The following is a 57,331-nucleotide window of genomic DNA, read 5'->3' on the forward strand; positions in this document are numbered from 1 at the left end:
ATTGACAAACGCCTGCTCGCCGCTTCGCCCCTGGCCGGCCGCCCCCAGCAGCCCGCCTCGCCCCAGCGTGGCCAATGACGTTGAACCCAAGCCCAGGCTATTGCCGCTGACGATCGCAACCATGTGATCTACCTAATGGTGAACCGCCGGCTCGGGCCCCTGCCCCTCACCCCTCCTCCAACCCTTTGGAGAACTGCTCAACGGTATTTCATCAATACATCCTCCCCTTTAACACTTTGTTTAGGAAAACCCTCAATCACCAGACCAACAGGCCATGCCATTTGCGGCGCAAGGCTTGATTTACCGGGATAGTGCAACGGCTGACGAGGTAGCCATGACAAGTGACAGCGGAGAACAAACGAATGCGATGGTCCGCAGAAAAAACAAACAAATTCCGAACTGCGCGGATATATTAGTGAGCGCTTCGCCGATGGGGCCGGAGCCTCTCCACTCTGTCCCGCACAACTCCGCGCGCCAGGCAGCCTATTACCCTCTTCGGAGACATCCACGTGCCTATTGACATCCGCATGACCCGCCCGCCGGCCGGGAATCTCCGGGACGACGCCTATGGGTGGATCACAGCATTCCCGCAATGACTCGCACAGGTACGCACAACAGCATCCTGAACCCCAGAGTGCCGGCGGCCGTCGAAGCCTGCCTGACCGATTGGGATCGCCTGGCGCCCATGCTGGCGGGCGCCAGTTGCATACGCAGCAAGGGCCGCAAAGCCATGCTGGTGGTTCGCCATGCGGGCGAGATTGTCGAGATAGAGGCGCCGGCGGTCCTGCTGGAGCATGTTTTCGCTTTATGCGACGGCACCCGCACTGCCAACCAGGCCGTCAGCAGCATTGCCGATACACAGGCCCGTGCAAAGTTTTCCGAATTCCTGACTTTTCTGCTCAGCGAAGGCGCATTGATCGATGCCAGCCTGGCGAGTGCTCATGCGGCGCGTTATGCGTTCCAGCTCAGCCCTTTGGGCATCAGAGCATCTCCCGCGCTCACTAACGGCATCGCGGGCCGGTTCTTGTGGAATACCGAGCAAGCGCCCAGTGCCTTGCCCGAGGCCGCCGTCACGGTGGAAAGTGCACCGCTTGACAGATTTCTGTCCTCCCGCGTAACCAGCAATACCTTTGACGATCGCACGGTATCCGCTTCTGCGCTGCACCAGCTGCTGTGGTCGCTTGCCGGGGTTGTGCACATCAAACATCCTCGCACAGGCTATTTGCCTCATCGGGCCCTTGCTTCAGCGGGAGGGATGCACCTGCTGGAAATTTACCTGGCACTGCAGCGCCAGGTCGATGGCTATGCGCCGGGGGTGTACCGCCTTCACTACCCGCAGGAGCGCATGATTTACCTGCAGAAGATCGGCGAAACTGCGGCGCAACTACCGCGCGCCTTCCTCAAGCCGTGGGAATTAACCTATGCCACAGGCGCTATTTTTATAGCGGCCGATCCCGCTATCGGCGCGATGCGCTATCGCAGCCGTTCGCTGCAATACCTTTTTATGGAAGCAGGAGCCGCGCTGCACAACGGAGCCTTGAGCGCCGATGCACTGGGCCTGGGCTACGCGACGATCGGCGGTTACCAAGAGCAGCCCATCGCCCTCATGTGCGGCTTGCACCGCCAGTTGCTGTTGGGCACGGCGATGTTTGGTGCCAAACCCTCACCCGAACAAATCGAGGCAGCTTCCCACGCTGCGAAAATTGATTTTTCCTGGGCGGATGTCGAATCTTCCAGTCCTCACCGTGGTGTACACCTGGCCCGGGCACGGACAGACGCGGTTGGGCCGCACGCCTGGGGTAGCCACACCGATCCAATGCAGGCGGCCCGCCAGGCCATTCAAAACGCCCTCGCGCACGCAGGTCATCAACAAGTGCACAAACTTGTCCAGGGCCGTATCAGCGAGATCGGGGACGCGCAGAACCCTGAGCAATTCGTGCGCTATGCGGACGTACAGTACAAACTCCCCAATTTCCCCTACCTGCCGTTTTCGCAGTCGCAGGTCTACCCTTGGGTTGAAGGGGTAGACCTCTGCACTGGAAAATCAGTTCATGTCCTGGGAGAGCTGGCTTTCTCCCGCGCTGGTCTGGCGGCCTTGGGGCACTGTCCGCAAAAATGCTATACGCAGGCCAACTTTTCCGGTTGCTGCAGCGGCACATCCCAGGAAGACGCGACGGTGCGGGCTTTGCATGCCGCCATCGAACAAGACTCACTGATGAGGCACTGGCTGGCCCAAAAACCAGGCATTGTTCACCCGCCAGCGCAATGGCCCAGGGAGTTGGCTCAGCGCCTCGATGCGTTTGCAAGCGAGGGATGCATCATCACAGTCCAGCGACTCTCCACGGAGTACGCCCAGGTCGCGATGGTCTCTGCTCAGCACGAGGAAAGGCATTTCACGGCTACCGCAAGCGCGGCAGGCTCCTGCTTTACCGACGCCGTCAACAACGCGATCGATAAACTGGAAGCGAGGATTCATGCATGGATGCGAGGGTACCTTCCCCCTATCAAACTTGCAGAACAGGTCGAAACGGCCGAACACCATTTTGGGCTGTATGGACTCAAACGCCATTTCAGGCGCGCCGACAGAATGTTGTTCCCGTCCGGTGAGGTGACCGGCACCCCCTGGCCGACAGCGGAGGCGAATTACTCGCTAGACTTGCTGCTTGGGCGTTTTTCCGGGAAAGGCCTGTGCCCTGTCGCCATTGATATCACCCCCCGGCACTCCCTTGTCGATCAGGGCCGAACACAGCTTACGGTCGCGAAGGCCCTGGTGCCCGGCCTGCTTCCTGTTTCATTCGGTCACCAGCGGGAACCTCTGGGAATGGTTCCACGCAGTCACCCCGGCGCAAAATTCCCTCACCCGTTCAGCGAATTTCGAATCTGAAATGATGCCCACCATGACACAAATACCTTCCGCGCGTTCGCAGGCACAGGCTCTGCTCCAACAGGGCATTGAAGCCGGCAGAAACCAGGTACAAGCACTTGATTTTTTTCATGAGTGCGCGGCAGTCGACCCCACCTGGGGCATCCCGCTGTTTCTGATCGGCTCCCATCACGCGGCTCGCGGAGAGATGGAACAGGCCGAACTGGCGCTTTCCAATGCCGTCCTGCTCTCGCCCGAGTTCACCATGGCCAGGTACCAGCTTGGAACATTGCAATTCAGCGCAGGCAGGGCTGCGGCGGCATTGGTGAGCTGGCAACCTTTACTCGACCTCCCTGAAAGCGACCCGCTGCCGTATTTCGTTCGCGGCTACGCGGCGCTCGCCCAAGACGACTTCGAAAGCGCCGTCAAGCACTACGAAGACGGTTTGGCGAGGAACACCGAAAACGAAGCTCTCTCTGGCGACATACGCAAAATCATCGCCCGAATAGCCGAATTGAAAGAATCGACCTCGGACCTTGTTCTACCGAAAGCGACAGACGGGGCCGAAGAAAACCATGTGCTGCTTTCAAACTACCAGCGCCATAACCACCCGAATTGAGATGGCTAACCCCATCTGAATTTAACCCAGTCCCATGCCCATCATTGATCCTTCTTCCCGCCTCGGGGCGTTTCTTCGCCCCAACGCCACCGACCCCAAAAGGCCGGCGCCGCCTGATGCTCCTTCGCAGGGGAAAGCCTCCGAGCTCCAGCGGGGACAAGCAGGGAACACCAACCCGTTTCTCGACTCGCTGGCACTGCTTGAGCCCAAACTCAAGCAACAGCTGCTGCAACGGATTCGTGCGCTTTCCAGAGAAGACTCACGGCAGCCACGCAAGGTATTCCAGCTGTTCATGGAATCCGTTCTGATGCAGGAATTCGTCGGCGACGCAGCGCAGGACGTGGACTGGAAGCGGCTGGCGGACCCGGTCCTGGACCAGATGGAGTTCGACCCAGAGCTGGCCTCCGCGATCAAGGATGCAGCTCGCTATCTCGTCGACGCAGCGGCCGCCATACCGCAGGTCTGAAAGGCGATATCGGTAGACAGTCCTAGGGGTTCTCGGCCTCACTCCACGGACTGGCCTTGCGGTGAATTTCCCGTGAAATCCGGAACGCTCACACCGGACAGGTTCTTCCGGCTTGCGAGCAGCCGTTGCGCGAGTTTCCGGATAGCAACTTCATCCTTCACCTCTCCATTGAGCAAAGCTTCGGCATAGCGTCCCGACAAATTATTTTTGTCCAGGCCTATGGCACGCTCCGCATGCTGTCTGGCTTCATGTGTTTGCTTTTTGAGCGCCAGCACGACCGCCATGCCGCCATGGCTTTCGGAAAAGTTGCGGTCCATCTCAAGGGCTGTGGAAAAACTGGCCTGCGCCGCCTCAAGGTCGTGATCGAGCAATTCCGCCCAGCCCTGGCCGTGCCACGTCCCGATGTGACCGGGCATGCCCTGCAAAGCGCGCGCAAAATCCTGCCGGGCCAGCTTCAGGTCACCTTTCAGTAAATGTGCAAATGCCCGCCCAGACCATGCACGACCGTCCGAATGATTGAGCTGCAGAGCCTTGTCCGCCCAGTCGATGGCTTCATCCGCTTTTCGCATACCGAGGGCCAAAGTCAATTGCGTGACGAAAATCTCGGCCGGAAGAAGGCTTGGCGGTGTTTGCAGTTGTGCTTGCTGTAACGCCAAATCCACCCAGCGCTGCGCACTCACCGCATCCCCCGCATCTATGGCGATCAGGCTTGCTATTGCGGCGGCGCTAGCGCGCAGATTTTGCAACTTTTCGGCCTCCCGAACCCAATTGCAGGCGCGCTCCAGTTCGGCCGTACGATGAAGCGACCGTAGCCACAGCTGTTGCAACAGTTCTCCTGCCAGCGAGGCTCGCGCAATACCCTCATGCGAAAGTCCCGATGCCGCACTGGTGAAAATTTCCATGTATTCCGCCAACTCGGAAACACACTCGGCGTACCGACCCTGCCTGAACTCGATATAAGCAAGATTGTGCAAAACCACGGCGGTGAACTCCGGGGGAACCCCATCGACTTGCTGCAAAACTTTCAGTGCTGCCGTGGCCTCCGGGTAAAGCTCCTGCGCCAACAGCAAATCGCCCTCCTTCAGACGCCACGACAACGCATCGGCCTGGAGCACTTGCCCATGACGCAGATAGAAGGCTGCGCGATCCCATTGCCTGCATTGCAAAGAAAGATCAAAAGCCTCTGCGAGCAACTGTAGATTGCCTGGATCTGTTTTCAGGTAGCCTTCGAGACGATCAAGGCGGGCAAGTTCAGCGGAGGCCACGTTTGCACCTTCAGTAGACAGATCGTTATTCATTGATAAACATCCATGTAACTCATAAAAAAGTCAGGCTTAAGCCAGCACATCGCAACCTTGTCGCGCCAGGCCTTGCCTCAAACTCCGGAGCGCCTGGTGGTGGATCTGGGAAACACGACTTCGCTTGACTCCCAGCATCTTTCCAATGTCATCGAACGAGGTCTCTTGAAGATAGTGATAGCGAATGACCGTTCGTTCCTGTTCCGTGAGCCCTTTGAGGAGATTGGCAAGAGTCTGCTGCAAGCGTTGCAGTTCGGTTTTTTTAAAATAAGTCACCTCAGCAGAAGCTTCGGCGGCCTCCGAATGAAACGCCTCAGCATCTATCATCCCGGTGCCTTCGAGCATGACTCCCAGGGCCAGGCTCATACCGACTTCGGCGAGAAAAGAAAACAGGAACTTCGGATCGTTCATCCTGGATGAAAGCTCGGCGCCTTCGGTCGCCGCCAGAGCCGGATCCAGTTTCTCCAGCGCCGCCGCTTTGGCGGCATTGAGGCGCTCGCGGCGCAACTCGCCCTGGACTGCAATCTGCTGGTTCTTCTCCGTCAACCGGGCAAGCCCGTTAAGGATGGAACCCTGCATTCTGCGGGCGGCAAAAGTCCTGAACTGCGCTCCCAGCGAAGGCTCATAGCGATCAAAGGACTCCAATAGCCCCACACTGGCAAGCTGAAGATAGTCATCGAACTCCACTTCGTCGTGGGTGCGGCGCGCGTAAAAAGTCGCAGCGACGATGCGAGCATATGGCAAGTGCATGGAAAGAAGTTTCTCGCGGGCGGGGGCCGCACGCTGGTCTATCCACGCTCGCCACAGCAGCAGCTCATCATCCCCCAGTCCTGAAGGTGGCGCAGACTGGGACGGCTGATTGTGTGCTGTCTTCGGCATGGTGGACACGGGGCTCAATGAAAGCTGCCAACCAGTGCCTTGAGCACAAGGCTCCATCCATCGACCAGGATGAACATCAGTATCTTGATGGGCAGGGCAATGGTGGTCGGCGGCATCATCATCATCCCCAGGGCCATGAGGATGCTCGACACGATGAGGTCTATCAGCAAAAACGGCAGGAAAATCACAAAGCCGATCTGGAACGCCGCGCGCAGCTCGGACAGCATGAATGCGGGGATGAGCTGCACATTGCTAATGTCATCCATGGTCTGCGGAACCGGGGCCTTTGACAGTTCCACCATCAATGCCAGGTCGGGCTCACGCGTCTGTCGGACCATGAATTCACGCAAGGGACCCACGCCTTTGTCGTAGGTTTGTTCCATGCCGATCCGCCCCGCCATGAACGGCTCGAAAGCATCCACATTTATTTTCTGCAGGACCGGCGACATCGTGAACATCGTCAAAAACAAGGCTAAGCCGATCAGCGCGGTATTGGGTGGCGTCTCGGGCATGCCGATGGCATGGCGCAGCATGGACAGCACGATGATGATGCGCATAAAACTGGTGAGGCATACCAACAACGCCGGCAGTATCGCAAGAACCGTCAGGCCGAGCACGACACGCAGGGCTTGCGAGGTTTCCGTGGCGGGTGTTTTACTTGCCGCGACAGCAACCGCGGGCACGCGGCGGGCCGCTGTGGGCGTCGGCGCTCCGGACAGCATCGGGCTGGCCTTTAGTTGAATCTCAGGCTCGCCAGCCGAATTTCGAACCACCGCGGTTTCGGCGCTCATCGCACCTTCCGCGACATCCGTCGCTTGGGCATGCACGCCCACCCATGACACCATACCGATGAGGATGCCCGCAACCCAACGCAACAACAGAGCGGCAAACGATGAGCGCCTCATGTTGCACCCTCTGGCTGCGTCGGAACGGGATGGTTTTGTCCGGCGGTGCTCGCAGACGACTCAACCACCGCGTGCTCTGACAGCAAGGTCATGGCCTGGTCGGTACAGCCGATCAGCAAACGACGCCCTCGCCATTCGATGTCGTGAACACTGTGCTTGGGTGATAGCCGGGTCGCCCCATGGAGCAGAACATCCCTGGACGAAGCACCACCCCACCAGCTTGAACGCTTTGCGGCGTCAACGCCGGCAGTCGGCCGGCGATTTCGCCATATCCAGATGGCAAAACCCGCAAAGCCAAGCGCCAAAATCGCCGTGATGGCAGTCAGCGGCGGCCCCTCACCGCCGGACGACGAGGCCGAGTCCTGCTTGAAAGGAATCGTTTTGGGCAAAGCGATGGCGCTTGTGGCAGCGGAGGCGGAGGACGCTCCCGCCGATGCAGCCGTGCCTTGGCTGAACGCGGTGGCATGGCTGACCAACAGGCAAACCGCCGCCACTTTCAGGGCGCGGAAAAAATAAGGCAAACGCTTGAGCAAACCGGCAAGCCTCATGGCTTGACTTCAGCCAGCAAGCCACTTTGAAGATCTAGCGGCAAAGGCAACTCCGTGATGCGAACCGCGAAATGTTCGTCCAGCGCCACCAATTGGCCGCGGGCAACCACCTGGCCTTCGAGCAACAAATCGACAGGCTGGCCCACAGTCCGGTCCAGCACCAGCACCTGATTTTTCGCGGCGGACATCAGCTCGCCCACCGTAAGCGTTGCCGATCCCAAGTAGACCTGCAACGTGGCCTTCACCTGGTGAATGGGATGAGCAGCATGACCCTCGGGCCGCCAGTTCTTTTTCTCGGGAGCTGCCGCGTCGCTCGGCTGATGCCTGTCGTTGGCCGGCGCATGGGGAAATGTGATCGGTCGTACCGTAAGAGCCGACACGTCAGGCTTTTCGGCATCGGCGCTTGAATAAGCAGGGTTTTGGGGTGGCGGGTTCATGATTTTTTCAGCAGCTGTATTCACGTTATGTCTCAGGGTCATTTGGGGGTAGCGGTGAGTTCCAGGGATTTAAAGCCGCTTGTTTGTGTCATCCAGGCATGCGCCACTTTTTCGCGATTCTCTGAGAAGACCTGTGAAGGGTGGTCCAGCGGGTGCTCAAGCGCGATGACGTCACCGACCCGCAGGCCTTGGAGCGCGCCCAGCGAAATGGTGCATGGAAGCAAATAGGCATCGAGCGCCAGCGTGCGTTGGCGCAAGGCCTCATCGACGCGAACGCGGTCGGCTTGCCTGAACGGTTTCTGCGTAGCGCGCGGCTTTTCCTCGCCGGCCTTGGCGAGGATGGCGTCCACGCTGGCCGCTTCCAGCGCCACCGTCCATTGCAGGTCCGCGGCGGAGAACTCGACCAGCAAAGTGCCGGAAAATTCATGCGGGCGCGGCCAGTCGACCGTTCGCCCCTCCATCTTCAGCGGCGTGCCAGCGACAGCACCGGGCGGTGTACAGGCAATAGCCCATCGCTGCTGGAAATCCTGCCACATGGACCGCGCCATCTCCGCCGCCATAGATGCCAGCGCCGGAGCGGGTTCGGGCAACTGGCGCTCGTCCGCCGTGCCCCATAGCCAGGTGGCAAAACGCTCCACCGGGAATTCAGGTGCCGCCACATCAACATCGCCCGCACGGCAGCGCATTCTCAGCAAACCGGCGCCGGGATCGGAAGGCTCGCAAACCAGCCATTTTGGATTCCAGGCGGCGTACACCGGATCGACGGCACCGCGGACCACAACCTGAAAACTCTCTGCGTCCAGACTCTTGCCACGCCAATCCCATGCACTACGCCACGACATAAGCATCGCTGAAATAGTGGCGCTCACACGTGCGCGCCGGTCAGTGGAAAATACCCTGAGCTCGCGGAGTTTTGGAGCGGCGTCGGCTTCCGACACCAGGACTTTCCCTGCAACAGAAGCATCGGCCATTATTTGCCTTTCAGCGCAAACAGTTCCTGCAGCATCTCATTGGCCGTCGAGATTACCTGCGAGCTCGCCTGAAAGCCTCGCTGCATCACCACCAGGTCGCTAAACTCCTGCGAGAGGTCCACGTTGGCAATCTCCACGGAAGAGGAGCGAATCGAACCAAAGCCGCCCTCCTCCGCGCTGCCTGTCACCCAGTGCTCCGGATCCAGCGCACTGAACTGGTTGTCGCCCACCGTACCCACCGCATCCAGCGAGTCGAAGCGGCCAAGGGCCAGGCGCGCGCCCTTGACACTCTGGCTGTTCGAATAACCTAGCACCAGGGTCCCCGTGGAATCAAAACTGGCCTGGGTCAAGGCACCCGGCGTGACGCCATCCTGCGAAGACATGGCGAGCGTGGACAGGTTGCCCGCCGCAAAGGAGGTCACGTCGGTGCTGAAGTCCAGCAGCAGCGGAATCGCCGCGCTTCCAACTGGCGTATAGCTCACGCTGAGTTTCGAGGTCGCTGCGGTCGGCTTGCCGTCAAAAAAAATAATCTGGCGGGTCGCAACCACCGTGGTGCCGTCGAGCAATTCAACCTTCCAGCTTCCAGCTGTTGTCGCGTCCGTGTTGGTGAATTTGACGCTGAGGGTATGGGCGCCGCCCAGCGCATCGATGACCCGTACGCCGCCGACAGTCTGGTCGGTGAGGGTACTGGAAATATTGCCGTTGAACTTGACATTCGCGGTAGCCTTTCCCGCATTGGTGCTCAGCCCGGCGAGGCTGATTTCGGTGAGGCCTCCGTCGGAGCCACGGCCCATGACTTTCGCGTTGTCCCCCTGGTTCACGAGCACGCCGTCACCATTGAATTTGAACTGGCCCGCGCGCGTATAGGTGATCTTCCCCTCCGCGTCCCTGAGGATGAACAGCCCCTGGCCGTCGACAGCCATATCCAGCGGATTGTCGGTTTGGCGAATTTCGCCTTGTTTGAACGAGAGCACGGTCGAGCCCGCATTCAGCCCGTAACCCAAGCCACCGTAGCTGCCCGAACCACTGCCACTGGCCAGATTGCTGTTGGAATAAAAGAGGTCGGAGAACTGCAGGCTGGAGCCCTTGAACCCCGGGGTATTCAGGTTGGCCGTATTGTTGGCGATGACACGCAAACCTTTGGAATACCCCAGCAGACCGGTCATCCCTACGTAGATCGAATCAAGCATTTTTTTCTCCCCTTGTACCGTGCATGTTTGTTGCGCCTTAGCGTACCGCGACGATCTGGCTGATGCTGATGCCGTCGATCACCGCCCCAGAGGCGGTTTTCACGCTAAGGGCCGGCGAGCTTCCCTGCAGGGACAGCGCCATGACGGTGCCCGTCAGCGTACCCGAGGCTGTAGTGGCATCGACGGTGCGTCCAATCAGCCCCACCGACTGCAAGGCTGCCTGGTTGTTGATCAGGGTCTCGATTTTCGTGTTGAGCTGCTGGGTCTGCTCGACGCCGGTGAACTGCGCGATCTGAGCCATGAACTCCTGGTTGTCCATTGGCTTGAGCGGGTCCTGGTACGAGAGCTGGGTCAACAACACCTTCAGGAAGTCCTGGAGCCCCAGGCTGCTGGCCTGCAAGTTGGACGAAGAACCGCTTGGGGGGGCGCTGATCGCGGAGATAGTCATGGAAACTCCTTGGACTGTGTGAAATAAGGAAACTCTGGAATGAACGAGGAAGAAACTTCAAAAACGGTCTTGCCATTGCAGACCAGCTTGACAAGCCTGCTGCGCTGCCCCTGAAGGCAGGCTCTGATGTGGGGCAGAAGCTGCGCGAGCTGCTCCTCCCCGGAGTCGGCTCGGGCATCAACGCCTAGCCATACGGCGACATCGTGCCCGTGCCATTCGGCATGCAGGCGTATCGCCTGCGAATCGAGATCGGCCTCTTCGCTTGGTGAGCCCAGTCCTGCCGGTACATTGAGCGCATCCGCCATGTCCCCGGGATCAGTCGGAGGCGCCAAGCCCACCACCTTCAGGCGCGAGACGCCTGCCAGCGCAAGCGCCAGACTGGCCGCCCGTATATCCGTGACAAGCATACGGCTGGCTTCGGGCTTGGGCGCTTGCACGACCATCAGGGCCGCTGCCTGTATCCCGGGCCCACGATTCGGCACAGGACCGGCGCCCATCAGAGGCGGTGTCACCCTGCGTCCGTCCGCCTTCACCGCATTGTTGGACGATGCGGGGCGCTGTGCACCTGAATTCAAAGTAGCCTGGCTGGTAGTGCCTTCGGGCCGACCGTCGCTGCGCGGTGCAGCTTGTCGCGGTTTGAACCAGGTGTCCAGTTGCGCCCGCTCCATCTCGCGATTCCAGGCACCGGCCGATTGCGGCTGATCGCCGGCAGCCGCTTGCTGCAATCCCGCCCCAGCCTTGGCCACCAGTCGCAACGCTCCAGGATCTTCCCGGAGCGGGAACAACGGAGAACTCATGCGCCGCCTCCGGGTTCAGTCGGGGAGGTCGCGGGCGCCCTGTTGAAGGCCTCGCGCGTCATCCAGTCCCGGTCGGCTTCTGTCGCGTGAAGGCGCGACTGCTCACGCACGTAAGTATCGATGACGGCCGATTCGTGGGACCGAAACCCTTCAAGCCGGGTTTCGGCCGCCCGGCACAGCAGCAAGAAGCCATCGCGTGCCTTGTCCAGCACGGCCACTTGTGCCTGAATCTTCTCCATCGAAGCCTGCAGCTGCGCCAGGTAGAGCAGTCCGGCCTGGTGCATCGAAGCGTCCAGGCGCACCTGGAGCTGCTGCCCCAGCTTCTCGGATGTCTGCCTGTGCAGACTTTTCGTGGCGCTCAGCGCGGCCCGTGCCGAGGCCAGTTCGTGCTGCGCTTTGGCAAGTTTTCCGTTCAGCTCGTCAAGCTCCCATTGGGCTCGCCTGGCCAAAGGCTCCAACGGATATTTGAACCCGCGCAAATCGCCTTTTCCCGAATTTTTGTAACCCGGCAGATTCATCTCGAGCCTCCCGCTTTGATGCCCGGCATGGCTGCCGGAACAGCTACGGCTTCAGCCATGCAGGCCCGCAACTGCTCCAGCGCACGTGGCCGGTCAAAACCACCGTCCCGTTGCGTCATCCACTCTCGAAGTGCCGTGTCACGCCGCAGAGCCTTGTCCAGTTGCGGATTGGTTCCGGCTTCATAAGCGCCAATCTCCACCATCTGGCGATTGCGCTCCATCAGTGAAATATGCCGGGTCACGCGGTTGACAAGCTCACGCTCGGCGGCATCCGTGAGGTCCGTGCGCAAACGGCTGGTGCTTTGCAGAACGTCGATAGCGGGATATTGGCCGGTATGGGCCAGCGAGCGCGACAGCACGATGTGGCCGTCCAGTATGGCGCGCAGGTTGTCCGAGATGGGTTCGTTGAAATCGTCACCTTCGACAAGAACCGTCAGCAAGGCCGTGATCGCACCGCCGCTGTCCGATGTTCCGAAGCGTTCGCACAGTTGCGGCAACTCGGCAAACACCGAGGGCGTATAGCCCCGCGCTGTGGGTGGTTCACCCGCCGAGAGGCCGACTTCACGGCGAGCCATCGCCAGCCTGGTGACCGAGTCCATGGTGAGAAGGACCTGCCGTCCCTGGTCCCTGAAGTATTCGGCGATCGCGACGGCCGCATGGGCGGCGCGAATCCGGGCCAGTGCGGGTTGGTCTGCGGTAGCGACTACAACAACGGACCGCTGCAGACCCTCGGGCCCCAGCTGCTTGTCGATAAAGTCCCGGACTTCCCGCCCGCGTTCGCCGATCAGCGCGATGACGTTGATGTCGGCCTTGACATGACGCGCAATCATGCCGAGCAAAGTGCTCTTTCCGACGCCGCTTCCCGCGAAGATTCCGACGCGCTGGCCCTGGCCCAAAGTAAGCAGGCCGTCGATCGCCCGAATGCCGGTTTCGATGATGCGGGCAACCGGCGGTCGCTTCATGGGATTGACGGGCGCGCCGTGCAAGGGGACGTCGCGAACCGTGGCAGGCCGCGCACCGCCATCCAGAGGCTCACCAAAGCCGTCTATCACGCGGCCAATCTGGGCAGGACCCACCCCAAAGGTCGATGCCCGGCCCAGTGCAACCACCTCGGCGCCAGCGCTGACGCCCTGAAGCGAGCCATAAGGAAGCAGCGTGACATGGCCGGCATGCAAACCCACTACCTCGGCCAATACCCCCGCATTCGCCGAAAACAAATCGCCTGCCGGGTCCGATCCCGACGGGTCATGGGGCGCCAGGCGCGGACGGATCCGGCACAACTCGCCCACCACGGCGTCCGGCCCTTGCGCCTGGATGGCCAAACCCTGGACCTGGCGCACCCAGCCTACACGCCTCATCAGTTCCTGCTCCCGTACAGCTTTTCGATAGGCGCTCAGCCCCGGACTGGCGGCCTGGCCTGCCAGGTCGGAAACGGCCGGGGAGCCCGGGTTGGAGTTCATGCCGGGCGCTCCGCTCGGCGTGTCGCCCGGGTCTGAAGCAGCATTGTTTTGAGCGCCTCAACCTGCACATCAAGGCGGGCGTCGAGCGCGCCCTCGGGGGAACGCAACATGCAGCCGCCCAAGGCGACCTCAGTGCTGGCAACCCACCGCGTTGTGTGATTTCTCTGTGATGCGATGCGGGCTCCCAAATCTGTATCCGCTTCAAGCCACTGCAGGTCTTCGGGGTGGACGTGAATTTCGAGCGCCGCTTTTCCTCGCCAATGGGCGAGCGCGTTCACCACGCCCGCCTTCAGCATGTCCCGGGTGGGGACCGTTTCGCCCAGCACCCGGCAAAACGCCTCAAAAGCGAGCGCCACCATGTCATCCTCGGCGTCATCCAGAAAGCGGTTTTTCTGCCCAACTATCGCATCAGCCATTTGCCTGATCTTTGCCAGCGCATCGACCAGCTTCTGCTGGCCAGCCTCATGGTCTTCAAGAAGCGCATGGCGCTCCTGTTCAGCGCGCTCCAGCGCCTGTTTCATGCCCGCCTCATAACCGTCTTTTTGACCCTGAACCCTGCCTGCCTCGTACCCGAGGGTGCGCGCTTCCTGCCGGACCTGTCCGAGGCCCGCATCAGGCTCCTGCAACGCGCGGCCGGTCATCAGGGTCGCTGATTTATCGGCCATCGGACGCTGCAAGGGCAGCACTGCAGGCGCGCGCGACGCCACGCGCAGCTCGAGCGGCGCGCCCTCCACGGCGCCTCTGATAACAAAACCTTCCGGGCTCACTTGTAGGCCCTCATGGGTGCAATGATGCTGGACCAGAACCGGCGCCGTTCCTGCCACCAGCGTGCAAAACCGCCCCGGTGCGCGCTGGTCGCGTTCTGCGGGGACGCTGAGGCCTCGACGGTTCGGTAGCGTCGCAGCAAGCGCCGCAATAGCCCGAGCCGCAGCTGAGCGGCCTGGTCTGGGGTCGCCCCAGCTCTGCTGTCCAGGCTGTCGACCTGCAGGCGCAAAGAGAGCCGCCTGTGCGTCTCAAGTGCCGCCAGCAGGGAATCGGCCCAAGACCAGGATTTCAAAGAGAGCAGGAAGGCCAGCAACGCAACAGGTTCAGGTTTCAGGAGGGGCAGCAACAGATCCACACGTGCCGCGTCAAGCGCATACATCAGGGCTTCGACGGACAGTTCATCGATATGAGCGTGGCCCGCAGGAGCAGACTCCTGTGGTGCCGCATCGCCCAGGCGCAGCTCGTCAAGAAGCCTCGGGTCGGAAGGGATGCCCAGGTCGCGCAACTCCTCCAGCAAGGATTGCAACTCGGCCGCCTCGATAGCAGGGAGTTGTTGCAACAGCCATGCGGCGTCGTGCGGCGCCATGGCATGCAAGGTCAATGCAGCCTGCCGCGCATTGGAAGAGGATTCCGGTCTCATGGCTTCAGTCCTGCGGGCGGGGCTTCCTGCTGCATCCAGGCCCGGACCTGCCGCAACGCCGATTCGCGCTGCTCTTCGGTCATCGCGGGATCGGCGGTTTTGCGCTTTTGCAGCAGAAACCACACCAAGCCGCACAGCATCACCAGCAGCAATCCCGCTATCGCCACGACGGGCGTCGGCGTTTCGCCCGACGCCGCAGCGCCTGGCCCTGTGGCTCGAGGCGAATCGCCAGCAACGTCAGGAATTGCCGGCAGGGGAAGGGCGCCATTCTTCAGGCTCTGCACAACTACGGTGTCGCCCCGTTCGAGTGAAGCCCCCACAGCTGCGGCAATGACTTTCCGGGCTTGCTCTTCGTCGGCGGCGTCCAGCGCTTTGCGCACAACGGCCACCACTTGTATGCGGCGTATCGACCCCGGCTGGCTGACCACCTGCTCGACCCTTCGCCCAACCTGATATTCCACTTCCCGTTGTACGCTGCCATTCACGCCAGTACCAGTACGCGCGTCGAGCGGCGCCACCCCGGTATCGCGCACAGACTCGCGTTCGCGCACCACCACGCCGGCAGGCGGCTTGTTTTCTTGCCCCGGCGCCGAAATCACTTCTTCGGTGGTGATGCGTATCTGATCCATGTTTAACAGGACGTCCACACTGGCGAGCGCTTGGCCCGCGCCAAAGCTCTGGTCCAGCACCAAGGCCGCCTTGCGGGCAAGGTAATCTTCGGTTTCTTTTTTAAGGTCGAGCCGGCTTGAGCTGTTTGCGAGCGCCGCGCCGTTTTCGGCATTGGTGGCCACTCGACTCAGCGCGATGCCCTGGTGGTTGACGACGGCGACATCGGCAGAGGTCATTCCCGGTGTCGCTGAAGCGACGAGGTGCTGAATTCCGAAAACCTGCTCGGGACGCAGGTTCTGGCCCTGTTTGAGCGTCAGGGTAATGGCGGCCTTCGGTTTACTGCTCGCCTGCTTGAACAGGCCCTGCTCCGGAAGCGCCAGATGGACGCGCACGTCGCTGACCTCCGCCAGGGACAGGATGGTTCGTGTCAACTCGCCTTGAAGCGCTCGCTGATAGTTGATCTTCTGGGCGAATTCGGTCATGCCGAAATCGGTATTGTTGAACAGCTCAAACCCGACCACTCCCTGTAAGGGGATTTCCTTGCCCATCAGCTTGATGCGCGTTGCGTGCACCTGCGTTTTGTCGACAAGAATGGTCGAACCGCTTTCGGCGAGGCGATAGGGCATCTTTTGCTTGTCGAGCTCCGTTGTCATCGCCAGCGCATCCTGGGGCTTCAGGTCAGTGAACAGCACCTGGTATTCCACTCTGAACGCCCACCATGCAAAAAAGACCACAGCGCCCAGGAACAACACCAGCGCTCCAACCAGGAGCGCACGCGCCGGCTGGGTGAGCCCTTTCCAGAAATCGATCATTGCTTCAGCTTTCTTCTTTAAAACAGGTTCGAACAAGCCCCGTGGCTATATCTGCATCTTCATGACGTCCTGGTACGCCTCAAGCAGGCGATTGCGAACCTGCATCATCAGCTGAAAAGCAATCCGGCTTTCTTCCATGCGGATCATGACCTGGTGCAGGTTCTGGACGTCCCCCACGGCCAGCGCCTGGAGATCGCCCTGCGTGGCGAGCAGCTGTTCGTTGACCTGCTGCAGGCCCTGGGTGACCATGGCGCCGAAGGACCCCGCGCCCTGCAGTCTTTCACTCATCGGCTGGAACTGGGAAATGTCGACGCTTGTTGCCGCGGCAATGGGTGCGATCATTTCGGTGCTCATCATGCGCCTCCAATTTCGAGTGCCTTCAAAGCCATGGTGCGTGCCGAATTCATCGCTGCCACGTTGGCCTCATAGGAGCGCATGGCGCTCATCAGCGTCACCATCTCGGTCGCGCTATCCACACCGGTGTAAGCCACAAAACCCTTGTCGTTGGCCAGCGGGTGACCCGGTTCATAGACCATTCGTGGCGGCAAATCAGTCGGCTCAACCGACACCACGGCAGGTGCCGATGTACCGGTCAGGCCTGCACCGTTAACCCCGCGGCTGAAAAGATCAGCGAATGCCGGTGAGCCGGATGCCACCATCGCGGCAGCTCGAGCCACCACGCGGAGCGGCCGGTACTGGGGACCGCCCGTCTCTTGAATGGTGTTGGCATTGGCCAAATTGAGTGAGGCCACGTCGGCGCGCGTGCGCTCCAGGCTCATGCCGGCGGCGCTGATGGCAAAGGAATCGGAGTAATCCATAGGTGCAGGTCCAATACGTGAGTGATCGGTCGAACTATTTCTTGCCTTCCGTCGCTGCCGACGAAAGCATGGCGAGGTGGCGCGAAAGCCCTTTCACCAGCGCCTGGTACTGGACCGCGTTACGGGCCATGTTCCCCACCTCGACATCCAGCTCTACGCGCGCCGGCTGGCCGTCGATGCGCAGCATCGGTTGTTGCCGGAACTTCATGTCTCCCAACGCCGCCTCGTCGAGCCGGCCGCGTTCGCGCAGGGCTCTGCGGGCCTGTTCAAGCTGGCCCTCGAAGTCAAGGGCCTGCGGCACAAAGCCTTCCGTATTCGCGTTGGCGATGTTGTTGGCAATGACTTGCTGCCTTGCCGAAGCCGCGTCAAGCGCCAATGACAGCGCGGCCGTCGTAATGGATTCGATACTGTTGGACATGGGTGTACCTCTGGTGTAGACGTCGGAACTACTGGACGACGAGTTCGGCATGCAGGGCGCCGGCAGCCTTGACGGCCCGCAGAATCGAGATGATGTCGCGGGTGTTGGTCTTTAGTTTGGCGAGCGACTGGACCAGGTCTGTCACAGTGGTTCCGCCAGCCACAAAACCCGGGCCGTTGCGCTCATCCACGTCGATCCGGGTATTGCTAACCAAGGCGGTGCGCACGCCCGGCCCGGCCTCGCCGATAAAGAAGGGTTGCGAAACGCCGTTCTGCTCGGTGATGGCAATCTTCAAATCACCATGGGTGATGGCTACCTTGGCGATGCGCACATCCCCGCCCGCAACGACTGTGCCCGTGCGTTCGTTGATCACCACTTTGGCCCGCCTGTCGGGCTCGACCGTGACGGACTCCAGGCGCGACAGGAAAGCTACCAGGCTGCCGCGCTGGCTTTCCGGCACATCGATGTCGATGCCTGAGGCGTCGCGCGCCTGGGCCAGGTTGGCACCCAGCTGGGTGTTGATGGCCAACGCAATCCGGTTCGCCGTGGTGTAGTCCGGCTCGGCAAGCAGGAAGGTTACGTTGGGAATGGCGGTGCCGGTGGATCCGGGCTCCATGGGGGCTTTGGCCGTGCCGACCTCAACGGTCGCGCCATTGGGCACCGCTCCCACTGTCGGGTGGTTCTTCTGCAACACGTTGCCGTTGGAATCATAACGGTAGCCTCCAACCGACAGCGGCCCCTGCGCCAGTGCATAGACACGGCCGTTCGCCGCTTTCAACGGCACTTGCAACAAGCTGCCGCCCACCAGGCTGCGTGCGTCGCCTGTCGAAGACACCGTGATGTCCAATGTGTCGCCGGGCCGGGCGAAACTCGGCAGCGAAGCGCTGACCATGACGACAGCCACATTCCGGCTTTGGATCTGTTCAGGCGGCACGCTGAGATTGAACTGGGACATCGCATTGGACAATGCCTGCCGGGTGGCCCGGTTCGTCGGTGAGTCGCCCGTTCCGGCGAGGCCGGTCACGATGCCGGTACCCGTCAATGCGTTGTCTCGCCACCCCTGGAGTTTGCCCAAGTCCTTGATTCGGATCAGGCCAGTCTGACCATGCGAAGCCGGTGCCACCAGACAGAGCGCACAGCAAATGAGTACCGGAATGATACGAAGCCGGGAGACAAACCTCGACTGCAGAAATGAAGTGAGCGCCATTTTCAAAACCCTGTCCAATCGAGCAATTTCCGCCACCAGGGCCGCTGGTTGCGTTCAGCGATATCGCCCTCGCCGACATAGGTGATTTTCGCGTCGGCCAATCTCGTGGAAAGAACGATGTTGCCGTCGGACACGTCCACGGGCCTCACGCGCCCCTCGAGCGTGACGCGTTGCGGTTCCTGGTTGACCGTCAGCATCTGCTCGCCCGTCACTGCCATGTCGCCGTTAGGCAAAATCTCGCGAACCGTCACCGACAGCGTGACCAATAGCCGGTTGGCGCGCTGGGTGCGCCCCCCGCCGTCAAAGTCGCTGGCCACGTTGACGCCCGTCTGGGCTTTGCTTTCACCACGGTGGCTCAGGTCCGCCGACAGGCTGTTTTTTCTTCGGGTGTCCGTGTCCGCGCTGCTGCTGGCACTGGAGTTTTCAAACACCTGAACGGTGAGGACATCTCCCACGCGAAAGGCCTTGTTGTCGGCCGTCAAGGGGCGATAAGTCTTTTCATCGTAGAGGCTGACTCCCTGCGCATGCGACAGGCAGGCCCAGCAGCACAGCACCAGCCCCAACGCGGCCAGGCGCGCGGCTGCAAAGTTGTTCCGCAATTCATTGCCAGGTTTGGAAGCTGAAAAAATCATGGGTACATCTCCACACGGCCCGGGCCTGCGACCCGGGCTAACAAACTGGCCGTAGCATTGACGGGCTTGACTTGAACCATCTGGCCGGCGCGGCCGTCCTGCAGCACTTCCGCACGGCTCTGCACATTCAGGCCGGCCTGGCGCGTTTCGAGCACGGCCCAGCTCCCGCGCGCCACATCGGGAACGGCTTCCGTGTGGGCCGCCGTCAAGGTTTCGCCGGCCCGAATCGGGCGGCGCAAACGCTGGCCGTCAGAAAACTGGCGCGCCGGATTTTTCTGCGAAGCTGCGGCTGCGGCAATGTTTTGTTCACGCAGCTCCACATCGCCCGCCAGGAGGGACGCACCTGCGGGAATGTCTCTGGTGGCAACCACCACCGGCCCGTAGACCACAACCTCAAAAACGACCGCCACCGATCTTTGCACTCTGCCAGCACTGCCCACATCGATCCAGACCGTCATTCTGGAAGCCAGTGCCGCCGCACCCTGAGCACGGGGATTGATCTCCACCAGTTCATCGGCGACTACCAGGTCGCGCGGCACGGTCACCGGCTGCAGTTCGATGCGAGTGCCGGCCGGTAGTTGGCCGCGCAGTTGCTGCCGGAGTGTCTTGTCCGCGAGGGCGACGATATCCTCGCCGGGTATGTCGCGGCTGCGCAGGCTGATGTCAGTGAACGCAGCGCCCTGCCAGGTGATTTGATCTCCTTGAAGGCCCGCGTGACCCCGTATCCACCGGGCAAGGACATCCCGTTCCAGGACAAAGGACTGGCCGGCACGCGGCGCGCGGCCCAGCGGCAAAGCCATCAGGCGCCGCAAGGTCGCCGGGTCCGGGCTGGCAAGGCTGGCAACGTCGCCCAAGCGCACGTCGCTGTGGCTGACCTGCACATGCTCCGGCAGGCTGATACGCGCCATGCTCGCAGCGGTTTGTGCCTGAAGAGGCTGCGCGGGAGCCGCCCAGAGCGCAAGCAGGCAGAGACCCGCCGCCTCGACACCGGAAGGCAGGAACCCAAAAAAGCGAACACCACGCATCAGTGTTTTCTTAGCGGCGCAGCGCATTGACCATGCCGAGCATCTCGTCGGATGCCTGCACAACCTTGACGCTGGCTTCATAAGCGCGCTGCGCGATCATCAGGTTCACCATCTCGTCGACCAGCTTGACGTTGGAGCCTTCCAGAAATCCCTGGGCAATCCGCCCCAAGCCCTCTTCTCCAGGTTTGCCGACGACCGGGTCGCCGGCGGCCTCGGTCGGCCGGTAGAGGTTGTCCCCCTGCGCCAACAGAGCTTGCGGATTGGAGAATCGCACCAGGTCAATCTGCCCGATCTCCACAGGCGTGGCCTGATTCGCCAAACGGATCCGCACGGTGCCATCCGTGTCGATCAGCAAGGCCTGCGCATTGTCGGGAATGCTCAGGCCAGGTTTCAGCGCATAGCCTGCCTGGGTTGCCAGCAGGCCCTCCTTGTTGACCCTCAGCGTGCCGCCGCGCGCATAAGCCTGTGACCCATCAGGCAAAGTCACCTCCATGAAGCCGTCACCTTCAATTGCAACGTCGAACGCGGACTCCGTTTTCTTGAGGTCGCCCATGTCGAAAAGCTTGGCCATGCCGCCTATGCCAACGCCCGCCCCCACTCTCGTAACCGCATCCATGAGGCCCTGCGGCGCGCCGGCATTCGCCAAAGGGAGCGGCGCGGCCGAACGCGTGACCAGATCCGAGAACGTCAGTCGGCCTTTTTTAAATCCCGTGGTGTTGACGTTGGCCAGATTGTTGGCGATCGTGTCCACATTCATCTGCTGGGCCTGCATGCCGGTCGCACCAATATAGAGCGCATCGAACATAAAACTCCTCTGGTTTGTGTGTAGTGAAAACGGGCTCAGGCAAGATCGCCGAGCTTTCGAATGGCTGTCCCCATCATTTCGTCGTAACCTGTCGCGACCTTTTGCATCGACTCGAAATGCCGCATCGTCTGCATCAGTTGCACCATCTCCTGCATGGACGAAACATTGGAGTTTTCGAGAAAGCCCTGGCGTACCTGGACATCGACATCGTTCATCATGCCGGCCGGACTCTCCGAAGCGACAAGCCCCTCCCCGAGATGCCGGAGCGTCTGCGACGCCTCTAGCTGCATCACCTTGAGCTGGGCCACCGGCTCTTGCGCGGACAAGCGGTTGGCGGCAATGCCGGCTGCTCCGGACTTGGGGCCTTCAAATACATAGCCCCTGGAATCAATCGAGGGATTGCGTGTCGTCAAAAAGATGGCGCCGCCTTTACCCATCACCGGGTGTCCCTGGGCATTCACCAACCGCCCCTGACCGTCCAGGTGGAAGGAACCCTGCCGCGTGTAGGCCGGGCCGGACGCCGTTGAGACCTCAAAGAAGCCGTCTCCGTCCAACGCGAGATCCAGATTTTGTCCGGTGGACTTGAGTGTGCCGGGGCGAAGGTCCGTCTGCGTTTTCAGCAGGCCGCCGGTCGCGTCTACCTGCTGCGACAACGCATCGACCTGCGCGGAGAAGGAGGCGCCGAGTTGGGAATAGGGGGTGGGCTGGACCGAAACGACCTCCCGCTTGTAGCCTATGGTCAAGGCGTTGGCCAGGTTCATGCCGACCCTTTCAAGACGGATGCTGTCCTGGTGCATGCTTTGCAAAGCGACGGAGAGAATATTGGTCATGGTTCGGATTGAGTTGCAGGACAAAAATGCACGGGTTGCTTAAAAGCTCACCACACCATACGACTTGAGTTCGATGTTGTGCGGGATCTCGGCCATGGACAGCACACGCAGATGCGGCATTACCCGCTCGGACAAGGCACGCACGTGCCGGCGAAGCTCGGGAGAGCAGAGCAGCACTGGCAGCAAATTGCTTTTCATCATCTTTTCCGCTTGCTGCACCAGTTTGCCGATGAATTTTTCGGCCATTTGCGGTTCCAGGACGAACTGACCCGCGGCCTGGCTGGAACCCTCGGCACGGGAATTTTGCACGCCTTGAATGAAGCGACTTTCAATGGCCGGGTCGAGTGTGAGAACGTGCAACGCATTGGCCTCCCCGAGCAAGCCCTGGCATATCGCGGAACCCAGCCTGTGGCGCACAACCTCCGTCAGGTAGCCGGTCTCCTTGGATTGCCGGCCAGCGTCCGTGAGAGTTTCCAGAATCGCCTCCATATGCCGTATCGAAACCTTCTCTTTGAGGAGGTTCTGCAGCACCTTTTGCACGTCGCTGATCGAAAGGACTGTCGGCACAAGTTCTTCGACCAGGCCGGGCTGGTTCTGGCGCACCCGGCCCAGCAGGCGGTCGGTTTCGGCCCGTGTCAGCAGTGTGGAGGATTCGCGCCGCAAGACCTCGGTGAGGTGCGTCATGAAAACGCTGGAGGCATCCACCAGCGTGAACCGGGCGCGGGTGGCCGCATCCCGCTGTGACTCTTCTATCCAAACGGCCGGCAGGCCGTAGGTGGGGTCTTTCGTGACTTCTCCGGAAATGGCTGTCACGTCGCCCTGAGGATGAATGGCAAGCAGGTGGTCCGCGCGAACCTCACCCTTGGCACTCAGGGCCCCGTCAAGGTAAATCTCGTATCGGTCCGGCCCAAGGCGCGGTGCATCCTTGAAGCGTATGCGTGGCAAGACCAGCCCAAGCTCCTGCGCATGCTGATGGCGGAAGGCGGCAATTCTTTCGAGGAAAGAGCCACCCTTTTCGTTCACCAGAGGAACCCAGCGGGAACCCACCTGGACCTCGATGGGTTCAACGGTCAGGTGTGCATAGGGATCGTCCTTGCCGCCAGCGTCACTGCCGTCAGCCGATTTTCCCTCCTGGCCCGCCGCCGCTTCTTCCCTGGCAATGGCACCGGTATGCGCCCCGCGATACACCATCCAGGCGCCCAGCCCCGAAAGACAAAGCAGTATGAGCGTGGGGACCGCAGGAATACCAGGCAGGATCAACAGGCCCGCCAGGGCTGTAGCCACCAGCAGCAATGTTTTGGGAAATGAGGTGATCTGCCGCAAAGCCTCTTTGCTCAGGTTGGCATCCGAAGCCGAACGGGTAACAATGATCCCGGTTCCCAGGGCAATGACCAGCGCCGGCACCTGGGTCACGATGCCATCGCCTATGGTCAGCAGGGTATAGGTTTTGAGCGCATCACCCCACGGCAGGCCGCGCTGCATGATACCGATCAGCAAGCCTCCCACAATGTTGATGAGCAGTATCAGGATGCCCGCGATGGCGTCGCCTTTAACGAACTTGCTTGCGCCGTCCATCGCGCCGTAAAAAGCCGCCTCTTTCTCGATGTTCTTGCGGCGGCGCTGCGCTTCGGCCTGGTCAATGAAACCCATGTTCAGATCCGCGTCCACGCTCATTTGCGCGCCGGGCATGCTGTCCAGCGTGAATCGGGCGGCCACCTCGGAGACGCGCTGAGCGCCGCTGGTGATCACCACGTACTGGACGACGATCAGGATCAGGAAAATAATCAGGCCGATCACGTAGTTCCCGCCAACAACATAGGAGCCCACAGCGGCGATCACCCGGCCAGCGTCGCCGTCCGAAAGAATCAGGCGGGTGGCGGCGACGTTCAGCGACAGCCGGAACAGGGTGGCAATCAACAGCAGCGAAGGGAACGTCGAAAACTCGACAGGTCGCGCCATGTAGAACGTCAGCATCAGAATCAAAAACGCGAAGCTGAAGTTCAGCAGGATCAGGAAGTCCAGTAGCGGGCTCGGGATGGGCGCGAACAATACCACCAGTACACCCAGCACCAGCAGCACCATAACGATGTCGCTGTGTTTGGTGAGGAAACCCTGCAGGGCTTTCATGTCGCGGCCATCCCCTGCCGGCGTTCGCGCATGGCAAAGACCCAGACGATGATTCGCGCCACTTCGGCATACATGGCTTGGGGCACATGCTGTTCCACAGCAAGCTCGCGGAAGAGCCTGCGGGCCAGAACGGGGTTTTGCACGATGGGGATGTTGTTCTCGCTCGCTATTTTTCTCATGGCTCCTGCGACCCGGCCGGCGCCCTTGGCCACCATCTGCGGAGACGACATCTCGCCATGCCTGTAGCGCAAGGCGACCGCCACATGCGTCGGATTCGTCAACAACACATCGGCATTTTTTGTGTTGCGCACCGTTAGTGTGCGCTTCAGCGCTTCCCGACGCAGCTCCCTGAGCCGCGCACGGATGCGAGGATCACCTTCCCGGTTTTTTGATTCGTCTTTCAGTTCCCTGCGGCTCATCTTCATCTTTTTGGAGAACTCGCGCCGTGTGTACATCCAGTCCACGGCGGCGATCATCACCAGAATCAAAGCCATCTTCATGCTCAAAGAGGCCGCGTCCTGGAGCAAGGTGCGCAGGTAAGCCAGCGGTGAAAGGCCGGCCACGCCAAAGAAGTGAGGCGCCAGGCTTTTGAGCGCGAACCAGGAAACACCGGCAAGAAGCATCAGCTTGATGCAGGCCCTTGCCGCATCAAACAGGGTTCGCATCGAAAACACTTTCTTGAACCCGTTGACCGGATTGAGCCTGTCGAAATCCGCCTTGAGGGGATCCGTGGTGAACATCGGCCCTGTCTGCATCAGGTTGGCCAGCGCGGCGGTGAGCATGATGACGGCGAAAAAAGGCAGCAGCTGCATCATTGCCCCCTTGACCACCTGGGATGCAAGAGGCCACAGCGCTCCGCCATTGGGATCCAGACCAGCGATGCGAAGCAACAGGCTCTGGTCGAAAACGAATTGGTCCCTGACGCTGTCCCAGCCCTTCCATGTCAGGTAAACGGAAGCCACCGTCCACACCAGCGCCGAAATGACTTCCGGGCTTTTGGCGACCTGCCCTTTTTCCTGCGCCCTGAGAAGCTTGTGAGGCGTCGCCGCTTCATTGCGGTCAAGGTCTTGCTCATCGGCCATGGACGGCTCCCGGCGCAAATGTGCTTTGAGACGCATCCTGGGACAACATGGAATCCCAGGTCGTGTAGATGCTGCGGTAAACCCGCGTCATGACGCCACCTACGCCGGCAAACCACAGGGACAGCGTGATGAGCCCGACAACGATTTTCACGGGAATGCCGATGGCGAACATATTCATCTGCGGCAGGTTTCGCGCGACAACGCCGAGCGCCATTTCAACCATGAAGAGGCAGAAAACCACGGGCGCGACCAGGGCAAATCCCAGCGTGAACAAGGCGCTCACCTGTTTGAGCATCGCGACCAGGCCGTAGGCAGCCGACCACTGCGCTGCCACGGGAAACCGCTCAACGCTGAATGCGATGCCTCGCAGCAAAGCATGATGGCCGGCCAGCAGGAAGAACAGCAGCACGGCAAATGTGTTGAAGGCGGAGGTCAGGATCGGCACCTGCCGCCGAGTGACGGGATCGAACACTTGCGCGATGCCGAACCCGATCTGGATGTCAAGAATCCGCCCGGCGACATCAAAGGCCGCAAACGCCAGCAGCACACCGAGCCCGAGCGTCGCGCCCAGCGCGAGCTCCGCCAGTGCGGACGTAAACAGCGTCGCATGATTGGCGATATGGCCGCTTCCGACCGGTGTAAACCCCAGCGCAATGATGAACGACAGCGACAGCAGCATCAACACCCGCACCGTCGTCGGTATGGGCATGGCATAGAAAACTGGCGTCAGGATAAAAACACCGGCAACCCGTATCGAAAGCAGGATCACCGCCTCCAAAGGTGGCAATGCCCATTTCTGGGAAACCCAAGACCATCCGGCTCCAAGTTCAGCAATCACGCGTGGCGACCTGGGCTAAAACATGGCAGGAATACCTGCCCACAGCTGAGTAAAGTAAGCACTGAGCTTGCGCAACATCCAGGGGCCAAACACGACAAGCGCAATGCCAGCCGTCATCAGCTTGGGTACAAAGGTCAGGGACATCTCCTGCACCTGCGTAACCACTTGAACAATGCTGATCAGCAAACCTGTGAGCATGGTCAAGCCAAGAACGGGCAGGCACACCAGGAATCCCATCCAGAATAGGTCCGACATCATTTTCAAAGCCAGGTCAGCGTGCATTCTGCTGTGTGCTCCCGCATCCATAGTTTGTTGTCGCCACACATGCAAAGGGATGCAAGTCCGCGCGGTCATCCTGACGCATTCGATAAGCTTTGTTGTTTGTCATGTCCCAAGGCGCCTGTAGCGGGGCCTCCCCCTGTTATTTGTTCCGAACTGTATCGCAATCTACAGAATTTGCGGCAGCAGTTACCTTATTTTCCATATCGATTTAGGTACTAATTACTTAGACATTTCCAAAGCACTGGAAATAGATATTGCTTTTGAACCTTGTGCGGTGCTACTTCGCTGACTAGAAATTTTTCACAACCCCTTCCCCTTTTCCCCTCCTTTTGGGGAGCCTGCTGAGGTCAACAAATGAGACTTGGCGGGTTGGGGCAATGAATGAGCTGATTGTTTGTTACACGCTTCTCAAGATTCTTTTGACCTTACCGCTTGTAACGCCATTTATTAACGTGCATTCTTGAGCTGTGGTTGGGATTGTTCCTGCCGTTCAGGAGTCTGTCATGTGCACCTTGCGTCAGCGGCTCTACATCCTCCTTTCAAGCTTATTGCTGTCCGGCACACCCTGGCTTGCCAGCACCGCGCACGCGGCCACTGTGCAGCCCCCGGCGGCGCAGGCCATGATGGACGCACTAACCCGCGCTACAACGGCGGTGGTCGGCGTCAAGGTCACGGCGATGGAAGATGCACGCTCGGCCGAAACGCTGGGCCTGCGCCGCGCCGGCTCAGGTGTGCAAATCAACCAGGACGGGCTCATCCTCACCATCGGCTACCTGATGCTGGAAGCCGAACACATCGAGATCGTGACGCAAGACAACCGCACCTTGCCGGCGCGCGCCGTTGCCTATGACCTGGCTACCGGCTTCGGGCTGTTGCGCCCCTTGCTGCCACTGCGCGGTGTGGGCGTGGCAGCGCTGGGCAACGGTAAAGACCTGCAGCCCGGCGAACCGCTGATGGCCGTCACCGGCCCGCAGGCTGATGAGGACGGCGACGTGAGCATGACCCGGCTGGTCAGCCGGCGCGCGTTCTCCGGCAGCTGGGAATACCACATCGAATCGGCGCTGTTCACCAGCCCACCTATCATGGCCAGTGGCGGCAACCACAGCGGCGCCCCGCTCTTCAACCAGAAAGGTGAGTTGATGGGCATAGGCTCGCTGCTGGTGTCCGATGCCACAGGCGAAAACCGCCGCCTGCCGGGCAATATGTTTGTGCCGGTGGATTTGCTGCGTCCCATCCTCGCGGAGCTGCAGCGTTCAGGCGCCAGCATGAAAAGCCGCAGGCCATGGCTCGGCATCACCTCCAATGACCAGGGCGGGCGCATACAGATCCTGCGGGTCAGCAAGGAGAGCCCTGCGGACCTGGCCGGGCTGGAGGCGGGCAACGTGGTGCTGGCAGTAGACGACGCCAAGGTGGCCACGCTCGAAGCTTTTTATAAAAAGCTGTGGGACCGGCCCGCACCCGACGCGGAAGTCAGGCTGACGGTGCTGCAGGGTGCAGAAGTCAAAACCATTGTGCTCAAGGCCCAGGACAGGATGCTGACGCTCAAGAAGCCTGCGGGCATCTGATTTTTACAACAAAATAGGTTGTAGCCCATACAGGTAAAGCGCAAGCAGCTATTGATTTAATAGCACTACAGGGCTACGCGATTTGACAGCCCCGCACGACAAGCCAGGAATGGGCACGAGCAGCGCAGCCTTCAAAACCGGTAGGCGACCTCGGTCCACATACGCGTTGAATCTGTCGTCCTGACCAGCTCGGGTGTCGACCCCAGGGGCGAGGCCAGGTAGGCACGGGCCCGCCACTGGTTGAGCCCGGTCCAGTCAAGGCCAACCCCCGCTCCGCTGAGCGTTGCGCTGTTGGCACCTGTCACCCAGGGTCGTTGATTGACTTTCAGGTAGGCACCGTCCCAGAACGCCACCGCCTGGAGCTTGCCGCCGACAACCTGCCCCAGGTCGTAGCGCAGCTCGACGCTTGTGCGGTAACCCGTATCACCCGACAACGCACCCACATCGTAGGCACGCACCGAATAGGGCCCGCCCACGGACATTTTTTGTGACGAATCGAGGTTGGTGTTTGCCCACTGGCCTGCCCATGAAAAATGCAGCGTGCTGTTTTGCCCGAGGCGCTGCAAGCGGGAGAAGCCCAGATTGGCCTTTGAAAACCAGCCCTGCGTTCGTGCGCTGGCCGCATCGTCCAGCTGCGCCTCTGTAGCGTCAAAAACCACCCTGCCCCGGGTCCATCCCAGGCTCCAGGTATTGATGCCGCCGGACAGCAAGGTGTCCCGCCAGTCCCCGGTCAGGCTCGACGTCCAGGAGTCGAGATGCCGGTCTGTTTTTATTCCCGCCACGTCTACACGCTCGCGCAACTGCACCGTGTCGTATTGAATCTGTCCATAGAGGTTGACCGTCTGGCTTCGCACCAGCGGATGCTTGCCCCAGAGGCTGCCGGTCTCGGCGGAACCATGCGCGCCAAGTATCTCAAGAGACCCGCCAATTTTGTAATCCAGCAAGGAATAGGCGGCTCCTGCGCGGGTGCCCTGGCCGTTCAACAATGATTCGTAGCCCACCCGTCCGTAGCTCAGCCCCTTCCCGGAATTCAGGCCGCTCAGGCTCAGGACATCGCCATGCTTCAAAGGGTTGTTGACGTACACCGTACCGCCCAGGCGGGCTCTTCCTGTATAGCTGTTGCCGTAGTCGTCCACAACCAGGCTTCCTGAAACCGCCGGGCCGGGCGTGGTATCGATACTCAGATCGGAGGTGCCCATCCCGTCGCCGGGTCTTAAGGTTGCCTGCACCACCACGCCGGGTATGTCCGACAGCAACAGCAGGGACTTGTCCAGCAGGGCCTGGTCGACTGGCTGCCCGTTTTGCAGCGGCGCTACCGTCGCCTGCAGCAGCAGGTCGTTCACGCGCGTCTGGTTGTTGACGCCGACCTTGCCGTAGCGCGCCTCGACCACCAGAAAGCGAACAACGCCCGACTGGATCACCTGCGCAGGCACCACGGCCCGGGCAAAGGTCTGGCCCCTGCTGTGGTAATACTGGCCTATGCGCCCCGCCATTTCGTCGAGCTGGTCAAGCGTCAGGCTTTTGCCTTCAGCATCGGCCACCAGTGCATGCAGCGTGGCTGTCTCAAACAGGGTGTTGCCGATGATGTTGATCGATTTGACATCCACCGTCACGGCGGGACGCACAGGTGGCGGCGGGATATTCCCCTCATTGCTGAGGGGCGGCCTTTCTCCGCGGGGCGATGGGACGGCTTGCTGGGACGGCTGGACCTGCCGGAGGATGGTGCCGATATCAACCGGCAGCGGATCAGCCGCCTGGACCGCGAACAGGGGCGCGGCTGCCAACAGCAGCACAGCGTGCTTACCGGATACGTTGCATTTCATGGGGAAACTTTTGTGGGGTAGCCGTATTTATTTTTGAGCGGCCAGCACACCGTTTTGCAGCTGCACGCCGCCGTCAACGATATGCAGGCGCGGATCTTTTCTTACTGTGGCAACCACATCCTGCAGCACCTCGACGGCCCCACCGGAAACCACCAGTTCGTCTCCACCGGAGGCATCGGCGCTTGCGCTGCGAGTTACCCGAAGGATGGGCGATACCTCGATCAGGCCGGATTTGGAGCGTGTCCCATCCACGGCCTGTTGCATGGCGGCGTCGGCACCATCATCGGCGCCCCCCCGCCCAAGCGTTCCCGCCCGTGCGGGCACAGCTGTGACAGGCAAGGGAGTGATGGATGCCGTCAGCCCGGTCGGTTGCACCACCGTGTAGTTGGCCGCGTCAACCCCGCCCAGGGTATAGCCTGTCACGGTCACGGGCTTTGCGTTACCCACATTCGCGTTGGCAAAAGCACCGCTGCCGCCGCTGACGCTAACCACGTCACCGACCAGGGCCGCCACGGCGGCGGTACCACCCAAGGTGGCCGCAGTCGTACCGTCAAAAACCTTGTTCTGCGCATTTACACCGGTGACAGCCAGGCTGGCCGGTGTGATGTTTGCCGTGACACCTGTAGGTTGCACCACGGTGTAGTTGCCGGCGTCGGCCCCGCCCAGCGTATAGCCGGTCACCGTCACGACTTTGCCGTTGCCCGCGTTTTTGTTGACGAAAGCGCCATTGCCGGTACCACCCACAGTCACCACGTCACCGCCCAGGGCTGTGACCCCCGCCGTTCCGTTAAGCGTGGCGTTGGTGGTGGTGTCGTAGACCTTGTTGTTTGCCCCGACGCCCGTGACGGCCAGGCTGGCTGGTGTGATGTTTGCCGTAACACCGGCAGGTTGCACCACGGTGTAGTTGCCGGCGTCGGCTCCGCCCAAGGTGTAGCCGGCCACGGTCACGACCTTGCCATTGCCCACATTCTTGTCAGCAAAAGTGCCGCTACCGCCACTCACACTCACCACGTCACCGCCCAAAGCAGCCACAGCGGCCGTGCCATTGAGGGTGGCTGCAGTACTCGCGTCATACACCTTGCTGTTTGCCCCTACACCGGTCACCGCCAGGCTGGCCGGCGTGATGTTTGCCGTAACGGCAGTGGGCTGCACCACGGTGTAGTTGCCGGCGTCGGCGCCGCTCAGCGTGTAGCCGGTCACGGTCACAGCTTTGCCATTGCCTACATTCTTGTTGGCGAAGGTTCCGCTACCGGTGCCGCCCACCGTCACGACATCACCGCCCAGGGCAACAACACCTGCGGTGCCATTGAGAGTAGCCGTGGTGGTGGTGTCATACACCTTGTTGTTGGCGCCCACACCTGTGACTGCCAGGCTGGCTGGCGTGATGTTGGCCGTGACAGCTGTGGGCTGCACCACGGTGTAGTTGCCGGCGTCGGCGCCGCCCAGTGTGTAGCCCGTGACTGTCACGGCCTTTCCGTTGCCCACGTTTTTGTTGACAAAGGTGCCGCTGCCGGTACCGCCCACCGTCACGGTATCGCCGCCCAGGGCCGCGACGTTTGCTGTGCCATTGAGTGTGGCGGTGGTGGTCGTGTCGTAGACCTTGTTGTTTGCGCCTACGCCGGTAACAGCCAGGCTCGCCGGCGTGATGTTGGCTGTGACGCCGGTGGGCTGCACCACGGTGTAGTTGCTCGCATCGGCGCCGCCCAGAGTGTAGCCGGCGACGGTGACGGCCTTGCCGTTGCCCACGTTCTTGTTGTTGAAATTGCCGCTGCCCGTGCCGCCCACCGTCACGGTATCGCCGCCCAGAGCTGTGACCGCCGCCGTGCCATTGAGTGTGGCGGTGGTGGTGGTGTCGTAGACCTTGTTGTTTGCGCCTACACCCGTGACAGTCAAGCTGGCCGGCGTGATGTTGGCCGTGACGCCGGTGGGCTGCACCACGGTGTAGTTGCCTGCATCAGCTCCACCCAGTGTGTAGCCGCTGACCGTCACAGCCTTGCCATTGCCCACATTCTTGTCGGCGAAGGTGCCGCTGCCACCGCCAACCGTCACCACGTCGCCGCCCAGTGCCGCGACGTTTGCGGTGCCATTGAGCGTGGCGGTGGTGGTGGTGTCGTAGACCTTGTTGTTCGCGCCTACACCCGTAATGGCCAGGCTGGCAGGCGTGATGTTGGCCGTGACACCTGTTGGCTGCACCACGGTGTAGTTGCCGGCATCGGCGCCGCCGAGGGTGTAGCCGGTGACGGTGACGGCCTTGCCGTTACCCACGTTCTTGTTGACGAAATTTCCGCTGCCGGTACCGCCCACGGTCACGGTATCGCCACCCAGGGCCGTAACGGCGGCTGTTCCGCTCAGCGTGGCCGTGGTGGCGGTGTCATAGACCTTGTTGTTTGCACTCACACCGCTGACAGTCAAGCTGGCCGGTGTGATGTTGGCGGTCAAGCTGGTGGGTTGCACCACGGTGTAATTGCCGGCGTCGGCACCGCCCAGCGTGTAGCCGGTGACGGTCACGGCCTTGCCATTGCCTACGTTTTTGTTGGCGAAGCTGCCGCTGCCGGCGCCGCCTACCGTCACCGTGTCGCCACCCAAGGCCGTCACCGCAGCTGTTCCGCTCAGCGTGGCTGCAGTTGTGGTGTCGTACACCTTGTTGTTAGCATTCACACCTGTGACCGTGAGGCTGGCGGGGGTGATGTTGGCGGTCAGCCCCGTGGGTTGGACCACGGTGTAGTTGCCGGCGTCCGCACCGCCCAGCGTGTAGCCGGTGACCGTCACGGCCTTGCCGCTGCCCACATTCTTGTTGGCAAAAGCACCACTTCCACCACCAATCGTCACAACATCACCCCCCAGGGCCGTAACAGCCGCCGTTCCGTTGAGAGTCGCGGTGGTCGTTGCGTCGTAGACCTTGTTGTTGGCGCCTACGCCGGTAACAGCCAGGCTGGCTGGCGTGATGTTCGCGGTCACCGCCGTGGGTTGCACCACGGTGTAGTTGCCGGCGTCCGCACCGCTCAGCGTATAGCCGGTAACAGTCACAGCCTTGCCATTGCCCACATTCTTGTTGGCGAAGCTGCCGCTGCCCGTGCCGGCCACGGCCACGACGTCACCGCCCAGGGCCGTGACGGCTGCCGTTCCGTTGAGTGTCGCCGCGGTGGTCGTGTCGTAGACTTTGTTGTTCGCGCCTACGCCGGTAACAGCCAGGCCAGCCGGCGTGATGTTCGCGGTCAATCCCGTGGGTTGCACCACGGTGTAGTTGCCGGCGTCGGCACCGCCCAGTGTGTAACCGGTGACAGTGACGGTCTTGCCGTTGCCCACATTCTTGTTGGCAAAGGTGCCGCTGCCACCGCCAACCGTCACCACATCACCGCTCAGGGCCGCGACGGCCGCCGTGCCATTGAGTGTGGCGGTGGTGGTGGTGTCGTAGACCTTGTTGTTTGCGCCTACACCCGTGACAGCCAGGCTGGCCGGCGTGATGTTGGCCGTGACAGCTGTGGGTTGAACCACGGTGTAGTTGCCGGCATCAGCACCGCCCAGTGTGTAGCCGGTGACGGTGACGGTCTTGCCATTGCCAACATTCTTGTTGACGAAATTACCGCTGCCGGTGCCCCCCACCGTCACAGTATCGCCACCCAGGGCCGTAACGGCGGCTGTTCCACTCAGCGTGGCCGTGGTGGCGGTGTCATAGACCTTGTTGTTTGCACTCACACCCGTCACCGCCAGGCTCGCCGGCGTGATATTGGCGGTCACCGCCGTGGGCTGCACCACGGTGTAGTTACCGGCGTCTGCTCCACCCAGTGTGTAGCCGGTGACAGTCACCGCCTTGCCATTGCCCACATTCTTGTTGGCGAAGGTGCCGCTGCCGATGCCACCCACCGTCACGGTATCGCCGCCCAGGGCTGTAACGGCCGCTGTTCCGCTGAGCGTGGCCGTGGTGGTGGTGTCGTAGACCTTGTTGTTTGCGCCTACACCCGCGACAGTCAAGCTGGCCGGTGTGATATTGGCGGTCAAGCTCGTGGGTTGCACCACGGTGTAGTTGCCGGCGTCGGCACCGCCCAGCGTGTAGCCGGTCACAGTCACCGCCTTGCCATTGCCCACATTCTTGTTGGTGAAGGCGCCATTGCCGGTACCGCCCACGGTCACGGTATCACCACTCAAAGCCGTCACCGCTGCTGTCCCGCTCAGCGTCGCTGTGGTGGTCGTGTCGTAAACCTTGTTGTTTGCGCCTACACCCGTAACAGTCAAGCTGGCCGGCGTGATGTTGGCGGTCAGCCCCGTGGGTTGCACCACGGTGTAGTTGCCGGCATCGGCGCCGCCCAGTGTGTAGCCGGTGACGGTGACGGCCTTGCCGTTACCCACGTTCTTGTTGGCGAAATTTCCGCTGCCGGTACCGCCCACGGTCACGGCATCACCACTCAAAGCCGTCACCGCTGCTGTTCCGCTCAGCGTCGCTGTGGTGGTCGTGTCGTAGACCTTGTTGTTTGCGCCTACGCCGGTAACAGCCAGGCTTGCCGGCGTGATGTTGGCTGTCACGCCGGTGGGTTGCACCACGGTGTAGTTGCCGGCGTCGGCACCGCCCAGCGTGTAGCCGGTCACAGTCACCGCCTTGCCATTGCCCACATTCTTGTTGGTGAAGGCGCCATTGCCGGTACCGCCCACGGTCACGGTATCACCACTCAAAGCCGTCACCGCTGCTGTCCCGCTCAGCGTCGCGGTGGTCGTTGTGTCGTAGACCTTGTTGTTGGCCCCCACGCCCGTAACCGCCAGGCTTGCCGGCGTGATGTTTGCCGTGAAACCTGTGGGTTGCACCACGGTGTAGTTGCCGGCATCGGCGCCGCCCAGCGTGTAGCCGGTCACGGTAACCACCTTGCCGTTGCCCACGTTCTTGTCGGCAAACCGGCCGATGCCCGTGCCGGCCACGTTCACCGTATCACCGGCGAAAGCTGCAACGCTGGCCGTGCCGTTGATGGTGGCGGCGTCACTGGCGTTGTACACCTTGTCCTGGATCGTCACACCGCCAACGGCAAGGCTGGCCGGCGTGATGTTCGCGGTCAGGCCCGTGGGCTGCACGACGACATAGTTGGCGGCATCTGCGCCGCTCAGCATGTAGCCGGTGACGGTCACGGCCTTGCCGTTGCCCACGTTCTTGTCGGCGAAAGCACCGCTGCCGGTGCCGGCGATGCTCACCGTGTCGCCGGCGATGGCTGTGACGCTGGCCGTGCCGTTGAGGGTGGCGGTGGTGCCGGCGTCATACACCTTGTTGTTTGCGCTCACGCCTGTGACAGCCAAACTGGCGGGATTGACTGTCAGCGTGCCATTGGCGTAACTGATGTCGTAGCCCTGCTGATTGGAATACAGGCCGGAACCCGTCACCGTGTAGCTTCCGGCATTGACCGCGCCCTGGGCGGTTCCGCCGAAACTGATGCTTCCCGACAAGCTGCCGCAAGCCGTATTGGAGCAACTGATGCCGGTTCCGCCGTTCCAGGACAGCTTGTCGTAGGTCTTGCTGGTGCTGCCGACCGTGACCGTGGTGGCCTTCATGAGCGCCTTGAGCAGGGGACGGCTATTTCCCTCATAAATACGCCAGACGCTGGTGAAATCCCAGTTCGGGTTGACGTTGCCGTTGGCAGCCGTGGCCGAGCTGAAATTGGCCTGTTGTTGCATCTGGGCTGTGGTCATGCCCATGCCGCCGCCCGAGCTGGTGGCCCGCCCGGTTGTGACGGTGTCCCAGAAACTGTTGTTGATCGCCGTTCCGGCGTCCCACAAGCCGACCAGCCCGCCCAGGTTGCTGGTGCCGCTCACGGCCCCGGTCGCGTAGCTGTTGTTGATGGTGCCACCAGCATTGAACTTATAGCCCACCAGGCCGCCGACATTCGTGGTGCCGGACACCGTGCCACTCGCATAACTGTTGCTGATCACAACATTGGCGGTACCATTGCTGTCCCAATACCCCACGAGCCCGCCGACATCCTGGCCGGTGCTGGTGACGTTGCCGCTGGCGTAGCTATTGCTGACGCTTCCGCCGTTGAGCATGTCGCCCACCAGCCCGCCAACCCGCGAACTCGATGCGCCGACAGAGCCGGTGGCATAGCTGTCGCTGATAAGGCCCTGGTTCCAGCCAACCAGCCCGCCCACAATGAACGAGCCGATCACCGCGCCGCTGGCGTGGCTGTTGCGGATTACGCCCTGGCTGGTCCCCACCAGCCCACCAGCCTCGGATCCGGAGCCGGTCACTGAGGTGCTGGCGTAGCTGTTAGTGATATTGCCAGAGCTCCACCCGGCCAACGCGCCGACTTTGGTTTGGCCCGTGACGCTACCGCCGGCCAAGCCCAAATTGTTGATTCGCCCCGAAGCGCCTACATAGCCGAGCAGACCGACGTAGGTGGCGGTGGGCCGGTTGATAGTGAGGCCGGAAATGGTGTGGCCCAAACCGTCCAGGATGCCACTGAATTGCGCCAGGTTGTTGCCCAGCGGTTCGAATCCACTGCCGCCGTTCCAAGCGCTGGTTGGCGAGGCGTCGATGTCAGCGCCCAGTGCGTAGCGACCGTTGAGATTGCCGCTCATGCCCTGTAAATCTGTGCCGCTGGTGCTGGTTGCGGTACCCAGGTCAGTGATCACCGTATAGGCGACGGGGGTACCGTTGCTGCCTTGCTTGGTGCTGAAATTGTTGCCTGCCGGCAAATTGATCTTCGCGCCGTTGTTGACGTTGTAGGAGTTGGTGATTCCATTGGTATTGCCCTGGCCGTATTCCAGCGCCAGCTTGCCGGTGCCCGATGCGTTGAGGTTGGCATTGATGTTGATGTTGTTCTGCGCGTTGAGCGTCAGCTGGTTGACGCTCCAGCTCACCACGTTGTTGACGTTGACATCGCCCGCCGTGCCCGTGTTCCCGCTGCTGCTCTGGATGACGACGTTGCCTGAGGCCAGGTTGGCACTCAGGGCCGCACCCGTGATGTTCCCGCCTGCAGCGGCGATGGTGAAGTCCACAGGATCGATCAGCCAGGTGCCGCTTTGGCCCGCGGGGGCCGCCGTGGTGATCCGGGCGCCGTCGGCAATGTTCACCTGCGCGCCCGAGGTTTCCACAAAGCCGCCGTTGCCGCCGTTGGGCGCCGAAGCGTCCAGCGTGCCCGCAATGTTGGCAGTGCCGGCGGCCATGCCGCCCAGCAGGATGATGGTGCCGCTGCGGTTTTCCACGGTGCGCGCCTGGATCACCCCGGTGTTGTTGACTGCGCTGGCCAGCAGGGAATCCTTGGCACCGGCGCTCATCAGCGCCTGCCCGCCGTCAGCCAGAATCAACCCGCCGTTCTCGGCCAGGCTGTTGAGAACGCTCTGGTCCACCTCGATCTTGAGCAGCTGGTTGCCCTGGAAGGTCAAAGTAGCCGCGCTGCCTGCCGCCAGCGCCACGCTGCCCTGCGGAGCGCTGATGCTGCCCTGGTTGCGCACGGTATTGCCGACCAGTGCAACGTAGCCGCCCGTGGCAGCATTGATGCGGCCCTGGTTGACCACACTGCCTGCGCCTGCGCCGCTGAAGCTGCGCTTTCCGCTGCTCAGGTCCGCATCCTTGACATCCAGTGTCGACGCCACCAGCCCGCCCACATTGACCTGGGCGCCGGCGCCAAACAGGATGCCGTTGGGGTTGATCAGGAAGACCTGCCCATTGGCATTGAGCTGGCCCAGGATCTGGCTGCCGTGGGTGTCCATGATGCGGTTGACCGCGATCGCGCTGGCCGAAGGCTGCACGAAGTTGACGCTTTCCTGCGCGCCTACGTTAAAGCTCTTCCAGGTCAGCGAAGCGTTCTGGCTGGATTGATTGATGGTGGTGGCGGAGCCGCTCTGCGAGATGCTGGCCGCGCCCGAAGTGACCTGGCCGTCTACCGGGCCGGCCTGCGCTGTTGCTGCTCCCAGCAGCAAAACGGCCGTTACGGGCTTGCGCAGGGTCCATCTGCCCGCGGCGCTATCGGCCATCCGTCCCAGTGCATCAAAAAACGGCGGCGCCGCGGTGGGTACGCGTTGACCGATGTTTGTTACAAATTGCGCTGCCGTACGCGCATTTTTCGAACTTTTTTTGTGCATTTTTCACATCCCGCGAGTCCCCTTGCGTCAGCCGATTGCAAGATAGAGGCACTCGAAGTGATGGTATTCACAAAGGAAACCCGGCACATCGGGTTAAAAAAAGTTCTTTTTGCAGTTAATAGAAACGTGCTCCAGGCCGACCACGTTAGTTTCAATTTGTTACCGCTTTGGTTGTAACATTCGACCGCAGTACCGTTGCCAAAAAAAGACACCTAAAATGAGAAAACGGGCTGCCATGGTGGCAACCCGTTCATTTCAGGCGGTCAATGGCATTTATTGCGTTGCACCGCGCGGCTGGCTCGCTCACTGATCGCGCAGGCCAATTGCTACTGTCGGGTAGTGCAAACGAAGCCGCAGCTCCTGCTTCAGGCGGGTGTTGTCCAGCCGGCGCGACTCGCTCATGAAGCTCAGCAGCATCAGCGGCAACTCTTCCTGTGCCGTGCCCCGTGCCAGGCGCGGCGGCCGCGGCAGACCGTAGAGGTCCGCCGCCAGGTCGAAATAGTCGCCCATCTTCAGCTGCGTATCGTCACTGACGTTGCTGGCGCGCTGGGGCTTGCCGCGCCACAGCGCCGCCAGGCAGGCACGGGCCAGGTCGTCGGCGTGGATATGGTTGGTGTAGACGTCGTCTTCGGCACGCAGTACAGGTGTGCCCTTGAGCAACCTGCCACGCGGCGTACCGCCTTCGCGGTCGGACGCATAGATGCCCGGGATGCGCAGCAGGTGCACGCGGGTGCCGGTGGCCCGGCCAAAAAGCCGCAGATGCGCCTCGGCATGCACACGCCGCTGGGCACGCGGTGTGTGGGGCTTCAATGGCCGCGTTTCGCGCACCCATTCGCCGCCGCAGTCGCCATACACCCCGCTGGTGGAGCCATACACCAGCGACTGCGGCAGGCTGCGCAGGCGCAGGGCGCGCAGCAGTGCCAGCGTACGTGGGTCCGTACGCCAGTCGGGCTGGTCGCCGGGTGGCGGCGCCAGATGCACCACCCGCGTAGCCAGCCCGGCCAAGCGCCGCAGGGAGGCGCCGTCGTCCAGGTTGCCCAGCAGCGGTGTGATGCCTTGCGCGCGCAAAGCCGGGAAACGCTGCGGTGACGACGTCAGGGCGATGCGCCGGACATTGCGCGGCAGCAGGCGGGCTACGCGCAGGCCGACATCGCCGCAACCGGCAATCAAAACCCGCTCGCGGCGGAAACGGAAAGGCAGCGCGCCTAGGGGGTTCAGGTTTGAGGGCAAAATTGGGGTTGCTGGAAAAAGCCAGCCAGGTCGAGAACAGATACCGCAAGGATACCGAATATGAGCTTTAACGTGACCGTGCAACCCAGTGGCCGGACATTCATCGCCGAGGCGGATGAACCGCTGCTGGCAGCCGCCATTCGCCAGGGGATTGGCCTGCCCTACGGCTGCAAGGATGGCGCCTGCGGCTCCTGCAAGTCAAAAAAACTGGAAGGCAGCGTCCTCCATGGCGCGCACCAGGTCAAGGCCATGTCACCCGAGGAAGAGGCGAACGGCTTCATCCTGACCTGCAGCGCCAGGGCGACGAGTGATATCGTCCTCGAATCACGCCACGTCACGGATGAAAGCGCCTTCCCGGTCAAGAAGATGCCGGTGCGCATCAACAGCCTGGCCAAGGCCTCACACGACGTCATGGTGGTGCGCCTGCAATTGCCGGCCAGCGATGTGTTCAAGTACCACGCTGGCCAATATGTGGAGTTTTTGCTGCGCGACGGCGACCGCCGGGCGTATTCAATGGGCAATGCCCCGCACACCCAGGCCGACAACCCGGGCGTCGAGCTGCACATTCGCCACATGCCGGGCGGCAAGTTCACCGAGCACGTGTTCGGCCCCATGAAAGAAAAGGAAATCCTGCGCATCGAAGGCCCCTTCGGCAGCTTTTACCTGCGCGAAGACAGCGACAAACCCATGGTGCTGCTGGCATCGGGCACCGGCTTTGCGCCCATCAAGGCGCTGATCGAGCATCTGCAACACAAGGGCATCACGCGCCCGGCCGTGTTGTACTGGGGCGGCCGCCGCCCGGCCGATTTGTACATGGACGAATGGGTCAAGGCCAAGGCTGCGGAAATGCCGAATTTGCGTTATGTCCCGGTGATTTCCAACGCGCTGCCTGAAGACAACTGGACGGGGCGCACCGGCTTTGTCCACCAGGCCGTGCTGGAAGATTTTTCCGACCTGTCGGGCTATCAGGTGTATGCCTGCGGCGCGCCCATCGTGGTGGACTCAGCCAAGGCCGCCTACACGGCTGCGGGTCTGCCGGAGGACGAGTTTTATGCCGACTCTTTTGTGACCGAAAAAGAGAAAGCCCAGGCGACCGTGCCCGCGGAAACCTGAGCGGACACCTGGACAAAAAAAGCCCCGGCTGATCCGTCAGCCGGGGCTTTTTTATGTGCGGATTAAGCGCTGCGGCTACCTACCATGCGAACGCTCAGCCAGCCTTGCCGGGTGCAACCTGCCGGTCGTGCTTCTGGCGGCGGATGGCGGCGCTGGCGCGGTTTTCTTCACGCTTTAGCTTGCGGCGCTCGGCCTGTGTGACTTTGCCGTCGGATTTGGCGGCCAGCTTGTCGGACTCAATTTTCGTCTCGCGCTTATCGAGTTTGGCGGTCTCCTTGGAAGTCAACGCACCGGAGGTGACGCCCTGGTCAATACGTTTTTCCTGGTTGGACTGGCGCTGGTCGACGCGCGGCGTGGCCAGCGGGTCTTTGGGGGTCGCGGGAGCGGCAGGCGCCTGCGCAAAGGCTGCGCCACCAGCAACCAGGGCGAGGGCGGCGACAAGGGTGTTGATCTTCATGGGGTTTCCTTGAGGTGGGGGTTGAGAAAACATGAAGCAGGCGCCTCATGAACCTCCAACGCGGCGCGGCCCCCGAACAGCCATGTCCGGTATGTAAAGATCCCGTAACGGCATGCATCAGGCTCTGCCCCAAGGCGTGGCCAACTTTTTGCAACAATAGGGACATGAACATTCGACCTTCCCTCACCCAGCCTTCCCTGCTCGGCAAATGCCTGGGCGCCCTTTTCATTGCAGGCATGGCGCTGTCAGCCCCTCTGGCACACGCCCAGCCCAAAGTCATGCGCATCATCGTGCCCTATGCAGCCGGCGGCCCGATTGACGTGACGGCCCGCCTGATGGCCGAACGCGTCAAGGACACGCTGGGCCCGGTCATCATTGAAAACAAGCCCGGCGGCGGCGGCAACATTGGTGTCGACGCCATCGCCAAGGCGCAACCCGACGGCATGACGATCGGCATTTCCGCTGTCGCCACCCACGCCATCAATCCCTGGCTTTACAGCAGGATGCCGTACAACGCAGCGACCGACTTCGCGCCCATCACACAGCTGGTGCGCGTGCCCAATGTGCTGGTGATCAACGCCGACTCCGCGCGGCGCCTGAACATCAACTCGCTGGCCGACCTGATCAAGTACGCCAAGGCCAATCCGGCCAAGCTCAATTACGCCAGCGGCGGTAACGGCAGCGCGGGGCACCTTGCCGGCGAAATGTTCAAGGCGCAGGCCGGCATCTTTGCGCTGCACATTCCCTACAACGGCGGCAACCCGGCGCAACTGGCGCTGCTGAGCGGCCAGGTGGACTACAACTTTGACAACCTGGCCACGGCATCCGCCAACATCAAGGCAGGCAAACTCAAGGCGCTGGCAGTCACCACAGCCAAACGCAGCGCCATGCTGCCCGATGTGCCTGCCGTGGCCGAGACGCTCAAGGGTTTTGAGATCGATACCTGGTGGGGACTGGTGGCGCCCGCAGGCACACCGAAAGACGTGATCGCCAAACTCAACCAGGCATTCGTCGCCGCGCTGAATTCACCCGAAGCCAAAACCCGCTTTGCCACACTGATGGCCGAACCTGTAGGCAACACGCCCGAGCAGTTCGGCGCCTTCATGAAAAGCGAAATGGCGAAGTATGAAAAAGTGGTGAAGGCGTCAGGCGCGAAGGTGGATTGAAAAAAGGTCCACCCCCTTCCAGGCTCACTGCGTGTAGCCTGTTCCCCCTCAGGGGGCGGCGCCTGGGGCCGGCGAAGCCGAAAAATTGGCACACCCCTATCGGGCTCACTGCATGTAGCCCTTTTCCCCTTGCAGGGGACGGTGCCTGCGGCCCGGCAAAGCCGGTTCCGCGGCACCCACTGGCGAATACCTCCGCCGATAGTGCCCAAAGAATTCTTAAACCCAGCATGAGCCCCGGAACCGGCTTTGCCGGGCCGTAGGGCGGGCGGCCCCCTCGGGGGGCAGGGAGCTACACGCAGTGAGCGACCGTGGGGGCTCCATCACCACCGTGGGGGCTCACCTGGTTACGCGATCCCCGTATCGAATGCTCTTCAGGGAACCGCCCTCAAACAGCAGCATGGTCATGAACTGCCCGTAACCCGGGTTGTAAGTCCACTCTTCCACCTGCTGGCAGGTGTTGACCGTCACGTTGGTGGTGGTGCTGGCGGTGGAACCTGTGGTGTTTGGTGTCACGACAGTCGAGCTGGGCACAGTGTCAGGCGTGGCTTTGCAGAACGTGTCCTTCATGACAGGCTCGCCGCATCTTTGCAGGACCGTGCCTTTGGAATTGCCGATCTGCGCCAGGTCGCCCTTGCAGCGCAGTGACTGGGCCGAAGCCCCGGTGAAAAAAGATGAGGCCAGAAAGGCGAACATCACGACAGCAACGCGAACAACATACTGGTTCATTTTGACTTCCCCCAAGTTAAACAAGGATGCGCGTGGTGCGCACCCCTTCTTAACTTTATGCGTAAATATTTGGCGCCGCAAGGCATTTATGCCCTGCGCTGGTTGGCCAGATTTACGGGGTGACGTGCGTCCCGCAGCGCCTGCCGGCGCGCGGGCGCCTGCTTATTCGCCGAGGTAAGCGGCCCTGACGCGTGGATCGTTCAGCAGGCTTTTCGCGTCGCCGTTCATGGTGACATTGCCCGACTCCATGACATAGCCGCGGTTGGCAATGCCGAGCGCACGGCTGGCGTTCTGCTCAACCAGCAGCACCGTCACGCCGCGGGCTGAAACGTCCTTGACCACTTCGAAGATCTTGTCGACCATGATGGGCGAAAGGCCCATGGAGGGCTCGTCCAGCAGCAGCACCTTGGGGCGGCTCATCAATGCACGGCCCATGGCCAGCATCTGCTGTTCGCCACCCGACATGGTGCCGGCCAGCTGGTCCTTGCGTTCACGCAGGCGGGGAAACAGCACAAACATCTTTTCCATGTCTTCGGCGATGCCCGCCTTGTCGCTGCGGATGTAGGCGCCCATCTGCAGGTTTTCGGTGATGGTCATGCGGGTGAACACGCCGCGGCCTTCCGGCACCATGGCCAGGCCTTCTTTCACCAGGTCCCAGGCGCCGCGGCCCTTGATGCTCTTGCCCAGGTATTCAATGTCGCCGCCCAGCATGGGCAGCGTGCCGGTGATGGCTTTCATGGTGGTGGTCTTGCCGGCGCCATTGGAGCCAATCAGGGTGACCAGTTCGCCGTCGTTGACTTCGAAGTCAACGCCCTTGACCGCCTGGATGCCGCCGTAAGCGACCTTCAGGCCGGTCACTTTAAGGAGTGTGTTTGCCATATTCTTGCTTTCCTTCAATGACCTGTGCCCAGATAGGCGGTGATCACTTTTTCGTCTTTTTGTACGTCCGCGGGCGCGCCTTCGGCAATCTGCTTGCCGTAATCGAGCACGGTGACGCGGTCGCACAGGCCCATGACCAGCTTCACGTCGTGTTCGATCAGCAGAATGGTGCGGTTGTCCTTGCGGATGCGATCGATCAGCTCGCGCAGCTGCACTTTTTCGGTCGCGTTCATGCCGGCGGCCGGTTCGTCGAGTGCGATCAGCTGCGGGTCGGTAGCGAGAGCCCGGGCAATTTCCAGGCGGCGCTGGTCACCGTAGCTCAGGGTGCGGGCCTTGAAGTCGGCGTATTTGCCGATGCCGACATAGTCGAGCAACTCCTGCGAGCGCTTGGCAATGGCGGCTTCTTCGTGCTTGAAACCGGGAGTGCGCAGCACGGCGCCGATCAGGCCCGAGTTGGTACGGATATGGCGGCCGACCATGACGTTTTCGAGGGCCGTCATGTCGGCAAACAGGCGGATGTTCTGGAAGGTCCGGGCAATGCCGGCCTTGGCCACTTCGTGCACCGCCGTGGGCTTGTAGGGCTTGCCGGCGAGCTCGAAGGTGCCGCTGTCGGGCGTGTAAAGGCCCGTCAGCACATTGAAGAAGGTGGTTTTACCGGCGCCGTTGGGACCGATCAGGCCATACACCTGGCCACGCTCGATATGGATGCCGACATCGGAAAGGGCCTGCAAACCGCCGAAGCGCTTGGAGACACCCGAGACTTTAAGAATGGTTTCGCTCATGTCCATTCTCCTTAGGGGTTGATTGACTGGATAGGGTCCGGGCCGACGGGCTTGTTCAGCGACTTGCCGTGCTCGGAAGCGGGCCACAGGCCGCGCGGACGCATCAGCATGACGGTGATCATGGCCAGCGCGATCAGCAGCTGGCGCAGGATGGCGGAGTCGAGCCGGCCGTCGGTCATGGCCTGCAGTGGGCCGGCCACATGGCGCAGCACCTCAGGCAAAGCCGCGAGCAGCAAGGCGCCCAGAATGACGCCGGGCAAATGACCGATGCCGCCCAGCACCACCATGGCGACGATCATGACCGACTCCATCAGGCTGAAGGATTCGGGAGACACAAAACCCTGGAAGGCGGCAAACATGGAGCCCGACACGCCGCCGAAAGTGGCGCCCATGCCGAAGGCCAGCAGCTTCAGGTTGCGGGTGTTGATGCCCATGGCCTTGGCGGCGATTTCGTCTTCGCGGATCGCCATCCAGGCGCGGCCGATGCGGGAGTTTTCCAGGCGGTGGCAAACCACAACCGAGACGATCACCAGCACCAGGAAGAGGTAGTAGTACATCGACACCGAGTTGACTTCGAAGCCGAAAAACTCATGCGGCTTGCCAAGGTCGAAGCCGAAGAACTTCATCGAATCGATCTGGTTGATGCCTTTGGGGCCGTTGGTCAGGTTGATGGGGCGGTCCAGGTTGTTCAGGAACACACGGATGATTTCACCAAAGCCCAGCGTCACGATGGCGAGGTAATCGCCGCGCAGCTTGAGGGTCGGTGCGCCCAGCACCACGCCGAAGAATCCGGCGAGGGCCGCTGCCGCCGGGATGATCGCCCAGATCGGCAAATGCAGCCCGTTCGGAAACTGCGCCGCAATCCAGGGAAAGGCGTCGGCCAGGTGCGGCGAGCCGAGCAGCGCGAACAGGTAGGCGCCGACCGCGAAGAACGCGACATACCCCAGGTCCAGCAGGCCGGCGTAGCCGACCACGATGTTCAGGCCCAGGGCCAGCAGCACATACAGCAGCGCCATGTCGACAATGCGCACCCAGGCGTTGCCGCCCTGCTGCAGGATCAGCGGCAGCACCAGCAGTGCCGCCGCGACGATCAGGAAGGTAATGAGTTTTTTCGATTTGACAGAATTCATGAATGTTCTCCTTGTGTACCGGATGGACGCGGCGTCACGCCCGGTCCGCTACACGCTCACCCAGCAGACCTGAAGGCCGCAGCGTGAGCACAAAAATCAGCACGATGAAAGCAAAGATGTCGGAGTACTGGCTGCCCAGCACGCCGCCCGTCAGCGGGCCGATGTAGCCGGCGCCGATGGATTCAATCAGGCCCAGCAAAATGCCGCCGAGCACCGCGCCACCCAGGTTGCCGATGCCGCCAAACACAGCTGCCGTGAAAGCCTTGAGGCCCGGCAGGAAGCCCATGGTGTGCTGCACCGTACCGTAGTTGGAGGCGTACATGACGCCGGCCAGCGCGGCGAGGATGGCGCCGATAATGAAGGTGGCCGAGATGACGGTGTCGGGGCGCACGCCCATGAGCGCCGCAACACGGGGGTTTTCAGCCGTGGCGCGCATCGCACGGCCCAGCTTGGTGTAATGCACCAGCCACATCAGCACGGAAAGGGAGACAACCGTAGCACCCAGGATGAAGAGCTGGGTCACAGTGATGACGGCACCGCCGACCTGGAAGGGCTCGGAAGGCAACAGCGTGGGATAGGGCTTGTAGTTGGGCTTCCAGATGATCATGGCCAGGGTCTGCAGCAATAGCGACATGCCGATGGCGGTGATCAGCGGGGCCAGTTTGGGAGAGTTTCGCAAGGGCCGGTAGGCGATTTTCTCAATCGCGAAATTGAGGGCGCCGCACACCACAAAGGCGATCAGCAGCGAAATCAGCAAAATAATCCAGCCCGGCGTGCCCGGCATGGAATCCTGCATCAGGCCAATGATGGTCCAGCTGGTCAAAGCCCCCACCATCAGTACTTCGCCGTGTGCGAAGTTAATCAGGTTAATGATGCCGTACACCATGGTGTAGCCCAAGGCGATCAAGGCATACATGCTGCCCAGCACCAGACCATTGATGATCTGCTGTAGCAAAACTTCCATAACTCACTCTCCCGTCCAATTGATGAAATTGCGAACTCCGCCTGGCGGCCACCATCCACCGGGATCGCCGGTGACTGGCTTGAGTTAACAAAAAGCCCGCCTATCAAAGCCGGATGGCTGGTGAAGTTGGCGAGCTAATCCGCAAATTGTAGCCAAGCGTCTCTAGCGAGAATCGAGCCAGCGGTGCGGTTTTCGCGGGGTTTACCCTTGAGAAAGTGAAATTTTCGGGCCGAATCCACCTTTATCAGCGGCTTTTGTTTTTTATCAGTTTTTCTTATTGTTCTTAATTTTCAACTCATTTAACTTATCAGCTATGCGTATCTCCAGCCCTCTGTTGACGGGGCGATAGAAACCTGGAGGTGACATGCCTTCCGGAAAATAATTCTCACCCGCGGCAAAGCCGTCTTCCTCGTCGTGGGCGTAACGGTAGTTTTTGCCGTAATCCAGCTGTTTCATGAGCTTTGTTGGTGCATTGCGCAAATGCAGGGGCACCGGGCGGGTGCCGTCCCTGGCGATAAGAGCTTTGGCCTCGTTGAAGGCCCTATAGACCGCGTTGGACTTGGGCGCGACCGCCAGGTAAATGACGCACTGGGCCAGCGCCAGCTCGCCTTCAGGGGAGCCAAGGCGTTCGTAGACTTCCGCAGCATCCAGCGCCATGCGCAAGGCACGCGGGTCGGCCAGCCCGATGTCTTCGCTGGCCATGCGCACCAGCCGGCGCGCCATGTAGCGCGGTTCAGCGCCGCCGTCGAGCATGCGCATGAACCAGTAGAGCGCGGCATCGGGGTCGGAACCGCGCACCGACTTGTGCAGCGCCGAGATGGTGTCGTAGAACTGTTCGCCGCCCTTGTCGTAGCGCCGCATCCGCTCGCCCAGTACCTTGAGCAGCCAGACGTCGCCGACGTCGGTCACTTTTTCGGCCTTGGCCGCCACGCTGAGGGACTCGAGCGTGTTCAAGAGGCGGCGGGCGTCGCCGTCGGCATAGGCAACCAGCCTGTCAACGGCTTCATTTGCTATGGTTTCGATAGCTGGTAGCGCATGTTCAGCAAGCACCTTGGCCACTATTTGCTTGAGATCTGCCTCCTCCAGCGGCTGCAACACATACACCACGGCGCGCGAGAGCAAGGCCGAGTTCACCTCGAATGACGGATTTTCCGTGGTGGCGCCGATGAACGTAAAAAGACCGCTTTCCACATGCGGCAAAAAAGCATCCTGCTGGCTTTTGTTGAAGCGATGCACCTCATCCACAAACACGATGGTGCGCTTGCCGCCCTGCCCTTGCCAGATGGACGCCTGCTCAACCGCTTCCCGGATGTCCTTGACGCCACCCAGCACGGCGGAAATAGTGATGAAGTGGGCGTCGAAGCTGCTCGCCATGAGCCGTGCGATCGTGGTCTTGCCAACGCCGGGCGGACCCCAGAGGATGCAGCTGTGCGGCTGGCCTGATTCAAATGCGATGCGCAGCGGCATGCTTTCGCCCAGCAGGTGCTGCTGGCCGATAACCTCGCCCAGCGACTGGGGGCGCAAGCGTTCTGCTAGTGGTTGGCTTTTCGTTGGCATAAAGGGTACATGCGCGCCATGTCGTTGGCGCAAGAAGTTTTCTAGTGTCTGATCAGCGCTGTCCGGGGGCCCGCAAACAGCTTGTGTTTGCACACACCGATAATCACCACCGACTCATCATTCATCAAAAACTGCGGTAAATCCTCATGAAACTCAATATTGGCTGCGGTCACAACAAGTTTGCCGGATATGTCAACGTGGACGCATTTCAGGAATGCAACCCGGACGTAGTTTGTAACGTGGAAGTGACCCCGTGGATGTGGGACGACAGTTCAGTCGATACCGTCGCCTTCAATCACTCTCTTGAGCACATGGGCCAGCAATCCAGTGTTTTTCTGGGAATCATGAAAGAACTCTATCGCGTATGCAAAAACAATGCTGTGATTGAAATCAACGTACCCCATCCCAGGCACGACAATTTCATCAACGATCCTACGCATGTGCGAATCATCACGCCCGCCCTGTTTGCACTGTTTGACAAGAAAAACAATGACGAGTGGAAATTGCAAGGCATTCCCAACTCACCTTTTGCCCATTATCTGAGTGTAGATTTTGTGACCACTCATGTAGACGTAGTCATCGCCGACCCCTACAGCCAGATGTTTTCGGAGGGGAAAATTTCAGGCGAAGAGCTGGAAATCATGGCGCGCGAAAAAAACAATATCGTCGCAGAATACAGAATCAAACTGTCAGTGAGAAAGCCAGAAAACCGGGTTTGATGACCACCATGAATCCGGGAATTGAAACCGGCATGGGAAAACCACCGCAGGCGTTTACTGGCGAATCAGGTCCGCCCCAGCCGGCGTCTTGAACTGGAAGGCGGCAGGGCCAAGTGCAGGGTTGATCTCGAACTGACTGAAGGTCATCACTGACTTCTGGCCAAAGCTGTCAAGGATTTCCAGCATGGCGAGTTCGCTGCCCTTCCCGGTCGGTTTGAAACCGACACTGATGCTCTGCAACTGGCCGTCTTTGGTTTTGGGTTTGGCCTGTATCCACTGCAAACCATCTCTGTCAGGCAAGGACGCCAGGTTGAAATCGGCTTGCAGGCCCTTGAGGTCTGCAGCAGCGGCGATCACGGCGGCCGGGGTTCCGTTCAGTACCTGGGCCAGCTTGCGCGAGGTGACCTGGTTCAAGTCTGCGTCATAGAGCCACAGGGTCTGGCCGTCGGCCACGATGGTTTGTTCAAAAGGCTTTTTATAGACAAAGCGGAAACGGTTGGGCCGCGAAAACTCAAACGTACCGTTCGACGTCTTGCTGCGTGCAGCCTGGCCGTCCTTGCCGGGCGCCGTCACCACCTGGGTGAACTCGGCGCGGCCGCTGCTGACGGTCTTCACGAAAGTTTCGAGGCTTTCCAGGCCGTCGGCCCATACGGAATGGGCGCAAGCAGCTATCAAAACAGTAGCAAAATATTTCTTCATGATCGTCACTCCGCCCGTGAGGGCACCAGGATTTCGCGCTGGCCGCTGCCACTCATGGCGCTGACCAGCCCGGCTTTTTCCATGTCTTCGACCAGCCGCGCAGCGCGGTTGTAGCCGATCTTGAGATGACGCTGCACCAATGAAATGCTGGCCTTGCGGTTTTTCAGCACGACTTCCACGGCCTGGTCGTACATCGGGTCTTTTTCACCGCCGCCGTTACCGCCACTGCTGCCATCACCCAGCAAGTCGCCGTCTTCGCCATCGACGGTACCGCCTTCCAGCACGCCATCGATGTAATTGGGTTCGCCCTGCAGCTTGAGGTAGGCCACCACGCGGTGCACTTCGTCATCACTCACAAACGCACCATGCACCCGAATTGGAAAGCCTGTACCACTCGGCATGTAAAGCATGTCACCCATTCCTAACAATGCCTCAGCGCCCATCTGGTCAAGAATGGTCCGGCTGTCGATCTTGCTGCTGACCTGGAAAGACAGGCGGGTCGGGATATTGGCCTTGATCAGGCCAGTAATCACATCCACGCTTGGCCTCTGGGTGGCCAGCACCAGGTGGATGCCGGCGGCCCGGGCTTTTTGCGCCAGGCGGGCGATCAGCTCTTCAATCTTCTTGCCGACCACCATCATCAGGTCGGCCAGCTCGTCGATCACCACCACGATGTAAGGCAGGCGTTCCAGCGGCTCGGGTTGCTCGGGCGTGAGGCTGAAGGGGTTGTAGATGAATTCGCCCTTGGCCTTGGCCTCGTCGAGCTTGGCGTTGTAACCGGCCAGGTTGCGCACGCCCAGCTTGCTCATGAGCTTGTAGCGCTTTTCCATTTCGGCCACACACCAGTTCAGGCCGTGGGCGGCCTGGCGCATGTCGGTCACCACCGGCGCCAGCAAATGCGGAATGCCTTCATAGACACTCATTTCCAGCATCTTGGGGTCGATCAGCAGCAGCCGCACGTCACGCGCATCGGCCTTGTAGAGCAGGCTCAGGATCATGGCATTGATGCCGACCGACTTGCCGGAGCCGGTGGTACCGGCCACCAGGCAGTGCGGCATCTTGGCGAGGTCAGCCACCACCGCAGCGCCGCTAATGTCCTTGCCCAGGCCGATGGTGAGCATGGACTTGGCTTCGTTGTAGACCTGCGAGCCCAGGATTTCACTGAGCTTGATGGACTGGCGCTTGGCGTTGGGCAGCTCCAGCGCCATGTAGTTTTTGCCGGGAATGGTTTCGATCACGCGAATGGAAACGAGGCTGAGGGCGCGCGCCAGGTCTTTGGCCAGGTTGACGACCTGCGAGCCCTTCACGCCCGTGGCGGGTTCGATCTCATAACGTGTGATGACGGGGCCGGGAGCGGCGGCCACGACACGCACCTCGACGCCGAAATCCTTCAGCTTTTTCTCGATCAGGCGCGAGGTCATTTCCAGCGTCTCGGGGGCCACGGTCTCCTGGCGTGTCAGCGCACCGTCCAGCAGATCAACCTGCGGGAGCTTGGAGTCGGGCATTTCACTGAAGAGCGGCTTTTGCCGTTCTTTTGCCACGCGCTCGCTTTTGGGAATATCCACGAGCACGGGCTCAATCAGGACCGGCACCGGGTGGTGCTCTTCAATCTCGATGCGCTCGTCGATCAAAGTCTCTTCACGCTCACGCGCGGCCAGTTTGCCGAAGGCGAGGTCTTCGGCAATTTCGCGCTTTTCGCGGCGGGAGTCAATCAGGTTGTCAATCCACGCGCCAACACGCAGGGCCACATGCGCCCAGGAAAAGCCGAACACGGCGGACACGGCGATCACGCCGAGCGCAATAAAAACCAGGCCTGAACCAGCAAAACCCAGCCATTTCTCGCCCTGCGTTCCAGCCAGGTAACCCAGCACGCCGCCAGCGTGGCCGGGCAACCTGAATTCAAAACGATACAGGCGGGACCATTCCAGCGCCGCGCTGGCCAGTAAAAGCAGGAGCAGGCTTAGCCAGAACCGGATCCGGCCGGCGGAATGGGATGAATCGGCAGCAAGGGGCTCGCCGCGAAGCCAGCGCGCCAATGAAGACAACCAGACCTGGGCGCCTGCCGCCAATGCCCACCAGACGGAAAAGCCCAGCAGGAAATAGCTCGCATCTGCCAGCCATGCGCCCAGGCGGCCACCCCAGTTTCGGGACGCAGCTTGGGCGCCACCCAGGACATCAGCGGTACCGGATGTTGACCAGGCAGCGTCTTGCGGAGAATAGCTGAGCAGTGCCGCGAGCCAGAAAATCAGGCCGAGCAGGCCCAGAATCAGGCTGACTTCATGGGCAAAGCGTTTGATGCCGCTGGGCGCGCCCGCGGCTGGGGAATTTCTGGAGTTCAGGGTATCGAGTGAGTAAGTCATGGCCCGGCTAGTACTGCAAGCCGGAAGTAGCGAGACAAAATGAAAGGGATGGATTCGTGCCCAGGGCAAGGCGCGGGCCGCAGCGAAGGCTATATGCCTTCGCAAGGCTTGCAACGCCGCCATGGGTACGAAGACGCGCTTTCATGTTTCGATATTTCCGGGTTGCAGTACCAAGCTTACCGCAGTTGGGTAAGGCCTTTGAGGGCGCCAGAGACGCCAAACCGTACGGCAGGGGTCTGCCAGGGCCCTATCCCAGCGTATGAAGACGCTCTTTCACCAAAAGCGAGCCATCGTCGCGGGTTTCGATGAATCCGCGCTCTTCAAGATCCTTCATCACCCGGCTGACCATTTCGCGCGAAGCGCCGACCATCTTGGCCAGATCCTGCCTTGAAACCTTGTCGCGGATCACGGCATTTCCGCTGCCGTCTTCATTGGCGAATTCGAGCAATGCCCTGGCCACACGGCCATACACATCCATCAGGGCCAGCGACTCAATCTGCCGGTCTGCATGGCGCAGTCGCTGGACCAGCCCCTTCAGCACGGCATAGGCCATTGAGCTGTTTTCCGGAAGGCAACGTGCAAACTCCAAGCGGCCCAGGATCAGGGCATCGGTCTGGATCTCGGCGCGCACCGTGGCGGAGTGAGGTTCGTTGTCGATCAGGCTCATTTCACCCACATAGTCGCCGGGGTGCATGGTGGCCAGAATGACCTCGCGGCCCCGGGAATCCGTGGTGATGACGCGCGCGCGGCCGGTCAGGATGATGGAAAGGGCGTTGGATTTTTTGCCCTGCTCCACGATAGGCTCGCCGCGCTTGAACCGGCGCTTGACCACGGTATCGGCGACCGATGCAGCCTGGCTGGCAGTCAACACGGAAAAAAGAGGGACCCGGCGAATCAGTTCCAGGTTAGACACCATCGTTGTCATAGCAGATATCTCCCAACCTCACATCGGACGGCTAGTCGCGTGAGTTCTTACAATGGCACGTAATCTCATAAGAAATCAAATGCCTGAAAAGTACCAGCAGCTGTTTTTACTTGACGCTGCACTTATGCGGCACGACTCTACATGAGTTCTTACACTTTCCCAATCAGTTTTTCATCATGAAACATTCCAGAGTCCTTATCCTCGGTTCAGGGCCTGCGGGTTACACCGCAGCTGTCTATGCGGCGCGCGCCAATCTCAACCCGGTATTGATCACCGGCATTGCGCAAGGCGGTCAGCTCATGACCACCACCGAGGTCGACAACTGGCCCGCCGACGTGCATGGCGTGCAGGGGCCCGACCTGATGCAGCGCTTTCTGGAGCACGCCGAGCGCTTCAAGACCGAGATTATTTTTGACCACATCAACAAGGTCGACTTCAGCAAACGCCCCTTTACCCTGACGGGCGACAGCGGGACTTACACCTGCGACTCGCTGATCATCGCCACCGGTGCCTCCGCCAAGTACCTGGGCCTGGAGTCGGAGACGGCATTCATGGGCCGTGGCGTTTCCGGCTGCGCCACCTGTGACGGCTTCTTCTACCGCGGAGAAGAGGTCTGCGTGGTGGGTGGCGGCAACACCGCTGTCGAAGAGGCACTGTATTTATCCAACATCGCCAGCAAGGTCACGCTGGTACACCGCCGCGACAAATTCAAGGCCGAAGCCATCCTGATCGACAAACTGCACGAAAAAGTGGCCGCAGGCAAGATCGAGCTCAAACTGCACCACACGCTGGAGCAGGTGCTCGGTGACGCTTCAGGGGTGACCGGTGTCCGCCTGAAGTGCACAAACAGCGATGCCTCGCAGGACATCACCCTCAAAGGCTGTTTTATCGCGATCGGCCATCAGCCGAACACAGACATCTTTGCAGGGCAGCTGGAAATGAAAGACGGCTACATCATCACCAAAACCGGCCTGCAGGGGTTTGCCACCATGACCAGCGTTCCAGGCGTCTTCGCTGCCGGCGATGTGCAGGACCATGTTTACCGTCAGGCGATTACCAGCGCCGGAACAGGCTGCATGGCAGCGCTGGATGCCCAGCGCTTCCTGGAACAAGGCCCCTAATAACCAGAGGAAGCGCTGACTTCCTCTTTTTGTCTCTTTTTTCCAGCTCTTTTGCCGCCCTGCCGAGGCTCTCAATCGCCGGAATTGGAACAAATCAGTTTTCAGGCTATAATCTATGGCTTAGCTGAGCATTTTCAGGTCTGTCTCGTGCAGATTTAACCTTTGCCAGCATCCGATTTCTAATTTTTTACGGAGAGTGCTCATGGCACGCGTCTGTCAGGTAACGGGCAAAGGCCCGATGGTGGGAAACAATGTTTCTCACGCAAACAACAAAACCAAGCGCCGGTTCATGCCTAATCTGCAGTACCGCCGCTTCTGGGTCGAAAGCGAAAACCGCTGGGTGCGCCTGCGCATCACCAGCGCCGGTCTGCGCTTGATCGACAAAAAAGGCATCGATGCAGTCCTGGTGGACCTTCGTGCCCGCGGTGAAGTCTAAGGAGAAGCATCATGGCTAAAGGCGCACGCGAAAAAATCAAGCTGGAATCGACTGCCGGCACGGGTCATTTCTATACGACCACCAAAAACAAGAAAACCACGCCCGACAAGATGCTGATCATGAAATTTGATCCCAAGGCACGCAAGCACGTGGAATACAAAGAAATCAAGCTGAAATAAATAGTTACGAGTCCGTGCGTAGTTAATAACTACCCGCCCGGTCTGCACATTCAGAAAAGGACACTTCGGTGTCCTTTATTTTTTGAGGTTTAGAAAGCAAAACTCCCACCAAATAAGCAGGTTGCTACGCGGCTTGTTTGAATCCTGTCGAAATCTGATCCACATAAGCTCCATCTGTGATTCAAGTCTTTAAAGGCGGGCGCGTCACGCACAGCGCAATCACCCGGCAAGCCACCTCCGCAACCAACTCAGGCTAACTCCAAGAGCAGGGCCACCGACGGAAACTTATAGGCCATCTCCCAAATAGGGCCAGAAGGTTATGACACCGGTTGCCGCTGCTGCGCAAGCCGCAATTAACACGCCGCCGGCAGCAAGATCCTTTGCGCATTTGACCGCCAATGAATATTGTGGCGACACAACATCGCAGAGCGACTCCACTGCAGTGTTCATGGCCTCTGCCATCCAAACCATGGTCATCGCACCAATCAGCCAGCGCCAATCGCCGGCGTCCACTCGGCACCAACCGGCCAGCCCCGTCACTAGTATTGTGGCGATGAGATGCAGCCATGCGTTGTGCTGTGTTTTAAGCATCAAGGCAATCCCCTCGAAGGCATAACCAAAGCTCTTGAGGCGTGCGACCAGAGTGAATCGTTGCGCTGCGCGGGCATGAGGGACTTCTTTCATTTCCCATCCTTCCTGTTTACCAAGCGCCAAGCCTGGGCAACACATGAACGTCGAACAGTGCACACCTGCATAACCTGCAACCCATACAAGCAGCCCCATACCGTGGCCATCAAAATACAGCAACCCATCACAGCGCGCCGGCCGGCTCCAGCGTCAAACAGGTGCGCCCAGCAAGCGGAATCTGCAAGCACACATTTCCCATGTCATCAGCCAGAACCTGCGTCAGGCATGCGCCTGTGACCCGATAAGGTGCCAACGGACGCAAGCCCGACACGCCCAAGCTCTTAATGCCATCACCGGCTCCGCCGTACAGCACCGCCTGCAAAGAGCTGCTCACAGCATCGAAGTGCGCAGCTGCAACCAGCACATCGGGATAGGACAGGGGTTCCAATCTGGGACCTTTTGATGGAAGCGGGTTACTGATCAGGTTTCGAAAGCTGTCGTGCCCTCCCGAGTGCGCCATCAGCTCGACACCATGCGCCCATACCGAGGCCTTATTCCTGTGGGCGACCCCATGACTGAGAGTAGTTGGACACTCGTACTCCAGGGCATCCATGCAGTTTTGATACACACACTCATCGCCCAACTCTACCGCCGCCAAGGCCGTCGCCGCGTAAGCACTCCCTCTTGAGAAACCATAGTTTCCCGTATCGATGGGCCAGAATTCACTGCGTCGAAGTCCCTCACGACTATCGAACAGCTGACGTCTCAACAACAGCCATTGGCGACGCGCCAGGTCAGGTTCCAGCGCATTCAAAAAGTAGCAGGGCATCGCCAGGGGCATTGCACCACCAATGGCCGGCAAGGCCAATCCCGTGTACGTAGAACGGCATGGCACGTAGCGACCCATGCCATCCAGAAACTCCGCGTCCAGATGCCGGCGGAACTCTGGCGCGTGACCGGCCCATTTCATCTGACCGTACTGCGCATCGTGGGCACGCAATGCCGCGGCTCCCATTGTGTTGCACAGGGGATAGACCCAGTTGGGCTCGCAGGCCATCAAATAGAAGGGTGAACGTTCGTATTCTTTTTCCAAACTGGACAGCAAGGACTCAAAACTGTGTTCGTAGCGTTTTCCGTTCGGATGCACCAGCGTAAAGGCACCTTTTTTCGAAAACTCCTGACCTCCTGTGCTGGCCTGGAACAAGGCCATCTGCAGCGCCACGAAGCCCGTGTACATGATGTTTTCACGGGCAGCAGGGTCGGAGTTCCACCGCAAGTTTCCCCATAGATTTTCCAGCGACCAGTAGGCCCATGCACGATGCTGTGTCTGCTTGTTCAGCAACCTGCTTTGCGCGTCGCTCATGTACCCGCCTAACGCAGGCGTGAAGCGTGCCTGCGTCAAGGCAATGCCATAAGCCAGAAAGTTGACTTGATACCGAAGCGCCGCCGTCTGAAATTGATCGCGTTGCTCGAATCCCGAAAATTCATCGAAAGGTTGCAGAGCCCGATCGAGTGCGAACCTCAGACGACGCAGATGCGCCAAAGACATTTCCGGTTTTTGCCTTGATGGTTGGGCTGTGAAGATCACGTCCAATCGAGCCATTTGTCGGACCAGGTAATCGTTATCGATGCGCCTTTGCCGGCCTGAAAACATAAACCAGGCCAGCATCGACAGGCAGCCCGCCGCAGCAAACAGCGCGAGCACGCAGTACACATTAAGAACCACACCTGGCTGAATTGCACCATGGCTCATGCTCGCGGCCCAAAACGCCGAACCGAGCCAAACAAGCGGAGGCAGCAACACATTGCCCGTGCCAAACCAGACCAACAGCGCAAACGCCAAGGCACCAACCGAGCACAGCCAGGCGGCTATATGACCTATGCCACTGCCTGTGCAGATATCGGCGTGCGCCAGAAATCCGCCGCCCGGCACCATCAACCCCAAGCCGAAAATCTGCAAGCCATCCTGATGCCCGAAAAGCAGCAAAGCCGAGCCGCCCGTAACGAGCAGCAGATACAGTATTAAAAGTCGGACAGTCTTTCTTGTCGTTACCGGACCGAAAATTCGTGTGTATGGCGGAAGAGTAGCGACGCTACGGATTGAACTCACAGACCGACCTTTCTTCGAAATGAAAACACCAGGTTGATGCACTCGGCTTTCGATAGGTGCAGTCTGATACGCGCCTGTGAGGTCTTGATGAACTGTATGAAGTGGGTGTGAAGTCGAGATCAATTGCGCTGCATCGACCCAATAGCCCGTTTTGAGTTTCGGGTGTGTGAATCTGCATCAAGTGCGCCGCTGTTTCCRCCATTCTTGCCTCGAGTATTGGCAAACAGCCGGCTTCCTGGAGGAAGAACCTCACGCACTACGACCTGCCGTTGGCAGCGTTTGGCTCGTCAGTGGGCGCGACCACCAGCTGTCGAATGTGGGACAGCGCTTTCACCTCGAGAGCGTGTCAGGTTCAGCGCAATTCACGTGAGAAGGCTCTTCTGTGTGCAGAAGATGACTAATCTCGGACGCCCTGA

At 60.6% G+C, this 57,331-nt stretch carries 51 protein-coding genes; 10 read left to right on the plus strand and 41 right to left on the minus strand.

Features of this window, described 5'->3' with window-relative positions:
* The first annotated feature begins 571 nt into the window (after positions 1-571).
* The 3 genes from AC1DZE_RS09305 to AC1DZE_RS09315 are packed head-to-tail and all read left to right on the plus strand — an operon-like array spanning position 572 to position 3,948.
* Positions 572-2,884 carry a YcaO-like family protein gene (locus AC1DZE_RS09305; protein WP_477673421.1) on the plus strand — a complete coding sequence of 771 codons (2,313 nt, stop codon included), beginning with the start codon at positions 572-574 and terminating at the stop codon, positions 2,882-2,884.
* A gap of 1 nt (position 2,885) precedes the next feature.
* Complete coding sequence (locus AC1DZE_RS09310; protein WP_477673422.1) at positions 2,886-3,482, plus strand: tetratricopeptide repeat protein; 597 nt, start codon at positions 2,886-2,888, stop codon at positions 3,480-3,482.
* Between the two features lie 34 nt (positions 3,483-3,516).
* On the plus strand, positions 3,517-3,948 hold the full coding sequence (locus AC1DZE_RS09315) for a hypothetical protein (RefSeq protein WP_477669631.1): 432 nt from the start codon (positions 3,517-3,519) through the stop codon (positions 3,946-3,948).
* 38 nt (positions 3,949-3,986) lie between these two features.
* Here the strand turns inward: AC1DZE_RS09315 and AC1DZE_RS09320 are convergent, their stop codons facing one another.
* The 26 genes from AC1DZE_RS09320 to AC1DZE_RS09445 form a co-directional block, all read right to left on the minus strand.
* Positions 3,987-5,246 (minus strand): tetratricopeptide repeat protein, encoded by a 1,260-nt coding sequence (locus tag AC1DZE_RS09320; protein ID WP_477699971.1) that lies wholly within the window; start codon positions 5,244-5,246, stop codon positions 3,987-3,989.
* A gap of 36 nt (positions 5,247-5,282) precedes the next feature.
* Positions 5,283-6,125 carry a sigma-70 family RNA polymerase sigma factor gene (locus tag AC1DZE_RS09325; protein ID WP_477669633.1) on the minus strand — a complete coding sequence of 281 codons (843 nt, stop codon included), beginning with the start codon at positions 6,123-6,125 and terminating at the stop codon, positions 5,283-5,285.
* 14 nt (positions 6,126-6,139) lie between these two features.
* Positions 6,140-7,030: a flagellar type III secretion system pore protein FliP gene (gene fliP, locus AC1DZE_RS09330; RefSeq protein WP_477674147.1), complete on the minus strand. Its 891-nt coding sequence runs from the start codon at positions 7,028-7,030 to the stop codon at positions 6,140-6,142.
* Positions 7,027-7,578 (minus strand): hypothetical protein, encoded by a 552-nt coding sequence (locus AC1DZE_RS09335; protein ID WP_477669635.1) that lies wholly within the window; start codon positions 7,576-7,578, stop codon positions 7,027-7,029. The genes fliP and AC1DZE_RS09335 overlap by 4 nt, the downstream gene beginning before the upstream one ends.
* A complete protein-coding gene (locus AC1DZE_RS09340) occupies positions 7,575-8,015 on the minus strand; it encodes a FliM/FliN family flagellar motor switch protein (protein WP_477669636.1) in 441 nt (146 codons plus the stop codon). Before AC1DZE_RS09340 ends, AC1DZE_RS09335 begins: the two co-directional genes overlap by 4 nt.
* A 38-nt stretch (positions 8,016-8,053) precedes the next feature.
* A complete protein-coding gene (locus AC1DZE_RS09345; RefSeq protein ID WP_477699972.1) occupies positions 8,054-8,986 on the minus strand; it encodes a hypothetical protein in 933 nt (310 codons plus the stop codon).
* A complete protein-coding gene (locus tag AC1DZE_RS09350) occupies positions 8,986-10,176 on the minus strand; it encodes a flagellar hook-basal body complex protein (RefSeq protein WP_477669638.1) in 1,191 nt (396 codons plus the stop codon). Before AC1DZE_RS09350 ends, AC1DZE_RS09345 begins: the two co-directional genes overlap by 1 nt.
* 37 nt (positions 10,177-10,213) lie before the next feature.
* Positions 10,214-10,624, minus strand: a complete 411-nt coding sequence (locus AC1DZE_RS09355) for a flagellar hook assembly protein FlgD (RefSeq protein ID WP_477669639.1) — start codon at positions 10,622-10,624, stop codon at positions 10,214-10,216.
* Positions 10,621-11,421 (minus strand): hypothetical protein, encoded by an 801-nt coding sequence (locus tag AC1DZE_RS09360; protein ID WP_477669640.1) that lies wholly within the window; start codon positions 11,419-11,421, stop codon positions 10,621-10,623. The genes AC1DZE_RS09355 and AC1DZE_RS09360 overlap by 4 nt, the downstream gene beginning before the upstream one ends.
* On the minus strand, positions 11,418-11,939 hold the full coding sequence (locus AC1DZE_RS09365) for a hypothetical protein (RefSeq protein ID WP_477669641.1): 522 nt from the start codon (positions 11,937-11,939) through the stop codon (positions 11,418-11,420). Before AC1DZE_RS09365 ends, AC1DZE_RS09360 begins: the two co-directional genes overlap by 4 nt.
* The gene (locus AC1DZE_RS09370) at positions 11,936-13,399 is read right to left on the minus strand and encodes a FliI/YscN family ATPase (protein ID WP_477674136.1); all 1,464 of its coding nucleotides are present in this window, start codon (positions 13,397-13,399) and stop codon (positions 11,936-11,938) included. Before AC1DZE_RS09370 ends, AC1DZE_RS09365 begins: the two co-directional genes overlap by 4 nt.
* Positions 13,396-14,166 (minus strand): FliH/SctL family protein, encoded by a 771-nt coding sequence (locus tag AC1DZE_RS09375; RefSeq protein WP_477669643.1) that lies wholly within the window; start codon positions 14,164-14,166, stop codon positions 13,396-13,398. Before AC1DZE_RS09375 ends, AC1DZE_RS09370 begins: the two co-directional genes overlap by 4 nt.
* Entirely contained in the window at positions 14,163-14,804 is a 642-nt protein-coding gene (locus AC1DZE_RS09380) for a hypothetical protein (RefSeq protein WP_477669644.1), read from the minus strand. Before AC1DZE_RS09380 ends, AC1DZE_RS09375 begins: the two co-directional genes overlap by 4 nt.
* Entirely contained in the window at positions 14,801-16,261 is a 1,461-nt protein-coding gene (gene fliF, locus AC1DZE_RS09385; protein ID WP_477672677.1) for a flagellar basal-body MS-ring/collar protein FliF, read from the minus strand. The genes AC1DZE_RS09380 and fliF overlap by 4 nt, the downstream gene beginning before the upstream one ends.
* 9 nt (positions 16,262-16,270) lie before the next feature.
* The gene (gene fliE, locus AC1DZE_RS09390) at positions 16,271-16,582 is read right to left on the minus strand and encodes a flagellar hook-basal body complex protein FliE (RefSeq protein WP_477672678.1); all 312 of its coding nucleotides are present in this window, start codon (positions 16,580-16,582) and stop codon (positions 16,271-16,273) included.
* Positions 16,579-17,043, minus strand: a complete 465-nt coding sequence (gene flgC, locus AC1DZE_RS09395; RefSeq protein ID WP_477669647.1) for a flagellar basal body rod protein FlgC — start codon at positions 17,041-17,043, stop codon at positions 16,579-16,581. The genes fliE and flgC overlap by 4 nt, the downstream gene beginning before the upstream one ends.
* 34 nt (positions 17,044-17,077) lie before the next feature.
* Complete coding sequence (gene flgB / locus AC1DZE_RS09400) at positions 17,078-17,461, minus strand: flagellar basal body rod protein FlgB (RefSeq protein WP_477669648.1); 384 nt, start codon at positions 17,459-17,461, stop codon at positions 17,078-17,080.
* A gap of 28 nt (positions 17,462-17,489) precedes the next feature.
* Positions 17,490-18,536 carry a flagellar basal body P-ring protein FlgI gene (locus AC1DZE_RS09405; protein ID WP_477669649.1) on the minus strand — a complete coding sequence of 349 codons (1,047 nt, stop codon included), beginning with the start codon at positions 18,534-18,536 and terminating at the stop codon, positions 17,490-17,492.
* A gap of 134 nt (positions 18,537-18,670) precedes the next feature.
* The gene (locus AC1DZE_RS09410; protein WP_477669650.1) at positions 18,671-19,300 is read right to left on the minus strand and encodes a flagellar basal body L-ring protein FlgH; all 630 of its coding nucleotides are present in this window, start codon (positions 19,298-19,300) and stop codon (positions 18,671-18,673) included.
* Complete coding sequence (gene flgA, locus AC1DZE_RS09415) at positions 19,297-20,325, minus strand: flagellar basal body P-ring formation chaperone FlgA (RefSeq protein WP_477669651.1); 1,029 nt, start codon at positions 20,323-20,325, stop codon at positions 19,297-19,299. Before flgA ends, AC1DZE_RS09410 begins: the two co-directional genes overlap by 4 nt.
* 10 nt (positions 20,326-20,335) lie before the next feature.
* The gene (gene flgG, locus AC1DZE_RS09420) at positions 20,336-21,130 is read right to left on the minus strand and encodes a flagellar basal-body rod protein FlgG (RefSeq protein ID WP_477669652.1); all 795 of its coding nucleotides are present in this window, start codon (positions 21,128-21,130) and stop codon (positions 20,336-20,338) included.
* Positions 21,131-21,165: 35 nt separating this feature from the next.
* Positions 21,166-21,960, minus strand: a complete 795-nt coding sequence (locus AC1DZE_RS09425) for a flagellar hook-basal body protein (protein ID WP_477669653.1) — start codon at positions 21,958-21,960, stop codon at positions 21,166-21,168.
* A 39-nt stretch (positions 21,961-21,999) separates the two neighbouring features.
* On the minus strand, positions 22,000-24,087 hold the full coding sequence (gene flhA, locus AC1DZE_RS09430) for a flagellar biosynthesis protein FlhA (protein ID WP_477699973.1): 2,088 nt from the start codon (positions 24,085-24,087) through the stop codon (positions 22,000-22,002).
* On the minus strand, positions 24,084-25,169 hold the full coding sequence (locus AC1DZE_RS09435; protein ID WP_477669655.1) for an EscU/YscU/HrcU family type III secretion system export apparatus switch protein: 1,086 nt from the start codon (positions 25,167-25,169) through the stop codon (positions 24,084-24,086). The genes flhA and AC1DZE_RS09435 overlap by 4 nt, the downstream gene beginning before the upstream one ends.
* Complete coding sequence (locus AC1DZE_RS09440; RefSeq protein WP_477700094.1) at positions 25,159-25,938, minus strand: flagellar biosynthetic protein FliR; 780 nt, start codon at positions 25,936-25,938, stop codon at positions 25,159-25,161. The genes AC1DZE_RS09435 and AC1DZE_RS09440 overlap by 11 nt, the downstream gene beginning before the upstream one ends.
* Before the next feature lie 84 nt (positions 25,939-26,022).
* Positions 26,023-26,289 (minus strand): flagellar biosynthetic protein FliQ, encoded by a 267-nt coding sequence (locus AC1DZE_RS09445; RefSeq protein ID WP_477669657.1) that lies wholly within the window; start codon positions 26,287-26,289, stop codon positions 26,023-26,025.
* 503 nt (positions 26,290-26,792) lie between these two features.
* Here AC1DZE_RS09445 and AC1DZE_RS09450 point away from each other — a divergent pair.
* Positions 26,793-27,854, plus strand: a complete 1,062-nt coding sequence (locus AC1DZE_RS09450; protein ID WP_477672597.1) for a S1C family serine protease — start codon at positions 26,793-26,795, stop codon at positions 27,852-27,854.
* A 131-nt stretch (positions 27,855-27,985) separates the two neighbouring features.
* On the opposite strand, the gene AC1DZE_RS09455 is transcribed toward AC1DZE_RS09450, so the two are convergent.
* The 3 genes from AC1DZE_RS09455 to AC1DZE_RS09465 form a co-directional block, all read right to left on the minus strand.
* Positions 27,986-29,677 (minus strand): ShlB/FhaC/HecB family hemolysin secretion/activation protein, encoded by a 1,692-nt coding sequence (locus AC1DZE_RS09455; protein WP_477699974.1) that lies wholly within the window; start codon positions 29,675-29,677, stop codon positions 27,986-27,988.
* A gap of 27 nt (positions 29,678-29,704) precedes the next feature.
* Positions 29,705-37,735, minus strand: a complete 8,031-nt coding sequence (locus tag AC1DZE_RS09460) for a beta strand repeat-containing protein (RefSeq protein ID WP_477699975.1) — start codon at positions 37,733-37,735, stop codon at positions 29,705-29,707.
* Positions 37,736-38,038: 303 nt separating this feature from the next.
* A complete protein-coding gene (locus AC1DZE_RS09465; protein ID WP_477669661.1) occupies positions 38,039-38,965 on the minus strand; it encodes an NAD-dependent epimerase/dehydratase family protein in 927 nt (308 codons plus the stop codon).
* 60 nt (positions 38,966-39,025) lie between these two features.
* On the opposite strand from AC1DZE_RS09465, the gene AC1DZE_RS09470 reads away from it, so the two are divergent.
* Entirely contained in the window at positions 39,026-40,078 is a 1,053-nt protein-coding gene (locus tag AC1DZE_RS09470) for a CDP-6-deoxy-delta-3,4-glucoseen reductase (RefSeq protein ID WP_477669662.1), read from the plus strand.
* 94 nt (positions 40,079-40,172) lie between these two features.
* Here the strand turns inward: AC1DZE_RS09470 and AC1DZE_RS09475 are convergent, their stop codons facing one another.
* Positions 40,173-40,535 (minus strand): hypothetical protein, encoded by a 363-nt coding sequence (locus tag AC1DZE_RS09475; protein ID WP_477669663.1) that lies wholly within the window; start codon positions 40,533-40,535, stop codon positions 40,173-40,175.
* Positions 40,536-40,771: 236 nt separating this feature from the next.
* Here AC1DZE_RS09475 and AC1DZE_RS09480 point away from each other — a divergent pair, with 236 nt between their 5' ends.
* Positions 40,772-41,701, plus strand: a complete 930-nt coding sequence (locus tag AC1DZE_RS09480; protein WP_477670200.1) for a Bug family tripartite tricarboxylate transporter substrate binding protein — start codon at positions 40,772-40,774, stop codon at positions 41,699-41,701.
* Between the two features lie 336 nt (positions 41,702-42,037).
* On the opposite strand, the gene AC1DZE_RS09485 is transcribed toward AC1DZE_RS09480, so the two are convergent.
* The 6 genes from AC1DZE_RS09485 to AC1DZE_RS09510 form a co-directional block, all read right to left on the minus strand.
* Positions 42,038-42,427, minus strand: coding sequence for a DUF2845 domain-containing protein (locus AC1DZE_RS09485; RefSeq protein ID WP_477674510.1), 390 nt, complete (start codon positions 42,425-42,427; stop codon positions 42,038-42,040).
* A gap of 162 nt (positions 42,428-42,589) precedes the next feature.
* Positions 42,590-43,306 carry an ABC transporter ATP-binding protein gene (locus AC1DZE_RS09490; RefSeq protein ID WP_477669665.1) on the minus strand — a complete coding sequence of 239 codons (717 nt, stop codon included), beginning with the start codon at positions 43,304-43,306 and terminating at the stop codon, positions 42,590-42,592.
* Positions 43,307-43,320: 14 nt separating this feature from the next.
* On the minus strand, positions 43,321-44,088 hold the full coding sequence (locus AC1DZE_RS09495) for an ABC transporter ATP-binding protein (RefSeq protein ID WP_457279485.1): 768 nt from the start codon (positions 44,086-44,088) through the stop codon (positions 43,321-43,323).
* An 11-nt stretch (positions 44,089-44,099) separates the two neighbouring features.
* Positions 44,100-45,218, minus strand: coding sequence for an ABC transporter permease subunit (locus tag AC1DZE_RS09500; protein WP_477669666.1), 1,119 nt, complete (start codon positions 45,216-45,218; stop codon positions 44,100-44,102).
* A 34-nt stretch (positions 45,219-45,252) separates the two neighbouring features.
* Positions 45,253-46,182: a branched-chain amino acid ABC transporter permease gene (locus AC1DZE_RS09505; RefSeq protein WP_477669667.1), complete on the minus strand. Its 930-nt coding sequence runs from the start codon at positions 46,180-46,182 to the stop codon at positions 45,253-45,255.
* Positions 46,183-46,446: 264 nt separating this feature from the next.
* Positions 46,447-47,739, minus strand: coding sequence for a replication-associated recombination protein A (locus AC1DZE_RS09510; protein ID WP_477669668.1), 1,293 nt, complete (start codon positions 47,737-47,739; stop codon positions 46,447-46,449).
* A gap of 146 nt (positions 47,740-47,885) precedes the next feature.
* Between AC1DZE_RS09510 and AC1DZE_RS09515 the strand changes: the two genes are divergently transcribed.
* The gene (locus AC1DZE_RS09515) at positions 47,886-48,458 is read left to right on the plus strand and encodes a class I SAM-dependent methyltransferase (protein ID WP_477669669.1); all 573 of its coding nucleotides are present in this window, start codon (positions 47,886-47,888) and stop codon (positions 48,456-48,458) included.
* A 54-nt stretch (positions 48,459-48,512) separates the two neighbouring features.
* On the opposite strand, the gene lolA is transcribed toward AC1DZE_RS09515, so the two are convergent.
* The 3 genes from lolA to AC1DZE_RS09530 all read right to left on the minus strand — a co-directional run bounded on the left by lolA (position 48,513) and on the right by AC1DZE_RS09530 (position 52,442).
* A complete protein-coding gene (gene lolA, locus AC1DZE_RS09520; RefSeq protein ID WP_477669670.1) occupies positions 48,513-49,157 on the minus strand; it encodes an outer membrane lipoprotein periplasmic chaperone LolA in 645 nt (214 codons plus the stop codon).
* Between the two features lie 5 nt (positions 49,158-49,162).
* Positions 49,163-51,517: a DNA translocase FtsK gene (locus AC1DZE_RS09525; RefSeq protein ID WP_477699976.1), complete on the minus strand. Its 2,355-nt coding sequence runs from the start codon at positions 51,515-51,517 to the stop codon at positions 49,163-49,165.
* 247 nt (positions 51,518-51,764) lie between these two features.
* On the minus strand, positions 51,765-52,442 hold the full coding sequence (locus AC1DZE_RS09530; protein WP_431097946.1) for a Crp/Fnr family transcriptional regulator: 678 nt from the start codon (positions 52,440-52,442) through the stop codon (positions 51,765-51,767).
* Positions 52,443-52,618: 176 nt separating this feature from the next.
* Between AC1DZE_RS09530 and trxB the strand changes: the two genes are divergently transcribed.
* The 3 genes from trxB (at position 52,619) to rpmG (ending at position 54,178) form a co-directional block, all read left to right on the plus strand.
* Positions 52,619-53,563, plus strand: a complete 945-nt coding sequence (trxB, locus tag AC1DZE_RS09535; RefSeq protein ID WP_477669672.1) for a thioredoxin-disulfide reductase — start codon at positions 52,619-52,621, stop codon at positions 53,561-53,563.
* Between the two features lie 202 nt (positions 53,564-53,765).
* On the plus strand, positions 53,766-53,999 hold the full coding sequence (rpmB, locus tag AC1DZE_RS09540) for a 50S ribosomal protein L28 (protein ID WP_293403299.1): 234 nt from the start codon (positions 53,766-53,768) through the stop codon (positions 53,997-53,999).
* A gap of 11 nt (positions 54,000-54,010) precedes the next feature.
* Complete coding sequence (gene rpmG, locus AC1DZE_RS09545) at positions 54,011-54,178, plus strand: 50S ribosomal protein L33 (protein WP_007863188.1); 168 nt, start codon at positions 54,011-54,013, stop codon at positions 54,176-54,178.
* 285 nt (positions 54,179-54,463) lie between these two features.
* On the opposite strand, the gene AC1DZE_RS09550 is transcribed toward rpmG, so the two are convergent.
* Entirely contained in the window at positions 54,464-54,862 is a 399-nt protein-coding gene (locus tag AC1DZE_RS09550) for a diacylglycerol kinase family protein (protein ID WP_477647988.1), read from the minus strand.
* Positions 54,863-54,989: 127 nt separating this feature from the next.
* Complete coding sequence (locus AC1DZE_RS09555) at positions 54,990-56,765, minus strand: linalool dehydratase/isomerase domain-containing protein (RefSeq protein ID WP_477669673.1); 1,776 nt, start codon at positions 56,763-56,765, stop codon at positions 54,990-54,992.
* Positions 56,766-57,331 lie beyond the last annotated feature (566 nt).

This window comes from Polaromonas sp. P1_F1 (genome assembly GCF_056405795.1).

Excerpts from the sequence above, each read along its gene's own strand:
- AC1DZE_RS09370 (WP_477674136.1), bottom strand. The coding sequence starts at position 13,399 with ATGAACTCCAACCCGGGCTCCCCGGCCGTTTCCGACCTGGCAGGCCAG.
- AC1DZE_RS09480 (WP_477670200.1), top strand. The coding sequence starts at position 40,772 with ATGGCGCTGTCAGCCCCTCTGGCACACGCCCAGCCCAAAGTCATGCGC.
- AC1DZE_RS09410 (WP_477669650.1), bottom strand. The coding sequence starts at position 19,300 with ATGATTTTTTCAGCTTCCAAACCTGGCAATGAATTGCGGAACAACTTT.
- AC1DZE_RS09530 (WP_431097946.1), bottom strand. The coding sequence starts at position 52,442 with ATGACAACGATGGTGTCTAACCTGGAACTGATTCGCCGGGTCCCTCTT.
- AC1DZE_RS09450 (WP_477672597.1), top strand. The coding sequence starts at position 26,793 with ATGTGCACCTTGCGTCAGCGGCTCTACATCCTCCTTTCAAGCTTATTG.
- AC1DZE_RS09515 (WP_477669669.1), top strand. The coding sequence starts at position 47,886 with ATGAAACTCAATATTGGCTGCGGTCACAACAAGTTTGCCGGATATGTC.
- flgG (WP_477669652.1), bottom strand. The coding sequence starts at position 21,130 with ATGTTCGATGCGCTCTATATTGGTGCGACCGGCATGCAGGCCCAGCAG.
- AC1DZE_RS09495 (WP_457279485.1), bottom strand. The coding sequence starts at position 44,088 with ATGAGCGAAACCATTCTTAAAGTCTCGGGTGTCTCCAAGCGCTTCGGC.
- trxB (WP_477669672.1), top strand. The coding sequence starts at position 52,619 with ATGAAACATTCCAGAGTCCTTATCCTCGGTTCAGGGCCTGCGGGTTAC.
- AC1DZE_RS09455 (WP_477699974.1), bottom strand. The coding sequence starts at position 29,677 with ATGAAATGCAACGTATCCGGTAAGCACGCTGTGCTGCTGTTGGCAGCC.
- flgC (WP_477669647.1), bottom strand. The coding sequence starts at position 17,043 with ATGGATTACTCCGATTCCTTTGCCATCAGCGCCGCCGGCATGAGCCTG.
- AC1DZE_RS09550 (WP_477647988.1), bottom strand. The coding sequence starts at position 54,862 with ATGAAAGAAGTCCCTCATGCCCGCGCAGCGCAACGATTCACTCTGGTC.
- AC1DZE_RS09365 (WP_477669641.1), bottom strand. The coding sequence starts at position 11,939 with ATGAATCTGCCGGGTTACAAAAATTCGGGAAAAGGCGATTTGCGCGGG.
- AC1DZE_RS09355 (WP_477669639.1), bottom strand. The coding sequence starts at position 10,624 with ATGACTATCTCCGCGATCAGCGCCCCCCCAAGCGGTTCTTCGTCCAAC.
- AC1DZE_RS09500 (WP_477669666.1), bottom strand. The coding sequence starts at position 45,218 with ATGAATTCTGTCAAATCGAAAAAACTCATTACCTTCCTGATCGTCGCG.
- AC1DZE_RS09380 (WP_477669644.1), bottom strand. The coding sequence starts at position 14,804 with ATGAGACCGGAATCCTCTTCCAATGCGCGGCAGGCTGCATTGACCTTG.
- AC1DZE_RS09445 (WP_477669657.1), bottom strand. The coding sequence starts at position 26,289 with ATGCACGCTGACCTGGCTTTGAAAATGATGTCGGACCTATTCTGGATG.
- rpmG (WP_007863188.1), top strand. The coding sequence starts at position 54,011 with ATGGCTAAAGGCGCACGCGAAAAAATCAAGCTGGAATCGACTGCCGGC.
- AC1DZE_RS09335 (WP_477669635.1), bottom strand. The coding sequence starts at position 7,578 with ATGAGGCTTGCCGGTTTGCTCAAGCGTTTGCCTTATTTTTTCCGCGCC.
- AC1DZE_RS09315 (WP_477669631.1), top strand. The coding sequence starts at position 3,517 with ATGCCCATCATTGATCCTTCTTCCCGCCTCGGGGCGTTTCTTCGCCCC.
- AC1DZE_RS09325 (WP_477669633.1), bottom strand. The coding sequence starts at position 6,125 with ATGCCGAAGACAGCACACAATCAGCCGTCCCAGTCTGCGCCACCTTCA.
- AC1DZE_RS09510 (WP_477669668.1), bottom strand. The coding sequence starts at position 47,739 with ATGCCAACGAAAAGCCAACCACTAGCAGAACGCTTGCGCCCCCAGTCG.
- fliE (WP_477672678.1), bottom strand. The coding sequence starts at position 16,582 with ATGATGAGCACCGAAATGATCGCACCCATTGCCGCGGCAACAAGCGTC.
- AC1DZE_RS09360 (WP_477669640.1), bottom strand. The coding sequence starts at position 11,421 with ATGAGTTCTCCGTTGTTCCCGCTCCGGGAAGATCCTGGAGCGTTGCGA.
- AC1DZE_RS09525 (WP_477699976.1), bottom strand. The coding sequence starts at position 51,517 with ATGACTTACTCACTCGATACCCTGAACTCCAGAAATTCCCCAGCCGCG.
- AC1DZE_RS09475 (WP_477669663.1), bottom strand. The coding sequence starts at position 40,535 with ATGAAGATCAACACCCTTGTCGCCGCCCTCGCCCTGGTTGCTGGTGGC.
- AC1DZE_RS09435 (WP_477669655.1), bottom strand. The coding sequence starts at position 25,169 with ATGGCCGATGAGCAAGACCTTGACCGCAATGAAGCGGCGACGCCTCAC.
- flgA (WP_477669651.1), bottom strand. The coding sequence starts at position 20,325 with ATGCGTGGTGTTCGCTTTTTTGGGTTCCTGCCTTCCGGTGTCGAGGCG.
- AC1DZE_RS09350 (WP_477669638.1), bottom strand. The coding sequence starts at position 10,176 with ATGCTTGATTCGATCTACGTAGGGATGACCGGTCTGCTGGGGTATTCC.
- AC1DZE_RS09505 (WP_477669667.1), bottom strand. The coding sequence starts at position 46,182 with ATGGAAGTTTTGCTACAGCAGATCATCAATGGTCTGGTGCTGGGCAGC.
- rpmB (WP_293403299.1), top strand. The coding sequence starts at position 53,766 with ATGGCACGCGTCTGTCAGGTAACGGGCAAAGGCCCGATGGTGGGAAAC.
- AC1DZE_RS09310 (WP_477673422.1), top strand. The coding sequence starts at position 2,886 with ATGATGCCCACCATGACACAAATACCTTCCGCGCGTTCGCAGGCACAG.
- AC1DZE_RS09345 (WP_477699972.1), bottom strand. The coding sequence starts at position 8,986 with ATGGCCGATGCTTCTGTTGCAGGGAAAGTCCTGGTGTCGGAAGCCGAC.
- flhA (WP_477699973.1), bottom strand. The coding sequence starts at position 24,087 with ATGAAAGCCCTGCAGGGTTTCCTCACCAAACACAGCGACATCGTTATG.
- AC1DZE_RS09490 (WP_477669665.1), bottom strand. The coding sequence starts at position 43,306 with ATGGCAAACACACTCCTTAAAGTGACCGGCCTGAAGGTCGCTTACGGC.
- flgB (WP_477669648.1), bottom strand. The coding sequence starts at position 17,461 with ATGTCCAACAGTATCGAATCCATTACGACGGCCGCGCTGTCATTGGCG.
- fliP (WP_477674147.1), bottom strand. The coding sequence starts at position 7,030 with ATGAGGCGCTCATCGTTTGCCGCTCTGTTGTTGCGTTGGGTTGCGGGC.
- AC1DZE_RS09320 (WP_477699971.1), bottom strand. The coding sequence starts at position 5,246 with ATGAATAACGATCTGTCTACTGAAGGTGCAAACGTGGCCTCCGCTGAA.
- AC1DZE_RS09425 (WP_477669653.1), bottom strand. The coding sequence starts at position 21,960 with ATGACCAATATTCTCTCCGTCGCTTTGCAAAGCATGCACCAGGACAGC.
- lolA (WP_477669670.1), bottom strand. The coding sequence starts at position 49,157 with ATGAAGAAATATTTTGCTACTGTTTTGATAGCTGCTTGCGCCCATTCC.
- AC1DZE_RS09340 (WP_477669636.1), bottom strand. The coding sequence starts at position 8,015 with ATGAACCCGCCACCCCAAAACCCTGCTTATTCAAGCGCCGATGCCGAA.
- AC1DZE_RS09485 (WP_477674510.1), bottom strand. The coding sequence starts at position 42,427 with ATGAACCAGTATGTTGTTCGCGTTGCTGTCGTGATGTTCGCCTTTCTG.
- AC1DZE_RS09460 (WP_477699975.1), bottom strand. The coding sequence starts at position 37,735 with ATGCACAAAAAAAGTTCGAAAAATGCGCGTACGGCAGCGCAATTTGTA.
- AC1DZE_RS09470 (WP_477669662.1), top strand. The coding sequence starts at position 39,026 with ATGAGCTTTAACGTGACCGTGCAACCCAGTGGCCGGACATTCATCGCC.